We start from the raw sequence: 57,671 nt of genomic DNA, 5'->3' as shown, positions 1-57,671 counted from the left end.
GCTAGCTTCTCATATTGTTCTACAGTGATCCGGTCAGCCACATGCAAGTTAGCTGAGGGCAACTGAGACTCTTCATCTTCGATGATGGCTTTAATCAGCGCTTCGCGGCTTTCTGGTATTTCGACGTCGTAGCCTTCATCTCTCAGCCGGTGAAGCAGGTTGTAGATCGAATGGAATACATCCAGATAGGCAGCTGTACCTACGTTGCCTTTATCAGGCGGGAAACTGAAGATGACGATGCCTAACTTTTTATCGGCGTTGGATTTCTGGCGCAGCTGCACCATGCGCCGCATCCGTTCGGTGAGCAATTCGATCCGATCGAGAATGGGAATCGCCTTGGCACCGCCATGGATGGGGTAGCCGCTGTAGACCGTTGGTGCCACCAAACCATCGAGTTCGGGAATAGCTACGTTTAGGGCCACCTGCACCGGGTTTAACCCCGAGAGGTCCCGCTTCCACTCGTCGATCGTTTGGAATTCCAGCGGAATCGCCGAGAGGTACGGTACGTCCAATCCTTTGAGGACTTTGACAGCGCTTTCCGCATCGTTCGAAGCAGGTCCGCCGACCAAGCTGAAGGATGTGAGCGAGATGACACCGTCTACCTTTTTCTCGGTCCCCTTGCCCATGAAAAACTCTTCCACAACCTTGCGGTAGTCGAGGCCCTTGGCGATACCGGGGACGACGCCTAACCCTTTGGCTTCTAAAGCGCGAATGACCGCGTCATAATGGTCGTGGTTTTCCGCTAATAAGCTAGTACGCAACACGATGAGACCGATGCGCAGGTCTGAGGGAGCATGTTTTTTATACCAAGCTTCATATTCGGCCCGGGTGGGAAACCAGATATCGGCATCGGGATGGTAGATGCCTTCCTCGGCATATTCCACCGGAGCGTCGAACTGAATGTCTGCCTCTGGTGCAAAGTATTGTTTCGCCAGCATCAGCAGCATGTTACCTAAGTTTTTGGGAGAACCGTTTAACCAGTAAAGGTAGCAGAGCATGTAAGCCCGCAGGTCTTGCATCTTACCGGGTATGTACTTCAGCAGTTTCGGAACCGTCTTGACTAGGGTCATCATCACGTCCGTATTGATCGGCGGACCTGACTTCTTCCCTGTTCCTTCGTCACTATCGGTATTCTTTTTAAAACGCTTTAGGATGTTGGTATATTCTTTCGACTGATCGCTGCCCATTGCAAAGCCGCCCATCCGGGTCAGCTTCATCAGTTCCGGCATCGCGTTAACGCATACGACCGTCGGAACCTGTTTCCCTTCATTCCGAATGACGTCGGCGATAGTTCTAGCGATGTCATCGACAAAGACGTGCGCTACATAGAGTAAATCTGCCTGCAGTACTGCTTGCCGGAACTCATCGATCTTGACCTTTTCTTTCAGTTCATGCACGCAAAAGGAGGTGATTTGAATATCGATGGGTTGAGTTCGGTTGATAGTTTCAGCGGACCGGCTAAAAGCAGTGCAAATTTGCCGTTCCAGATAGACATGTACGAACCGCATGACCTTTTTCGACACCGGTTATCCCCCCTTATTTCCGCAGCGCGTGCACGCCGCTCTTCACGGTTTCGGCCAAGGATGCCGCCGTCATCTTGGGTAGATAGTAGTACTGGGCAAAAGCAGCGTCGGCAATTTTTTTGGCAAAACCAGTTGATGTAAACTTGTTGGCCGTATCGATGACCAGCATAGAAAAGCCGTTTTCCGGAACCAGCCGGGAAAGGGCGAGGATTTCTTCATTTAATTGCTCACGGTTCTTAGGTCCCGCTTGCGGATCCATCGGAACGTTCCCGCGGCCGTCTGTGATCAGGGTGATAATTACCTGTCCGACGTCACTACCGATGCTATTGACACCTACTTCGATCGATTGCGCGATAGCGCCGGCAAGAGGCGAGCCGCCGCCGACCGGTACCTGGTCAAAGCGCTTTTTCGCCATTTCCACACTTCGCGTGGGCGGTACGAGCGTCTCTGCCTGTTGGCCACGGAAAATGATCAAAGCGACTTTATCGCGGTTGACATAAGCTTCGTTTAATAATACGGATACGGCACCCTTGGCGCTGCTCATCCGGTTAAAAGCCATACTGCCGCTGGCGTCGACGACAAAGATGATCAAAGCACCTGACTTGCGGACAAACTGCTTCGCCCGGATGTCCGAATTGGTCACAATGACTTGACGATCGCCATACTGCCCCGATTCGCGGCGCTGCTGTTGATAGGGCGCAGCGGCCCGCAATGTGGCATCCACAGCGACACGGCTGTTTTTGCCGGGCGGCGGTAACAGGGCACGAGCGTAACGACCCCGTTCAAGGCTTTTTTGCTTCCCGTGCGCTCCCCCGCGGGCTTGCCGCTGTACCTTGTTTTGCAAGGACAGCAGCTCATCTTCCATCGGCACTTCTTCGGCATCGAAGAAGAATTCCTCGGGTAGTTGCAAGGTCTGCTCGTCTTTCGGAGCTTCGTCGGGTGGCGTCTCCGGATCATCCGGCTTATCCGGCTCTGGTGGCGGCGGGGGCGGAGGTGGCGGTGGAGGCGGCTGCATTTGTTCTTCTTCGTCAGGCAAGTCCACTGTCTGACGTGGTTTGATGACGAACTCGACAGCTACAGCCAAGTCGATCGGCTCCACAGCCGTCCTTCCCTGCCAAGCCGCATGGGCCTTCGCCAAACGCACCGAAAATAGATCAGCCCGGTGACCAGGTACTCCCCGTTTTAAGGACTGTCCAATCAAGTAGAGCGTCTGGGCTTCCGAAATAGTGACTTGCGGAAGGACCGTTCTCGCCTTTGCAATCTTCCGTAAAGTTTGTTCCTGCTCATCGTTATAGAGCTCAAAAAAATCTTCCGGCGCCTCCGAGAAGAGTTCCTGGCGACGCATGATTTCCAGTCTTTGTTCTAAATCTACGATCACACCGCTGCTGACATGCATAGCGATGCGGTCGGCCAAGTGTCCTCTTAGTCCTCCTTCATCGGGGTCATAGGTGCCGATGAGGACGAAGTTCGAGGGGTATTGAACGGAAATCCCTTCCCGCTCCAGCCGGCATGTGCCGCTCATAGCGTCAAAGAGAGAATTGACCAGTCCGTCATCGAGTAAGTTTAACTGATCGATGTAGAGAACACCTCGGTTGGCTTCTCCGAGCAGACCAGGCTGCCAAGCACGGACACCGCCAGCTAAGGACTGTTCTACATCGATGGCACCCAGAAGGCGATCTTCCGTCGCTCCTAGAGGGACTTCAGAAAAGGGAGCATTTCGCCGAACTACCGGCAGCTCTGCTCCGAATAGGTTCGATTCTTCGGTAAACCGTTCGCGGCAGCGATTGCACCAGCTATGCGGTTCTGCGGGATTACAGTGACAAGGGCACCCTTCCAACTGGTCGATGGGAGGCAACAGATGTCTGAGTCCACGGGCCAGGACGGTCTTGCCCGTACCCCGTCGGCCCGCGATGGCTACCCCTTTGAGACCGGGGTCCACCGCGGCGAGGGTCAGCGCCAGTTTTACGGCCTCTTGACCGGTGATGGCCGCCAATGGTAGGGTGTTTACTTTCATGCTCCCGCCTTCTCAGCCCCGAGAATCTCCACGACCTTTTCCTGGACGCGACGTCCGTTGTCCATCGTGGCCAGGGGGTCTTTGCGCAGACGGTGCCGCAAGCCCAGTACTGCGATACGGCGAACGTCTTCGTCGATCACTTCTGTCCGTCCTTCAAAAGCTGCGAGGGCTTTAGCTGCTCGAGCCAAGACCAGTTCGCCGCGGTGCCCATCGATTTCCAGTTCGATGCACAACTGAGCGATCTTTAACAGAACATCATCGCTGATCGTCACATCAGCCAATAATTCTTGCGCTTTGAGTATTTTGGCCTGCAGTTCTTTCTGAGGCGCGTCAAACTTATCAATAAAAATCTCCGGATTATTGTCAAACTCGCTTCGGCTGCGAATGATGTTCACCCGCTTTTGAGCGTCCCGAAGGGTGCGAATTTGAGCATGGAGACCAAAACGATCTAACAACTGCGGACGCAGTTCCCCTTCTTCGGGGTTACCGGATCCGACGAGCACGAACCGGGCTGGGTGGCGGATACTGATCCCTTCCCGTTCCACCACGTTTACACCGGAAGCGGCGCTGTCAAGGAGCACATCGACGAGATGGTCATCAAGCAAGTTAACTTCGTCGACATACAAAAACCCACGGTTCGCCTGGGCCAGCAAGCCTGGTTCAAAGGCTTTAACCCCTTCGGCCAAGGCCTTTTGGATGTCGATGGTACCGCAAACCCGATCTTCCGTCGCCCCCAGAGGAAGGTCGACCACTTTGGTCTTGCGGTATACCGTAGGTAATTCTTCTCCTGCAGCCACCCGTTCTCGGCAGCTCGGGCACATTTCCGTTGTCTTATGGGGATTGCAGCCGAATGTACAATCTGCCACTGAGGGCACTTCCGGAAGCAATTCCGCTAACGCCCGTACGGTCGTCGATTTTCCCGTTCCGCGATCACCCATGATCATGACCCCGCCGATGCGGGGATCGATCACGTTCAGAATCAGGGCCAGCTTCATTTCCTCTTGTCCAATGATGGCCGTAAACGGATAGGTCGGTACCTTGATTTGCTGCCGTTGCCGGTCCCGTTGATTGTTTTGCACTTCCGTCATCGGTTCCTTCCTCCCATTGGCAACTACCGTTCGCCTTGGTTTGACTTACTTTCAAAATAGGCCTTGGCGGCGTAGATCACTTCCAATGTGACTTCGCTGTATCCACGCTCCCGGGCATAGTTCTCTGTATTTCGCTGGACTTTTCCGCGTACAAAGAAGGGTACTTGTTTCAATGCTTTTGTGGCCTCAGCGTCCCACTTCAGCTCGACTTCCCCCGCGGTAGTCTTATCGGGGGCTTTCGGCAAATCACTGGTCACCGCTACTTGTTCTTGAGCAGTTTCTTCTTCCCCCATACCGGGGCTGTCTTCACCGAACATATTTACCAAATGCTCTTCCAGTCCCAGCTTGATGGTCGAATTGATCGTATCGAGCATGCGTGTCATGCCTTGATAGCCCAACACCGGAGCCGGAAAAAGCGGGAAGTTTAAGATATGGGCCGGGCTGCTGATGACGATACAGGGAAAGTTAAACCGTGCCGAGCTGTGCCGCTCCATCTGCGTGCCAAATACAATATCAGGATGGGTGTCCCGGATTTTATGGCTGATCGCCTGAAAATCGTCACAAACGAAGACCTCATCAGCTAAGTCGCCAATGGCTGCTTGAAAAGCCTTCTCCATCGTCTTCATATATGTGCCTGCCCAGACGACTCGGACACCGATCTCCCGGAGCAGGTGAGTCATGCCGACGGCATGACTGTAATCGCCGAAAACGACAGCTCGCTTGCCAAAGAGCGCCGACAAGGAGTCAACAGACTTGGTAAAACGGGCAATCGTACCGGATGGAGCCAAGTTCTGGCGTATGTAAGACTCTACGGGAAGACCGGCACGCTCCCCGATGGCTTTGACAAATTGGCTGGTCAAACGAATGCCAATCGGGGTAGCGACGATATAATCCATGCCGAATTTTTCTTTCAGCAGTTCGCAGGCACTTTGACCGTATTCATGATAAAGGCAAATGTTGAGATGGGCTTTTGTCAATTCCTGAAGAGTCCCTATAGAGGCACCATACGGCAACACAGCATTGACTACAACGCCTAAGCTCTCAAGCATGCTGCGAATTTCCTGCATATCGTGCAATTGATGAAAACCCAAATAAGAGGGACCAATCAGGTTTACGGAAAATTGCTCTGTCTTCGGTTGTTCCGTTGCAAACTCTGCGACAAACTGAGTCAGAAAATCGTCCATAGCGCGATGTTCTAGATCGCGGAAGGCGTTCACGTTTGGAACAATCAGCTTCGCTTTCGTTTGCTTGCCTAAGGTACGGGCCACTGCGAGCAGGTCTTCTTGTAACAGTGTCGACGAGCAAGTCGGTGTAATGACGATGATATCCGGTTGATGCTGGGCATCGACGCGACGAACCGTCTCGACCAAGCGAGCTCTTGATCCCTGTGCCATTTCCCGGCGCCCGATCGTAGACAGGGTAAACGGCGGGATGGTGTGAAACCTCTCGAGCATAGAGTACATCACATTGACATACCCGTCTCCTTGAGGTCCGTGAATCACCGTATGTACCTTTTGCATGCTACCGGCGACACGGGTGATCCCAGACAGCGCGGTGCCTTCATACATCCAGTAGGCTAGTTTCATTCTAGCCACCCCGCTTCCGCCCATCCGTGCTCCATCAGCGCTTGCCGCTTAAGCAACGGTTTGGTAAACAGTTTGATTAAGTCAATTGCATTGACAAAGCCGTGAATCTGGGCAAAGGTGAACTCAATCGACCATGCCGTCGTGAAACCCATCGCTTCGAGAGGGTTACAGATGCCAAGTCCGGCTACGACAAGGTCTGGTTTATATTCTTGCATGCGTTGCAGCTGTTTCGTAAAGTCGGGGCTTTCGACGATGCGGACATCTCGTTCCTGCAGCAGTTCCAATTCTTGTTGCAGATCTTTTGAGTGGATATAAGGGGTGCCCGCCTCTACCACTTGAACGCCACAGGATGTTAAAAACCGTGCCAGCGGCAGCTCCAGCAGGTTGTCCCCCAGGAACATGATCTTCTTGCCTCTTAAGATTTGCAGTTGAGGTTCCAAATCCCGCCAAGCCTGAGCTTCCTTCTCTTTAATTCGGCTCGTAACCAGTCCGAACTCCGAACAGATGGCTTCGAGGAATCGAGCCGTGCCGTCCGGTCCGATCGGAAAGACGGTGGAAAGCACTTTGGCACCCCGTTCGCGGCGTATGGTTGCCAAGGTATCGTTGAGGTACGGTTGTAGCGGTACCACGACAGTCTGTTCGTTGATGACAGGCATTTTACGAATGTCGCCATCAGGGAAAACATCTACCTTCGGCAAACCGAGTTGTTTCAATTCCCATTGGAGTTGTTGTATCGTCGAGTCGGTAACGGCACCGATGAGAACCAGGTTGCGAGCCGGTTCGGCTTTCTCTTTTTCGGTCTCTTTGCCAAAGGAAAACCAGCGAGGCTTTTTCTCTTCCACCGGTTCAACTGCTGGCGCCTCTTTGGGAACAAAGGGAAGCAGCGCATGTAAAACGGCGTCTTCCCCTTGCGTAAAGGAGCGATCGATTCCTGACGTAGCCGCTGGAAGCACAGGGAATCCGAAGCGAGTGCTCAGATCCTTACAGGATACTTCCAGGTCCATCTTTAAGATATCCACACTGCAGGTGCTGAGGACGAAAATGACTTTGGGGTGCCATTCGTCGACCACTTGTTGGACCACCTTGCCCAACTCTTCTGTCGGCGAGGCAGAGACGAGATCCGATTCTTCCAGCACAGCAAATCCGAAACGGGAGTGGGCGTAAACCATGACGTCCAGCGCTGTTTGGATAAAGTGTGCACAGGTATGCGTTCCGACGATTAAGAAAAAGGAGTCTTTAATCTTACGATGCAGCCAAGCGACACTGGCTATTGGGCAGAAGGTGTGGAAGCACCCGTTTTCCCGTTCGACCCTTTCCACGGCACGTCCTCCCCTTTAAAGAGTTCGAACATCTCCCGGGTCCCGACCGCATTCGGGATGACACCGTCCGGTTTGCTCAGGAGATAACGGGCCATTTTCCGAAATTCGGCGGTCATGTCTTGGACCGGTTCGCCCATCTCTTCCAATTCAAATAAGGTGTACCCCTTTACGCGGGACTGGCGAATCTCTTCTTTCCGGGGGACGACGCCCATCAAGGGCGTTTCAATACGCCGGGTAAAGGTCTCCAGCAAATCGACCTGATCGCAACGGTTGCCAATAACTCCGGCCATTTTTACATCGTAACCAGACATGTTTTTTTCAACGACGCTTTCGCAAATCCGGTTTGCGGCGAAGAGCGCATCAAAATCGTTCGAAGATACTACACAGGCAAGGTCGGCATATTGCAGTGGTGTAGCAAAGCCACCGCAAACGACGTCACCGAGTACGTCGAAAAGAATGACATCATACCGGGTCATGACATCCATCTTCTCTAAGAGTTTCACGGTCTCACCGACTACATAGCCGCCGCACCCGCTTCCGGCAGGGGGACCCCCGGTCTCTACCACATCGACGCCGCCATAACCGGTAAAAATCAAGTCGCCTGGCTCAATCGACTCATAGTGATAGTTGAATTTATCGAGGATCTCCACCACCGTCGGGATCATTTTCCCGGCGATGGTGAAGGTGGAGTCGCTTTTGGGGTCGCAACCGATCTGCAGGACCCGTTTGCCTTCTTTAGCGATGGCCACGGCCAAGTTGGATGTCGTCGTGGACTTGCCAACGCCGCCTTTTCCGTAGACCGCGATGATCATATTTTCATCATGCCTCTCGTTGCTGTGTTGTCATCTTGCTGGCTGTCCAGAGACGGTAAGTCCCGCGGGGCGCCGCAAGCGGAGATTTCGAGGTCTTTGGGAGCACCACAGGCAGAGACGTTGTTGAGGCTGACTTGTTTCGGAGCACCGCAGGCGGATATCGTGCCAAAATCCATATCGGCTTTCAAATCGGGACGAGTTGTTTTGAGCTTGGCGATCTCTTCTTTGCTGACGATCTTGCTTTCGTCAAAGCCGAGGTCAACTTCCGTGCTGAGACCTTTTCGCTTGACCCGGCCGATGTCATAGAATCGTTTTGAGGCAGTCATCTTCAAGAAGGCTTTCAAGCAGCCCATCATGTATTTCCGCTTCCAGGGATCCTTGATAAAGGGATAGTCGAGGAAGCTCTTGCGCATATAGAAACGAGCGTAGCTTCTCAAGACCCCTTTGAGTACGTCTTCGCGATCCATGTGGTCTGGCTGCATGATGGGTGTGACAAAGTTGTATTTCGAGTAATCGCGAACTTCAACCTTGTCCCCCAGTTCCTCAAAGAGCTCCGAGAAGGGCCAGGGAGTGTACATGTTCCAGTTGACCATGTCGGCATCCCAGTAGCGGGCCAATTGGAAAGTTTCTTCGATCGTTTCAACAGTTTCATTCTCTAAGCCCATGATAAACTGGGCTTCGGCGACCATACCGTTGGCCTTGATCATATCGATAGCCCGTTTGTTTTCTTCCATCGTCGTTTCTTTACGGAAGCGGTCTAAGTTCATCTGTGTGGCTGCTTCCGTACCAAGGGAGATATGTACGAGTCCAGCTTTCCGGTAGAAAGGTAGTAGGTGAGCATCCCGCAGAATGTCGGTCACGCGGGTGTTGATACCCCAGTGAACGTCCAGTTTCCGGTCGATCAGCTCTTGGCACATGGCGACGAATTTGTCGCGGTTGATGGTCGGTTCTTCATCGGCCAAGATGAAAAAGCCCACTTTATGATCTTTGACGAGAGTTTCAATTTCGTCGACAAACTTTTTCGGGTTCCGTACGCGATAAGTCCGCCAGAACTTCCACTGTGAACAGAAGCGGCAGGTAAAAGGACAACCGCGAGCAAAGTTGGGCACGGCTACGCGCGTGTTTAGAGGAATATATATGTACTTATCCCAATCGAGGATGCTCCAGTCCGGTGTGAGGCTGTCCAAATCTTTAATCGGCGGATGGGCTGGTGTCGCCACCACTTTCCCGTCTTCCAAATAAGCGATCCCCAGGACATCTTTGCGGTCTTTAATGTCTGTTCCAGCGGCGATGACATTCATCAAATTGACGACGATCTCTTCCCCTTCGCCGCGGACAATATAATCGATCCAAGGTGCTTCAGACAGTATTTGACTGTACATGAAGGTCGGGTGAATTCCGCCCAAGACGGTCTTACAGTTAGGGTTGCTTTCTTTAGCAACCCGCAAGGTATCCTGCGCTTTATATATCATAGGCGTAATTGCACTCGCCAGGACTACATCAGGTTGGTTTTTCCTGATGATTTCGGCCAGCACGTCATCTGGAAGATCCTCTGTCATGGCATCGATAAACTTGATGTTGGTGTACCCAGCCGCTTTTAATGTTCCACCAATATACGCTGCCCAGCTCGGCGGCCAATTGCCTGCTATCTCGGCGCCACCACAATGGTAATTCGGTTGGATCATCAGTATGCGCATGTCAAGCCTCCTAGTCATCTCTTCGGCTTAATTTCCAACAGCATTGAGTTATAAATGATGTTGGAAACTAGCTTCTCGCGAGTGATTTCATAGCCCAGTTCATTCAAGATTCTTTCGATTTCCGGCATGGGATGTAAATAGGCGCTAGTGGTCCGTGAACTTCCGGACATCCGCTCCCCAATCATCTTCAGGAAGCGAAACCACGCTGTCGATGGAGCAAAAGAAATGTAAGCTCTTTCTTTTGTTAAGGACAAAAGATGTCCCAACAGCTTAGGCATGTCCGCTAAGGGGTAATGGATTACAACATCCATTGACACGAGTATATCATATTCTCCACAAGCTGAGAGAAGATCGCTCACTTTGAATTCGAGATTATCTCGCCCTTGGTTTCGATTTTGAGCCATTTGAATCATTTTCTGTGATATATCAATCCCTTTGACGATGGCTCCTTGATCGGCAAAGGTTTCAGACAGTAATCCAGCGCCGCAACCGGCATCAAGCAGTCGTTTTCCTTTGATCGGCCCGATCCAATCCAACAGGCAGCGGTGGATGGCTTGTCTTCCTTCAATCAGCTTTTGTTGTGCGAAGTTCTTGCTTTCACCTTTACTGATGGCTGCCCAACGTTGGAAGGCGTCACCGTCAAAATACTGCCGCACTTGTTCTTTTTGCGTCCCATAGGAATTTACTTCGTTTGCCATTGCCTCCACCTCCCAAAAAATATTCTAGAGGAAATATATGCCATATTGGCCTGGATCAGGCCGACTTTTTTCCCTTAGTGAGAATAAAACCCCTGCGCCCCTCTCAGGGCGCAGGGGGTGAGAAGAGCTATGCCATTGATGGCATTACACCATCGCGAGGCACCACATGCAGAGGACGGTCATCTTGAAGAACAGGAAGGTACCGATAGCTTTACCTTCTTTGAGGCTCAGCGCACGATTGTACACTTTACCAGCAAAGCCCAGACCAACTTGTTCGTGAGCCCATTTCAGAACCATAGCGCCCTCGTCGCGGGATCCGCGATATTGGAACAGCATGGAGAAAGTGAAGGCCCAGATGAAGTGAGCGCCCAGCAGGGCTTGAACCAGGTGACCATCGTAGTATTTGAACATACGAGTGGTTTGAGAGATGATGTAGCTGAAGTAACCTTCGGAAGTGAAGTTAGAAACAGCATGCAGGGAGAACCAGGTGGGGTTAGCTTTGAAGAGCTCAGCAGCTTGTTTGTAGACTTCGCTGGAGGTAGCAACGAAGGAACCCATCCAGCAGCCATCCAGGTAGAACCAAGCCGGAGCGATAACTTGGAGGGAGAAGAAGATGGCCAGATAGAACTGGTCAACGAGGGAGATGGAGCAAGTACCGCCGTAAGCAGGTCCTAAGCAGGGGAACTCGCCGTCCCGCTTAGCTTTCATGCCAACTTTGGTGGTCCAGGGAGATACTTTGCTGAAGAACACCATACGCCACAGGGGAACCATGGTGAAGTGCAAGCCACCGGCGATGGCATGGGCAGCGACGAAGTCACTGACGGTGCCATGGGAGCCGAAGATCGCATCATGCAGCGGGGTTCCGATGTTGATGTAGGTCATGTTGGCAAACATGCCAGCCTTGGCCAGGTGATGGAGGTCAGCAATCGTGTTGTGGGTAGCGATACCGTAGGATACGAAGATGGGGAGGAAAGCGCCGAACATGATCAGAGCCAGGAATTTCTTCTGGAAGTCATGGTCGTAGCAGCGCTTCAGCATTTTGAAGTCTTTCAGAGCTTCAGCCAACTTGGGATCATTGGTAGCGCGCAGCATGAAGTGAGCGCCATGGAATACGCCGCCGATCCAGAACATGACACCGAAGACCAGGTGGCCCAGGATGACTTGTTTAATCAGGAAACCAGGGTTTTGAGAAGCGATTTCCCGAATTTCAGGAGCAGCGTAGTTGGACAGAGCATAGTCTTGCATGAAGTAGAAGCTGAGGATAGGCTGATCCGGACGGTTCCAGATGATCATGGCGAACACGACGGTAGCGAAGTGGAACGCCAGAACTTGAGCGGATACGGACAGAACAGCTTCCCAATCTTTTTCAAAGAAAGCAAAGCGCTTCGTGTTGAAGCCAGCGAAATGGTGGAAAACACCACCGAGGAAGAGCAGCGCACCGAAAGCGACATGGTTGCCAGCCAGGGTAGCGCCAGTGATGGGTCCAAACATATCAAAGCTCAGGCCGGTGGGAACGATGCCGCCGTTAGCGCCACGAACACCGATATAAGCCATATGCATGCCCCAGAGAGTAGCTACGAGAGCGAGGAAGTGGAACTGAGCAACGAGGGTCTTACCGAAAGTTACGTTTTTGAGGAATTCATCTTCCCGAGGAGTTTTGATGTGACCAATAATCCAGAAGATAATGGCGGCCAGCAAGTGCAGGCGAGCGACCATCAGAGCGTCGGCGCTACGAGCAGAAGCGTCGAGGCCCAGTTGATACAGACGAGCATAAAAAATCGGAGTGGGAGCGAACAGAACTTGGTCGCTTAACCAGCTCAGGTGGTGAACAAGTACGAAGGAAACAAAACCGGCTACCATGCCCAGGTGGTTGATGTGGGCTTTCAGCACGGCGCCACGGGTGGCAGGAACTTTATCTTTGAACCATTCAAAGACCTGCGCACGCGGGTTGAATGCCGCATCGGCAGTTGCCATAGGTACGACCTCCTTTACCGAATTGTGGTTAGATTCTTTGCAGCCCCGCGTAGTGGTTCCCGGGTCTGGCGTAGTAAAGATTGGTATTATGGCCGTATCCCATGTTTTTGGAACCTTCCGCGGTGCCCGAGTGGACCGCTAAATTGTCCTCCCACCTCCTATCGATTCCCTCAAGGTAACCTTGAGTTATTCCCCCGGCTACGTCCAGTGCTGTGATGTGGACTTCGATGGGTAGAAATTTATCTGAGAATAAACGCCGCAACCATCATGGATAGAATAAAAAAACTGTTGGCTGTTGCGTTATACCAGGGGGCGTTGGCTTTGGGGTCTTGCTTCAATTTCTTTTGAAAAGGTACTTGGGCAAGAAGCAAGCTGACTAACACAATGGAACCTATGTAATCGCCTAGATAAGCGACATAAGCAGCTACCATCAGTTGGGATGCCATGAGCATGCCGAGTGCGATTTTCAATCCGCCTTCAACGCCGTACATGACGACGATGGAACGTAGACCCCATTGCTTGTCGCCTTCGACGCTCTTGAAGTCATTCATGGTCATAAATCCGTGGGATCCGATGGCGTAAACAAAAGCGACTATGGTCTGTTCCGGTGTTAAGCTGTTAAAAGCTAAGAGGCCTGCAATCCATGGAAGGGTGACGTATGTAAGCGCACAAGCCGCATTTCCGATCCAGCCGTTCTGCTTAAAGCGCAGCGGCGGCATGCTGTATCCGACAGCGATGAGTAGACCGGCAACGACCAGATAGAATATCTCAATTCGAAAGGCTACATAAGCGACAGCCATCGCTGCCAAGGACAGGACAGCCACGTTTGTGAGCGCTAGCTTTTTGAACAGTTTCGGATATTTAGCACAGGGGCGGTCAGGCTCATTGATTGCATCTACATCGGCATCGTAGTAATCGTTGATGGATTGTCCCATCCCGAGTACTAGCGGCCCGATAAGGAACATCAATAAGGCACCGTATAGGATTGTCCAAAGGCTTAAATGGGCTTCCGACGCACCGGCGATACCGCATCCAACAGACCAGACAGGGCCGATCCATGTCAGTGGTTTCGTGAGTTTAAGTCGTACCCGCCATATGGTAGCCGAATCAGGAATGGTAGCGTTTGCGTCAAGAGTCGCTGGACTCTCTCGATTGATGTTAACACTCATTTCGGCACCCACTCTTCTGTTATTGCTGAGGGAGCCCCACCGCATCTCAGCCATAGTACCGGAGCGGGTTAACTACGATTTTAGGGGGCTTCCTGTGGTTCCTTTAATATGTATTTGTCTTGGTCAACGTTTATGCCAATCTTTATTTAGGAAATTCAATTCGATAGGTGCATGTCTTTGCCCCTAAGGCGATGCACTCTGTTTCCCGAACTTGCGCTCTGGAAACTACCAATGTCTGAATCAGCTTTTCAAAGGTTCCCTCGTAGAAACTGCATATCGGTTGTGACGAGTGCAATCCCCGGCAGGATAAGCAATTTTCGATATAAATCTTTTTCTCATTTTCACTATCGTAAGAGAATTTACCAGTGCCGACGAAGGTCCAGGCGTTCTTACTGATCGCCGAGAGCAAGATTCGCAATCCCTGTTGCGCCGGCATAACCTTTAACAACCATTGGATAGGACCTGGAATCCGATGTTTCAAGAGGTACTTGGCCGTCAATTCTCCGGAACGGCGAAGTATGGTTTTGGTTTCTGTATGCCCTATCGATGAAGCTAACATATGTACGAGTGAAATGAATTCCTTCTCATCGACCATTTCGCTGGGAAGGTTATCTATCAAATACCCTTTGCCGCCTTGACGGAGAATGTCGTCCGCTTTTTCGTCTCCGTACTTTTCTTTTAATGCGGCAACTGTCTGAATAATCGAATTTGGACCAATTTTACCATAATTTACATCGCCGATGTCGCTCACCCTCTGCTGGTGGAGCTGCCCGTTTTCCTCAGTTGGTTGAATTATACTGCATAATCCACCGTCGATCAACTCTTTGCATTGGCAAACTCCCCAAAAATCTTATACTTAGCTTATTCAAGAGGCTTACGGGTTCATTTGCCAAATATAATAGTTCAATATCGCTTCGTAACAAACCCGTAAAAAATAGGGCATCATCAAGACAGCCGCCAATTCAGACTGCCTATAAAAAGCGATTACAGTCGCTAAAATTACTGTTGCCAGTAAAATAATCTCGAAAAAAGCGTAAAAGGGAGCTTGTAACTCGAAAAAAATCCATGACCATAAGACATTTAATAATAATTGCGCTGAAAACAAGGATAAGGCGACTTTTACTTCGCCTTGTTCAAGGTTTTTTCGCCACACCAGATACAGGGCGATTCCCATGAGCGTATATAGTACTATCCAGACGGGATAAAAGGCGTCATTCGTCGGGTTGAATGCAGGTTTGGCCAGTTGGGCATACCATATGATATTGGCCGGAAAAATGGTGAACTTAGCGCCAATTAAACTCGCTACCTGGCAGATGATGATGCTCGCGATGAGTTTGAGGACATTGATTGCTACGTTCATTTTTGACCCCCATCGCTCCATCCTCGTCCCCGCCCCGCAACTCCGGTAGCGCTCTATGACGAGATAAGAGCTTTATAAAATCTCTACTGCACTATGTATCCCAAATTCGTCCTAACCGAAGATGCTCACATTATTCAAGCCATTTGACATTCCTTTTGACACGACCCGTTTTTTTATCATGGCGATAGACGAATCGCAAGAGGCCATATCCGCCAATGCCCAAGCCTACAGGACCGATGATCGCCTGGGATATACCGACAGGTTCTCCGTCGATCCACTTACGGACGATCGTCATCGTCAAGTCCAGAAAAAACGTCGCCATTAAAGAAAAAAATATGAGGAAGACCAAATGCCGCCATTGCCATAGTAGCGCTACGATCTTCCTCATGATTCATTCCTCCAGTAAGTCTTTCGTTGATGCTGCTTCTGTAGGTATAAAGGGGTTTATTTTGCGGCTTTTTCTTCAGCCTTTTTCTTTTCCGCGTTTTCCTGAGCCACGTCTAAAGGAATCTGTTTGCTGCGCAGGAACGAAATCGTATTGCGCAGTTCCTGCGTATCGGGATAGGCCGGCATTGAGGTGCCAGGGCGACCCGTTGTCACAGACTTGAGAATAAACTCATCTGTAGCCGCATTGAGGAAGCCAGGATCGGTGATGGAAGAGCCAATACCACCTTCACCGTTCGGTCCGTGACAGGCGGCGCAGACTTGTTTGTAATAGGCCTCACCTTTGACGGGATCGCCGACGATCCGCTCATTTTTCAGCTCTTGCGGCTGAATGTCGGGACGCCAGCTGCGAATGTTTTTGATGATCAGCTGAGCCTTCTCATCAGGGATCTTCGTATGGTCAAAAGCAGTCATGTTTTGGTTAAACCGTCCAGCACGCATGCTTTTGAGGATATAGTCGTCGCTGGCAATCTTCAGGAAGCCTTCATTGTTCAATGTGGCTGCCTTGACGCCTTTGACACCTTTACCGTCCTCACCGTGACAGGAGGCACAGTTTGTCTTATATAATTCGTGGCCGCGAACGAGTTCTCCTTTGGCTTGCAGGCTCGGGGCCAACAAAATTCCAACCAGGAGTACAGCTGTCCCGCCAAACATAATCAGTTTACGGGTTCCCAATTCGTCTCCCCCTTGTCCTCAAAGTCTCGTAAGACTGTCCGTCATCGACAGACGCTTAGCCGCCGATTTGGATCGTTGCGCCATAGTAGGTCAGGGCGGCAACAACGAGCATCATAGCGGTGAACACGCCTACCGCGATAGGGCGTTTCGCCGGACGACGTTCTTTACCCCGTTCGAGCCAAGGAACGGCGAAAAGGGCGCCAACTATCACACCTGGAATCAGAATCCCCATGAGCTTGTTCGGTACCATTTCCAAAATGACATAGGCCCAGAGGTAATACCATTCCGGCTTTAAGCCGATCGGTGTCACCAGTTTATCGGCAGGTTCCATCATCTCTTTTGGCAAGACGCCGGCGAGGATGAACAAGACGCCGATGAAAATCATCGCAATAGCAGCTTCGGTGGTGATATGCACCGGCATGAAGGGTATTGTAAACCGCTTCTTTTCCACAGGATCAACCTCCTTACATGGGGTCGGATATGCCCTGAACCCGAATCATGATAAAGTGAGCAACCAGGAAGCCGATCGTTACGAGCGGCAGAATCATCACGTGCAATACATAGAACCGGCTGAGCATTTCTGCGGTTACCTTGATGCCGCCCTGCATCATGATCTTCATAGTCGCGCCGACAACCGGCAAGGAACCGGCCGTTTCAGCACCGATGACCGATGCCCAGTAGGATAGTTGTTCATAAGGGAGCAGGTATCCGGTGAAGGCCAGACCGAGGCTTAACACGAGCAGGAAGCAACCGGCAAGCCAGTTCAGTTCCCGCGGCTTTTTGAAGGAACCTGTGTAGTAAACGCGCAGCATGTGCAGGAAAACCAGCAAGATCATCAGGTTGGCCGCCCAGTGGTGCAAGGAACGAATGGTGGCGCCGAAACGCACTTCGTTGGTGATCATCTGCACACTGGCAAAGGCCGCTTCCGGAGTGGGCTTGTAGTATAATGCCAAGAACAAGCCGGTTACACACTGGACGAGAAAAGCGAGTAACGTGAGTCCACCGAGACAATAAAAGATGTTCAGCGTATGAGAGGGGACCGGGTGCTCAGCGATATCTTCCGCCACTTTCCCGATACCGGGCAAGCGTTCTTCCAACCAATTCATCTCTTACGCAACCCCCTCTTTAACGATGACATCGCCGTTTTCTACGGCTACTTGCAGTCGGACGAGTGGTTTCGGCGGCGGTCCGCCTACGTTATTGCCTTCCGGATCGAACTGACCACCGTGGCAGGGACAAACGAGTTTCTTGCCTTCCAGGCTGCCTTTCGGAACGTCGACAGTACAACCTAAATGAGTGCACTTGAGCTTGTAGGCGATTACTTCACCTTTGCTGGTTTTGATAGCCATACAAGGAACATCGTTGTAATCAAAGTGAAGCGCTTCCATCGGTTTCAAATCGGCCAGCTTGGCGATTTTCTTCGGTGATGGCGGCTGAAGCAGTCTATCGGGAGGATAAACAAATCCGCCAACAGCCGCTAAAGGCGCTGTGAGAACGGCCAATGTTGGAATCGCAATGACACCGCCCAGGAACTTCCTTCTGGATACGTTCTGATCCATTAGTCTTTGACCTCCTTATACCCTGTTCCATCCCATATGGCTACCCGGAAAGAATACAGGGCTACGCCAAAATCGATGAACAGGAACCCTATGTAAATCGCCGCCCCGTTAAAGTCTCCGTCAGCCAACTTTTTGAAGGCTACGGCGACCAACGCCAGGGCAATCAGGGTTAGTACAATTAGGTTGAGCATACCTGCCTTATAGTCCGGCGCTTTCATGACTACCCCCCCTTATAAATTAAAGTGACTCAGGCCATAGCGCTTAGATTAGGAAACGATTCTGAAATCTCACCGTAGCGGCACCCCTATGAATGCTCCTCCGATGTGTCATCTCATCGTTCCCTACCCCCTTCATCGCGCCACGTCGAAGTCACAAAATATACATGCTGTTTCTGGAGCCGGGACAAATGCACTGTATTATTCCAAAATGGCATAACAGGATGCTTGGCAACCAAAGCTTCGTTTTCCTGCTATGGTATAATAACACGTTCTTTTATCCTTGCATAGATCCTATACAAATGTACTACGTATTATGTTCAAGTGCATAAAAAAGAGCCCCGTAGGGAGCTCTTTCTCGCTATGTACGTCCTCTGATTCGAGGAAGTCACGCTTACTTCTGGGAAGCCAGGAACTTAGCTACTTCTTTCTTCTCGTCGTCGCTCAGAGCGGCAGCGGGAGGCATGGTAGCTTGCAGACCTTCACCAGTGGGGTTAGCCAAGATCTTAGCGATTTTGTCAGCGTCATACTTGGCGCCAACTTTCTCGAGATCCGGACCGATAGCTGCAGTTCCTTCGGTACCAATCTTATGGCAGGAATTGCAAGCACCTTTACCGTTGAAGAGTTCTTTGCCTTTGCCAGCATCGGCAGTTTTGGTTTCGGTTTTAGCTTCAGCCTTAGGAGCCGGAGCAGGAGCTTGTTCGGCTTTGGGTGCAGAAGTCTCCACTTTCTTCTCAGGAGCAGCAGGAGCTTGGCTGCCACCGTTGCATGCGGTCAGCGTCACGAGGGACAGACCCAGAACCGCAGCAACACCGATGAGTTTGAAATTTTTCATCTCTTCACTTCACCTCCAAATAAATTAAAGAACCGGACTTAAAGATTAAATGATTATTACATGACCAGCCGCACCGGATGTGATGCTTCCAGTCAAAGCTCACTCGTTTTTCAGCTAATTTTCATTCAATCATTGTATACCATTTCATAAAACATTGATCAATAGACTTTTAACATGTATTCAAAAAAATTTAACATAAGTCCGTTTATTAGGCCCGATTTTGCCGTTGCTCCACAGCGGGGTACTGAACAACGACATGTTTTTGCCGTTGGCCCGGAACATCCAGGCAGAAAAGATTTTGTAGAATCTCCGAGTACAAATGCCCTTCCGGGGAAGCCGCATAGTGACGCAGTTGCGTAATCGGATCGTGAAGCAGTTGGTTGACGATGGAACTGGCTAAGGAACCGACCAGCTTCTTTTCCTTTTCAGACAAATGCTTTAACTTGCACAAGGCCCGGTCAAGCTCTTTTTCTTTGATTTGATTGCCTTTGTTTTTCAGACCGACAATGGTCGGAATGACAAAGAGCGAATTGAGCCAGCGCATGAATTGGTTGATCTCATGTTCGATGATGATCTCCGCTTCCGCTGCACACTTACGCCGTTCGGCCAAATTGCGGTCGATCACGTGCTGCATGGAGTCGATGTCATAGAGGTGCGTGCCGGGAACTTGCGCCACTTCCGGATCGATATCACGAGGTACAGCGATATCGAAGAGGAAGACAGGTTTTCCGCCACGCCTGTCCATCACTTGTTCAACCATGGATTTGCGAATGACATAATGGGTCGCCGCTGTACAGGAGATGAGGATGTCGGCTTCCTCCAGGCGATGATTCACATCGGTAAAAGGAATCGCTTCGCCACCACAGCTTTTTGCCAGTTCTTCCGCTTTTTCGACGGAGCGGTTAGCGATGATGATCTTGTCGACACCTTCAGCCACAAGGTGTTTTAAGGTGAGCACACTCATCTTTCCGGCGCCGAGCACCATGGCCGTACGGCCTTTCAAGCCGCCCAGGACTTGTTCGGCCAGTTCCACTGCCGTATATGAGATGGATACGGGATGCTGATCAATGCCAGTCTCCGTCCGCACCCGTTTACCCACTGTAATCGCTTGTTGAAACCAGGTGTTAACGATCCCATTGCTGCAATCTTCGTTGCAGGAGCGCTGGTAGGCCGTACGTACCTGCCCGAGAATTTGCGTTTCTCCAAGAACCATCGAGTCCAATCCCGAAGCGACACGAAAGAGATGCCGAATGGCATCGTACAATGTATGTACATAAAAGTATTTAGAAAATTCCTGTGGTTGGAGTTGTCCCCATTCAAGGACAAACCGTTTGACCGCGGTCATGCCCTTTTCCATATCGGTCGACGCACCGTATATCTCCGTCCGGTTGCACGTGGAAAGAATACAGCAACCTTCAATCCCAGCCATGCCCTGTAGCTTGTGCAATGCCTCACTCAGCTGCGCTTCAGTAAAGGACAGTTTTTCGCGGACTTCCACTGGAGCCGATTTGTGGTTGAGTCCGACGACGAAGATAAACATGGCACCACCCTCTCTATCCTACGGAATTATCCGACCATCGATAAATAAAAGAATGATTCAACCGCGCGAGTACCTTGTCCTTCCCCATTTTACTCGATTCAAACCATTTGTGAAAGACCCGATAAAAAAATGATAATGTTTTTTCTCGAGTTTGTTCTACCTAAAGGCAATGTTGTAAAAGGTTCATCTTCCCTTATCATATTCAGTTGGACAAAAACAAATAACCCCCACCTGTAAATTTTGGTGAGGGTTTTTTTCATTTTGGTGACCCGTAGGGGATTCGAACCCCTGTAACCGCCGTGAAAGGGCGGTGTCTTAGACCGCTTGACCAACGGGCCATGAATATTTGGTAGCGGTGGTAGGATTTGAACCTACGACACTACGGGTATGAACCGTATGCTCTAGACCAACTGAGCTACACCGCCAGATTTGGTTGCGGGAGCAGGACTCGAACCTGCGACCTTCGGGTTATGAGCCCGACGAGCTACCAACTGCTCCATCCCGCGTCAATCATCATCGCTTCAGCGCCTTCAAGCAAGTGCGCCCAATCGACTTTGATATTATGCCATAAGAAAAAAAGGTTGTCAAGCTTTTATCGAGATAAAAAAACGCGTAAACTGTTGTGATGGTAATATACAATAGTAAATAGCCGAACTGAAAGATTCGGTTCGCAATTGTACGACTGCAACGGAGGTGCTCCCTGTTGTTATCGCCTCGTTTACTAGCCGGTTTGTGGATGGGCAAAACGGCGATCTGGCTAAACCGCCGTTTTGGCCACGGAGGAACGTCTTTCCCCGGAGGAATCGGTCGGCGTGTCGCTCCACAGATCCTCACCGCTCTCGCCGGACAATTAAAAAAGGGAGCCATGGTCGTTACAGGTACGAATGGTAAGACGACAACGTCGAAGATGCTCGCTGCCATCGTGGAGAAGTCTTCACTGACACTGACCCATAACCGGGCCGGTGCTAACCTTGTCGGAGGGATTACGACCGCCTTCATCGACTCCGCCACCATCGGCGGTAGCATCACCAGCGATTTAGGGGTCATCGAAGTGGATGAAGCGACGATTCCCCAACTCGTCCGAGAGGTTCAGCCGAAAGGCGTCGTCGTGACGAACTTTTTCCGGGACCAATTGGACCGTTTCGGTGAACTGGACAAAACGGTCAGCCTGGTCGGCGAAGCCCTTCGGCTGCTGCCGGTTCAGTCGATCGCCGTGCTCAACGCCGATGATCCTCTAGTCGCTTCCCTCGGCAAAGATTTTCCGGGACGAGTTCTCTATTTCGGCATTGATGATCGCTCTTACGGCGCCCGGGAAATGCTCCAATCAGCAGAGACCCGTTTCTGTCGTCTCTGCGGTCATCCCTTGACCTATGACTGGTTCTTCTTCGGCCAGCTCGGTCATTACCGCTGTTCCCACTGCGGCTTTCAACGGCCCGAACCGAAGATCAAGGTGACCGGCATTCAACTCAAAGGCGAAGAGGGTTCCGCTTTCACCGTCGAAACGCCTCGCGGTACCTGGCAGTTAGAACTGTCCACACCCGGTTTCTACAACATATACAATGCTTTAGCGGCGATCGCTTCCGCTATCCGGCTCGATCTGCCCGAAAAAGCCATCCGGGCCGGACTACAGGGATACCGGACGAATTTCGGACGGATGGAACGGATCGAATTGGAGGACGGCCGCCGGGCCTTTTTGGCGCTGATCAAAAATCCGACGGGCTGTGACGAAGTGATCCGCACACTCGTCCAAAACAGAGGTCCCAAACGGCTGCTCGTCATCATCAACGACAATGCCGCCGATGGTCGAGACATCTCCTGGCTTTGGGATGCCGATTTCGAATCTCTAGAGCCTGTTTACCCGGAACTTCGCAGCATCTTTACGTCCGGACTGCGCGGTGAAGACATGGCTCTGCGCCTGAATTACGCCGGCATTCCCGCTGCAAGTATTCACTATGAAGCAAACGTCGAACAAGCCATCCGTTCGGCCCTTGAGATGACAGAGCCCGGTGAAACCTTGTACATTCTGCCGACCTATACGGCCCTTCTCGAATCTAAAGCCGCTTTGACCCGCCTGGGGCACTCGCCTCACTATTGGGAGGAATAGCCCATGAGTAAATCATCAAACCGCACCATAACCCTCATTCACCTCTATCCAGACCTGCTCAATCTCTACGGCGACCGAGGAAACATCATCACCCTCCGTCGCCGCTGTGAATGGCGCGGCATCACCTTACAGGTCCATTCCGCTTCCTTAGGTGAAAAAGCATCCTTCGACGATGCCGATCTGGTCTTCATGGGCGGTGGTTCAGACCGAGAACAAACCTTGCTCTTTCAAGACTTTCAACAGCACAAAGGACCTGCCCTCGTAGAAGCGGCCGAAGGCGGTCTCCCCCTCTTGTCGGTCTGCGGAGGCTATCAACTGCTCGGCCTCTACTACCGCACCCACACGGGAGAAGAAATGCCAGGCCTCGGCCTTTTTGACGCTTGGACCGAAGCCGGTTCGACACGCCTCATCGGCAACGTCGTCGCCCAAGCCCCGTTGCTCGGCGAGAATGCCACACTGGTCGGTTTTGAGAACCACTCGGGCCGCACCTACCTCGGTTCTCGCGGCGGCATCCAGCCTCTCGCCCAGGTCACTGCCGGTTTCGGCAATAACGGCGATGATAAAGGGGAGGGCGCCGTCTATAAAAACGCTGTGGGCACATACCTGCACGGGCCCGTGCTGCCTAAAAACCCTGCTTTAGCGGACTGGCTGCTCAGCAAAGCCTTAGAGCGCCGGTACGGCGATGGAAGCCTGAGCACCCTTCATGATACTTGGGAAAACCGGGCTCATCTTTCGGTAGCTCAGAGGTTTGGGAAAAAATAACCAGCGCGACTTTTTAGCACGGTTGAAAAAATCTTCTCCATCAGGCACGATTTGGGGCGCATTGACGGAGTGAGCGCTTTGGGCGAAGTGGCGGCTATTCACCTCGCGGCGGCCACTCTCCCACAGCGATTCGCTTCAAGGCCGCATGCAACAGATCGGTCTCACTGACGACGATTTCCTCAAATCCCCCATCCTCCATAAAGGCCTCTAACACCGATAATCCTGCCGGAATAATGTCAGCCCGCTGGGGCTGCAGCCCGGCCACTTGTTTCCGTTCCACTACGTCCATCGCCCGCAGTTTTTGGGCGATGGACTTTACTTTTTCCTGAGGGATTTCATAACCGTGAACCTTGTCAGGAGCATACTTACGCAATTGCAGTGCAATAGCCGCTACGGTCGTAATCGTCCCACCGACCCCGATTAGCATCGGCCTGCCCACCCATTGCAGAGAGCGTACTTTCTCCACCGCTGGTGCCCAGACCGAAGCAATCCCCTCCCTGCTCAAAGGCGATTCGGTCAGGCGGACCGCACCAAGGGGAAAACTCTGACGCCACCACCGGTCCTTATGGTGAAATACCACTTCGGCACTGCCGCCGCCGATGTCTAAGACGACAGGAATTCTCCCTGCTGCAGTCCCTTCTGGAAGCCCCTCCACGGCTCCCTGATAGCTCAAATGCCCCTCCGTCTCTCCGGACAGAAGGGCCACTTCCAGCCCGAATCGTTCATACACTTGCCGGCAAAAATCCCGGCCATTGTCAGCCTCTCGAACAGCACTTGTCGCAAAGGTGGCCACCTTCTGAACGGATATGCCGAATTTTTGCATAGACTCTACGCCGTGGCCTAAGGCGGCCATCGTTCGTTCCACCGCTTCGGGGTGGAGCATCCCGGAACGGGTTACCTCCCGGCCTAACCTCGTCGTATCGAGGTGATGCCACAAAGGCATCAGTTCCTCTCCATCCAGGCGGGCAGCAAGAAATCGCACCGAGTTGGAGCCGATGTCGATGGCTCCCCACGCTTTCCCTTGATTGATCATCGCTATAACCTCCCGAATATAAAAAGCATTTCCACCGGCGACGGTCGGAAATGCTTTTTCATTAGTCTCGAATTTGAATATTTCCATTGGCGTCTTTTTTCAAAGGAACGCCGTTGCCTTGTTTCGCCCTGACGACGATCACTTCGCCAGGTCGAACGAGCCCCAGTTGTTGACGAGCGACCTGTTCCACGTAAGCGTCCGAGGAAAGCCATTCTTTTTCTTTTTGCATCTGCCCATGTTCCGTTCGCACCTGTTCCAGATCGGCAGACAGCCTGTCCGCCTCCTGGGCTAGTTCCCGATGCTGAAGATAGGGGGGAACAGCTGCCAACGCCAATAAGCCGATCCCTGCCCCGATGAGCAATATCATCTTTTTTCGATTGGATCGTGCCTTGGCTCGTTTCACCGAAACCCCTCTTCCCTGGAATAGGTATCTTCCCCAGAATACTTAATTTGGTACTTTCTGCAAGGCTCTTTCAAATTCCTGCAACTCAATAAAAAATATATAGATTTATTTAGATGTCAATCCTCATTAGGCGGAGGTCCTGGCGGGGGGCGGCGAAAACGCTGTCCGATGCGTCCTTTGATCTTTTTCCATCGAGAACTGAGACTGAATAAACGGACCCGAAGAAACTGTATCGTTCGTCGTAAAGGGATCCCTATCTTCTGGTTAATCCAACGTTTCAACTTGACCATGTTCCGGTAGAGATAGCTCATACAGTCTCGAAAGAGCCGGTAGGCAAAGACAAAGGGGAAGGTGGCGAGATAAAGGAGCATGCGAAGAACATGCAAGATCAGTTCAAGCATGCCTTCCCAAAAGGCCCGGACTTCCTCCGAAACAAAACGAAAGTAAAGGAAGAGTCCAAACGCGAGCCCCATAAAGACATAGACCCGCACTTCGCCCAGGTTGCCCCAGAGAAGCAAAAGAAAAAAGACGGCAGCGCCAAAAAGCCAAATGAAATAGTCGGCCACCGACGTCCACCATCGCCGGCGGCCCACCCTGACAAGGGTTCGATAAAGATCGAATCCGGCACCTAAAAGCAACCCGCCAATCGCCGATAAGGCAAAACCGTAGATTTGCTGGGCCAGTGGTGTCACCGAAATTCCTCCCCGCCCCTACTCCTACCGGAGCAGGCGACTCAATAAGTTCTTGCCTTTTTGCCGTATGTTTTGCGGAGAGTTTTCCTCCAGGTACTGTACCGCCGTGATATAACCCTCCACCGACAGCACCTTTTCGTCTAAGTTCAGCTGGATAATCTGCAAACCTTCGCCACGGAGCAGCAGAGGCCCCCGCACCGTCACCGTGTAGATCTCGTTTTCGTCAAAAGCGCCGACTTGGGTCACACCGCGAATCATAATGTTCTTACGGTCTTCCACGACAAAGCCGTGGCTTTTATCGTTATGAACATCCACGGAAGTTCCTCCTTTGTCCTCAATATCGACAAAATAAAAACGCCCCCCCATCATGCATATGTGGGCAGGCGTTTTTCCTAGAACAAAGGGGATTCCTCTCGGGGAAGGTTCTCTTCCCGCAGGATCCGGTATAGGTCCCGGGCTTCTTCCACCCGGGCGTTTTCCTTGATCTCTTGAATCTCCACTTCCAACGTTTTTTGAGGAAACCGCAGGATCAACCGATCGCCCGGTTGCACCTCCGTCCCCGCTTTAGCCGGACGTCCGTTGACAGTAACCCGTCCGCCCTCACAAACTTCCTTGGCGACGGTGCGCCGCTTGATGATGCGGGACACCTTTAGGAACTTATCGAGACGCACGATGATCCCCCCGAATGAAAATCAGGTTCCCTGCCGGAAACCTGACTTCAACTCTTTTGTACTTCCGGGATTAAGCTTCGACAGCATCTTTCAGTGCTTTACCTGCTTTGAAGGCCGGCACTTTCGAGGCTTCAATCGTAATCGTTTCCCCGGTCTGCGGATTGCGGCCTGTACGAGCTTTCCGTTCCCGGATCTCAAAGGTGCCAAATCCGACGAGTTGAACTTTATCTCCCGCTTTCAGAGCTTCTTCTACAACAGTAAAAAACGCATTAACTGCCTTTTCGGCATCCTTTTTGGTCAGTTCGGCTTTTTCTGCGACGGCACTCACCAAATCTGTTTTGTTCACCCGTTACCCCTCCTAGTATTGGATTGCTGTGAAGGTATTCGCTATATACCCATTTATTCCTTCCGGCTTGTTAATATTTTCGACTTTTTAAGCCAAATTATTCCTATAGACCCTGTGCTTTTGCTTCATCCCAGTACTTGTCCATCTCTTCTAAAGAGCAATCGGTCATATTTTTTTGTTCCCGCCGACAGCATTCTTCTACATATCGAAAACGCCGGATGAACTTATCACTGGTGCGGTGAAGGGCTTCTTCTGGGTTAACCTGGAAAAACCTCGCCAGATTGACGACAGCAAAGAAAAGATCCCCTAGCTCATCACGGATGTGCCTCTTATCGCCACTATCGATCGCCTCTACCAACTCGGCCAACTCTTCCCGGACTTTTTCTCTTGGGCCATGCCAGTCGACCCAATCAAAACCGATGCGAGCTGCCCGCTTCTGTAGTTTTTCCGCTCGCAACAGTGCCGGCAGCGCCGTCGTGACCTTATCGATACCGCTGGGACTCTTCACCTTCTCGCCTTTTTCTTGCGCCTTGATCGCTTCCCAGTTGACGAGCACTTCTTTGGAATCAGCGACCGAAATATCGGCAAAAACATGGGGGTGCCGGCGAATCATTTTTTCCGTTATGCTTTGTACAATTTCACCGATCTGAAAGCGCCCCTCTTGCTGGGCGATAACACCGTGGAAGACGACCTGCAAAAGCACGTCGCCCAGCTCCTCTCGGATTTTGCTGTCATCTTTCAAATCGATCGCTTCTAAAACCTCGTAAGACTCTTCCAGGAGATAGGGTTTCAGGGATTCATGGGTTTGCTCGCGGTCCCAAGGGCAACCGCCCTCGCCCAACAGGCGAAACATGACATCGACAAGGGGATCGAGAGGATATTTTCCCGAAGAAAAACGGTCAGCTGTTGACTGTGCCCCCGATTCTCGTTCGACTTCTTCGGCCGGCGACTCCTGATCAGCCCCGTCACCTTCCCCCTTCGGCGGAACATAGACGCTCGTCAGGTGATCCACCCAAGACAAGCGATCGAGTTGATAAAGAGGAATCGTTTCCACACGTTCCTCCCCCGACACGCCCGCAGCCCGGATGACGGTGACTCGATACTCATCAGGGTACCGCTCCATCAGGGTTAATTTCACTTCCGAGGCGACCAGCGGTGAATACATCTGGGTGATGATGATGCCTTGACGCCCCGCTAGATCGCTAGCTTTCAAGTCCAAACCGTCCAACACCGTCAGCCCCCGGGAAGGATCTAACCCGAGGGTCGTATACATGGCTTCCAAAAAGCTCACACCAGGGATGACATCGACCGTCAATCCCCGTCGTCCCGCCTCGGCTAAGAGAATTTCAACGGTCTTCTCCCCTACACGGGGATGGCCGGGTACGGCGTAGGTCAAGGGACCTTTTTCCGTCTCCTGAAGTATTTCTTCAGCGATGCGAGGATAAAGTTGATCGAAGGAATCGACCTGATCATAGAGGTGGTCAAAGCTACGATAAGTCAAGCCCGATTTTGTTAAATATTCCACAGTCGGGTGGACAGCGGTGCGAAGAAAAAGAGGACGCTTCGACTGCAGAGCTTGCCAGCCTGCCAGTGTAAGATGTCCTGCATCTCCCGCGCCTAACCCGACGATCGTAATGTTCGGTTCCATGATGCTCCTCCGATTCGTTCACAATGTAGAGGGGGGCGCTAAAAACAGCTTTTAAGCGCCCCAAAACTGCCGGTGCCAACGAGCCAGCCGAGGGCCCATCCGGGGGATCATGGCCAGATCGACCGCCTGAATCCCACCGATAGCCAGAAGAGTGAGACCATAAACGATCGACGAGGTGACCATGGACAAGCCCAGCCCGATCCAAGGCCCTGCTATATTTGTCAAATAAGGGACGCCGACAAGGGCGTAACCCGCCATCATTGTAGCAGCAACCAAAGGCTTGAGCAAGGCAGCCGACCAGGGAAAGGAAACGCCGCTCTGTATCCGAATATACCAGAGAACGAGTATCGCCGCTACCAAGAAACCCACATTCGAACCGACAGCCGCTCCCAATAGACCCCATCGGGGCATCAGAACGATATTGCTGCCCACTTTCAACACTGTACCTATGATGAGGGCGACGACGGGAAAGGCTGTCCTCCCCATGCCCTGGAGACCCGATGTGACCACCTGGTAGAAAGCCGACGAGAGAATGGTCGGCGCTAACCAGACCATGGGCTGAGCCGACCCGGGGGCATGAAAAAGCAGAGCCCCAATCGGCTCAGCTAACGCGACCAACCCTGCGGCGGCCGGCCAAGACAGAAGCGCCACGATCCGTACGGACGAGAGATACCTCTCCATAGCGAGACGGCGATCACCCCGGTTCCAAAGGGCTGAAATGACGGGAACCAAGCTGGCACCGACAGCTCCCGTTACGATCGACGGCATGCCCACCAGGGACGCGGCCATTCCGGAAAATTCTCCAAAGAGCGAAGCCGCTTGTGACGCCGTATAACCAGCTAACTGCAAACCTCGCGGAATGAGAACGGCATCGACTGTTTGCATGATGGGCGTGACGAGTCCGCCTAGGGATATGGGCAGCGATAAGATGAGCAATTCCCTCCAGAGGCCGAAAATACTCGTGCTGTGAACGACAGGCGGAGCCGACTCAGCCGCCGCGCTCTCATCATCAAAAAGGCTTTCCCGAGGAATACCACCTTGGGTTTGACGCTGCCAGTAATAAAAAAATCCCCCCAAGACGATCAACCCGGCCATTCCGCCGGTGACCGCTCCAAAGGTGGCACCGGCTGCAGCCACGTCGACGCCGTACCCCAGCAAGTATAGGCTGAGCCAAAGAATCGTTCCGACGCGGACAAGTTGCTCGGCCACCTGCGATAAAGCCGTCGGTATCATATGCTGATACCCTTGAAAATAGCCTCGGAAAGCAGCCATGAGCGCCGTCAGCAGCACCGCTGGCGCAATCGCCCATAAAGAAAAAACGGTCCGTTCATCCTGAAGGACTCCCCTGGCCAAAAAGGGGGCATAGTGGACCATCAAATATGTAGCCCCACATCCGAGACCAAAGAGCAGCCCAAAGGAAGCTAAAAAGACCCGATAAGCTCCCCGGTGGTCTCCATGGGTTGCCCTCTGTGCGACCAGCACGGAGATAGCCACCGGGAGCCCCGCTGTCGCCAGGCTCAATGCCACTGTATAGATGGGGTATACCATCTGGTATAATCCGACACCTTCGGAACCTAAAATGCGAGCCAAAGGGATCCGGTAAAAGGCACCCAGAAATTTGCTGACGATTCCCGCCCCGGTCAGCCAGAGGGCACCCATGAGAAACCGCCGTCCTCCTGTCCCCTGCCAGGCCATCTATGCAATATACCCCCTAAACGCGGCAAAGCATAACCGGTCGGTTATGCTTTGGCACAAGTACTTTGCCCAATCCGGGTAAAGTCATTGTTCCATTTGTTTGGCGAGGAAACCGGCAGCCGTCTCAGCCAGTTTCATCTCCATCTCGCCCATCTTGACGTTCGGATCTTTCGATGCTAAAAGGACTGCGCCAATCGGGTCACCCTCCGCGATAATCGGAGCAATAACTTCAGCAGAAAATTTGCAATCGACCTCTTCTTCGGTAGAAGGGCAACCTTTGCAGTGGGCATGTTCACCTGGCTTCTGAATAAGAACAGCTTTCCGCTCCTCCATCACCCGTTCGACCGCAGGCCCGACCGGCTTGCCTAAAAACTCTTTTTTCGGGGCTCCTGCTACGGCGATGATGTTGTCCCGGTCTGCGATACATGCGATATGGCCCGTGGCCTCGCTCAAGGAGTCCGCATATTCTTTGGCAAAATCGCCTAACTCGCCAATCGGCGAATATTTCTTTAGGATGACCTCCCCTTCGCGATCCACAAAGATCTCCAGAGGGTCTCCTTCTCGGATACGTAAGGTTCTTCGGATCTCCTTGGGTATGACCACACGCCCGAGATCATCGATTCGCCGTACGATGCCCGTTGCTTTCATTCCTTCACCATCCCTCCTTTGTGGGCCGTGACTTGGGGTTCTTGGTTCAGTGATAGTATATATCCGACCCTTTGGGGTTATTCATTTTTTTCCATCCCCGACGGCTCTGACATTCCCGTAAAAAAGAACCCGATAGCCGCTTTTGGACGGTTATCGGGCTCTTTGTCATTATTTAGTCGGTTGTTGTCCTTCCGGAGCGGGTGTAGCGGGGGCCGGCGTCTGTTCAGGCTGCTGCGACGAATTGGGCGTTCCTGTTCCGGTCTGCGGAGTCGCCGGTTGGGGAAGTTTCCGTTCGATTTTAGCAGCCGCTTTTACATCACCGTACCAGGTCTCGAATTTCTGTTGTTTCTGTTCTGCCGCCAGGTCGACTTTGATCTGATCTTTCACTTCGTCTAAGGACAACTGGCGTGCTTCTTTGATGTCCTCGACGCGGATCACATGATAGCCAAAACTGGATTTAACGGGGGTTTTACTGATCTCGCCTTTTTTCATCGAGAAGGCGGCGTCAGAAAACTCCTTAACCATCGCTTCACGGTCGAAGAAACCGAGTTCACCTTTGTTCTGGGCAGCCGTCGGGTCGGTGGATTTCTCCGCAGCCAACTGCTCAAAGTTGGCGCCTTTTTTCAGTTGATCGATAATAGCTTTGGCTTCATCTTCCGTCTTTAAGAGAATGTGCGAAGCCTTGACTTGCTGGGTTTGCTTAAACTTATCGGGATTTTCTTTATAGTACTTCTGAATATCTTGGTCGCTCACTTGCACGTCCGGGCTGAGGGCATCATAAAGATTCGAGATGATCAGGTTCGAACGAATCATCTCTTTTAGTTCTGATTCTGTTAAGCCGTTCTGTTTCAGTGCGTTCTGATATTCCTCATCAGAAGGAAAATTCTGCTTCCCTTTCGTCAGTTCTTCATCGACCTGAGCGTCGGTCACCTGGATATTCCGCTGTTTCGCTTCCTGCATGAGCAGCTTTTCATCGATCAGCCGTTCTAATTCCTGCTGTTCCAGGCTGGCGAGGACCTCTTTCTGGTTCGGATCTCCCTCTAGGCTTTGTTTATACCGGTTGACTCGCTTGTCCAGCTCCGCTCGGGTAACTTTTTCGCCGTTGACGGTGGCTACTGTACTACTGCTGCCGCAGCCTACCAGGGACAACATAAACATCCCTAACAAGGCCGCAGCCAGCAATTTCGCTGATTTTTTCAAAATAAATAGTCCTCCTTATTGGTGTAGGAACGACTCGATTATACCACCAAGATCTCCGAGGCGACAAGTTGGTTGGGAAATGTTGCTATGACTCTGTAAAACATTGGACCTTATGGGCTGAAAAGTTGCAGTTGTTTGCCGAGAGAAGTGCGGCGTTACATCGGGAACGACGGATCAATGGCGAGTACTTGGCGGCCACTGGTTCCCACGGTTTCGTCCGGTTGTCGATTCAGGAACAACCTGTACGGCGTGTGCTTCCGGCTCCTGTAGGGCCAAGGTTTTATGGGCTTCCCCATTCCCCTCTTTGCCCTTGCTCGCTTGCGCGAGCAGACCCATCGCTTTATCGACAATCAGCAGCGTCTCCTGTGGTTTTTGGCGGGTCGTCTTGATTCTCACTTCAAAGCCACTCGAGGCAGAGAAGTTGACTTTCCGGCCTAAAAACTGCACCAGCGCCGAAATGGCCGACGCGTCCACCTTGGCATGAGGAAAGAAGCGGATACGAACTTCTTCTTTTTCCTGCTGCACCGCCGATACACCGAGAGCCTGCCCGTGAGCTTTGATCCGGCTGAGGCGGACTAAGTTTTGGACGGCTTCCGGTAAATTCCCGAAGCGGTCTTCCATCTCCTCTTCCAACGTATCGACTTGATCGATCATCTTGGCATCGAGGAGGCGCTTGTAAAAATGGACTTTGGACGCCGAGTCGGCCATGTAGCCGTCCGGGATAAAGGCATCCACCTTGATTTCGACAAGCACATCAGGCTTCTCTTCCGGTTTTGTTCCGCGCAGTTCTTGGATCGCCTCTTCAAGCAAACGACAATATAGATCAAAACCGACGGAAGCCATCTGCCCGTGTTGTTCCGGGCCGAGCAAATTGCCGACACCGCGAATCTCTAAGTCCCGCATGGCGATTTTAAAGCCCGATCCCAGTTCGGTAAACTCCCGGATCGCATGGAGCCGTTTTTCAGCCACTTCGGTGAGCACCTTGTCCTTGCGATAGGTGAAGTAGGCATAGGCTAACCGGTTGGAACGTCCCACCCGGCCCCGGAGTTGGTACAACTGAGATAAGCCCATCAGGTCGGCACCATCGACGATCAACGTATTCACATTGGGAATATCGAGTCCCGTCTCGATGATCGTCGTGCAAACGAGAATATCGTACTCGCCTTCTAAAAAGTCGAGCATGATCTGTTCTAGCTGGTCCTCCCGCATTTTACCGTGACCGACGGCGACGCGAATGTCTGGAATCATCGCCATCAAATCACGGGCGATGCGGTCTAGGTCTTCGACCCGGTTGCGAACATAATAGACCTGGCCGCCCCGGTTTAGTTCCCGGCGGATGGCCTCCCGGATCAGCTCGGGGTTGTATTCCACCACATAGGTCTGCACGGGGTAGCGATCTTCCGGCGGCGTCTCGATGATCGACATGTCCCGCAAGCCCACCATGGACATGTGCAGGGTGCGAGGAATCGGTGTGGCGGATAGGGTGAGCACGTCCACGTTTTCCTTAAATTGTTTGATCTTCTCCTTATGGGCCACACCGAAGCGCTGCTCCTCGTCGATGATCAAGAGTCCAAGTTCTTTAAAGCATACATCATTGGAGACGAGCCGGTGAGTACCGATGACGATATCGACTTCACCTGTCTTCAGACCTTCGATGGTGAGCTTCTGTTCCTTGGCCGTGCGGAAGCGGGAGAGCACGTCGACCCGGACGGGGTAGCCGCTGAAGCGCTCCCGAAAGGTGTTATAGTGCTGCTGAGCCAAGATGGTCGTAGGAACCAGAACGGCCACTTGCTTGCTATCCTGCACCGCCTTAAAGGCGGCCCGGATGGCCACTTCTGTCTTGCCGTAGCCCACATCGCCGCAGAGCAAACGGTCCATCGGCTTGGGTCGTTCCATATCGCTCTTCACTTCGATAATCGAGCGGTACTGATCAGGTGTCTCCTCATAGGGAAAGGCCTCTTCAAATTCTTTCTGCCAAGGCGAATCCGCCTGAAAGGCAAAACCCGGCTGGCTTTCTCGAGCAGCATACAGTTTGAGCAGTTCACCAGCCATCTCCCGGACCGATTCCTTGACCCGTTGTTTGACTTTTTGCCAGTCGTTTCCGCCTAAGCGATATAGTTTCGGCGCTACCCCTTCGGTGCCGACGTATTTTTGGATCAGGTGCACCTGCTCCGTAGGAACGTAGAGACGGTCTTCCCCAGCATACTTGATCACCAGGTAATCTTTTTGGATACCGCCTACGTCGAGCTTTTCAACGCCCATGTAGCGGCCAATCCCATGGTTGACATGGACGACGTAATCACCAAGAGCTAGGTCGACGAAGGAATCGATTTTCTGTCCTTCCCGGGCCGCCTTTTTTGGTTTGCGGGGCTTTTTCTCCCGGCCGAAAATCTCATAGTCAGTGATGACGACCAGCCGGGACGATACCATTTCAAATCCCGCTTCCAAATGGCCCACACCGACCGACACCGTGCCGGAGGCGATTTCCGATTCAATGCCTTCGACAGACCGGGCCTCGACCCCATAGTCGCGCAAGGCCTCCAAGATACGGTCACGCCGGGACGGTGTCGCCGCCAGAATCAGTACCGCCGCTTTCCGCTTCCGGTACTGCTTGAGTTCATCGGCCAACATATCCAACTTGCCCAAAAAGGGATGCATGTTCTTGGCCGTAAAATGTACCGTGTTTTCGTGGTTGACCCGATCCAGTTTTTTGGCGAGCAGGGCGAGGTAAATGATCGGCTTGCCGCCCATTTCGGTGCTCAAGTCGTGATAGGAGGTGTAGACGTTCCTCTGTTCCGGCAGCACACCGCCAGACTCAAGGAGGTGCAAGAAAGTCTCAGTGATCTCCTGCTCCTTCGCCTCAGCCGTTTCTTTGATTCGCGTCGGCTCGTCCCAAAAGAGGATCGCCTCTGGATGCAGGTAGTCTGTGAGTAGCACCTGATCGGGATAAAAAAAGTTTTGGAACTGCTCCAAGCCTTCCACCCAGATCCCTTCGGATAGTTGCTCTAGGTAACTATCCACCTTTTCCTGTAACCGGGCAGCCGTCTCCTGCTGATCTGCTTTGAGCAGCCTTGCTCGCGCTGTTTCCGCTTCTCGGGCCAGTCTCGCCCGGCCCTGTTCCATCATCTCTGCCGTCAAAAGCATCTCCCGGGCAGGTCCGATCTCATAGGTATTTACTTTTTCGAGGGAACGCTGGCTCTCCACATCAATGAGCCGGATTGAGTCCACTTCCTCGTCAAAGAACTCGATCCGTGCCGGTTGGGGCTGTGTGAGCGGGAAGATATCCAGAATGCCGCCCCGGAGGGAAAATTGGCCGGCCCCTTCGATTTGGTTGGCCCGCTGGTAGCCTAAAAAATGAAGGGATTCGATCAGACCATTCAGATCGACCCGTTCGCCTACGGAAATAGGAATAGCCCCCTGGGCCATGACGGCAGGGGGTACGATTTTTTTCATCAAAGCGTCTATGGTAGTGACCACGGTAACCGGCTCTTTGCGGGCTAACCGCAGCAACGTGTTCAATCGGTGGGCTAATTGTTCATGGCTAGAGGACAGCACTTCATAGGGCATCACTTCCGTCGCCGGGAAGAACAAGATATCATCATCGGGCAAGAGGGACTGCAAATCCTCGACGATTTTTTTTGCTTGCTGTATCGAATGGGTCACCACTAAGAGGGGTTGCCCCGATCGGTTGGCGAAGGTCGCCAATAAGGTCGTTCGCTGGCTCCCGGTCAATCCAAAGGCAGCCTGGGCGCCGCGGCCTCGTTTCCAGTTGGTCCAGAGATGCTGAAATTCTGCAGTTTCCGCTATATAATCAAAAAGATTGTTTGCTGTCGCCTTTTCGGCCATACGCTCTCTCCTCTCGTCCTTGGCTCGATACCTTTTCTGGGCAGGAAGAATCGATCCCCCCGCCTCCCGGCACCGGAGTAGGACGGCCGAATTCGTTCTCATTATATTGTTACCCCACTTGTCCGGTCAAGAAAAGGATGTTTTGTTCCCTATGGGAATCGGTTACAATGAAGGAAACCACATTCCATGGAGGTGGGTCCCCGTGCCCGTTTCGGCGGACAAGTATCCCTTACTTCTCGAGGAGACAGAACGGCTTCTGAAGAAGCTGGAAGAACACGATCTTCCCAGTTTGATACATACACAAGACGTAGCGAAGGTGACCAAGGAGTTCATCCACCATCTCGATTTGCCTCGTGAAACAGCCATGCCGATCATCTTAGCCGCCTTGCTTCACGATATTGGCAAACTGCGTGTAGCTTCCAGTATCCTGCAAAAGCCACATGGTATCGACGCCATCGAACAAATCTTAATCCAGGTCCACTCCAACCATGGTGCTTCCATCATCCGCGAAGGAGGAATCTTTCCGCCTGAAGTAGCCGAGATGGTGGAGCAGCACCACGAACATTACGACGGTTCCGGCTATCCCGGAAAGTTAACAGGCTCGTCCATCGCACGTGGCGCCCAGATCCTTGGCATCTGTGACGTTTTCGCTATGTTGCGCGAAGACCGGGTGACCCAGAAAGCACGGACATTAGCCGAAGCGAAAGAATATCTGGCGAAAAACAAAGTCTGGTTTGCCCCCGATATCTACGACTCCTTTTTGCAGTTTGTCGCCGAAAATTACGGTTGAAGAACTTCTTCTGCAAGGAATGTAAGATATGCTTGAAACTATCGCAGGGCGAAAGATTCTCTTCTCAGCCAGGGTGGGCTCCCCCAATTACAACCTCCATGACAGCACCTCTGATCAAGATTGGAAACACCTCTTGTTGCCTACCTTTGACGATCTTTACAGCCAGAAGTTTTTCTCCTCTGCTCAGACTTCACCGGAAGTGGACTATACTGTCCACGATATACGCCGTTTCGCCGAGTTGATCTTGAAGGGGAATCCCTATTTTCTCGAAATCCTCTTTAGCCAGGAAGTGGTCGTCCCTCCCCAGCATATCGAACTGGGTCAAAAGCTTCTCTCTCGAAAAGAAGCTCTATCCCAGTTAAATCGGCCGGGACTTTTCCGCAACTGCATCGGCACGGTGAAGGAGAAACTGAAGAATCTGCGCAAAGGAACATCAACGACGGCCCATCTAGTCAAGGAGTTCGGTTACGACACGAAGGAAGCTCTTCACGCCTACAGGCTCTTAGATCTGCTGCGGCGCTTTGTCGCCTACGGCTGGGATTTTCAGAAAGCCCTCTGGTATGAGGGCGAGGCGCGCCGTCAGATGTTTGAGATCAAAAAGGGCATGGTCGCCCACGCCGATATCGATCAGGTGCTTCTGGTAAAATTTCAAGAGGCAGAAGAATTATCGTCGATCTATGCTGCTTATCCGGTCGATCAAGTGACATCTCGCTGGCTGCGCCAGTCTGTACGGGATCAAGTCCGCAAAGGGCTGGCCGAAGAGTTATGTCCCTCCCTGAAAGACTAGGCTTTTTCGCCGCCGTTGAAACGGTTCATCACCTCGATCATCCCCTGCTCCAACCAGAGCTCGACGGCATCGCAAGCCGTATCGATCGCTTTTTCGATATGGACCTGTTCTTCGGACCGAAAGCTTTCTAAGACATAGCTGGCCGACGGCTGCCGGCTCACCGGGCGGCCGATACCCAGCTTCAATCGAGGAAAGTTTTCACTGCCTAGGCAGGCGATCAACGATTTAATGCCGTTATGACCGCCGCTGCTGCCCTTTGTTCGACCTCGCAGTTTTCCTGGCGGAAGATCGAGGTCGTCATAGACGACAAGGATATCTTCCGGAGCTAATTTATAAAAAGCGGCCATGGCACCGGCAGCCTGCCCGCTCAAATTCATATAGGTCTGCGGTTTCAGCAGGAAAACCTTCTGCCCTCCAAGGCGCACTTCGCTAAAGAGCCCCTGAAACTTGGCTTTGAAGCCATCATGGCCCCATCGTTCCGCTAACTGGTCAACGACCATGAAACCGATGTTGTGCCGCGTTTTTTCATAGTCACGGCCGGGATTGCCAAGACCGACGATCGCTTTCATCTATCTCTCCCCTTTGGGAAATATGTTCTAAAATGAGTCTCGATTATATAGAATACTCTCTTTTTGGGGAAGCGTAAAGCCACCTGTGGCTCACAGGTGGCTTTACGCTTCTTCGGCTTTGGCGCCGTTAGCCTTTTCCGCTTCTTTAGGCTCCTCCGCTTTCGCCGGCTCCTCTGTCGTTTCTACCACGGCCCGTGGTACGACAATCGAGGCGATGACTTGATCGGGGTCAGAGACGATATCGATCCCCTTCGGAGGCGTCACATCGGCTACAGTCAGTTTATCGTGCAAGTCCAGGTGGCTCACATCGAGATCGATACGTGGCGGGAGGTCGGCCGGGAGTCCTTCCACTTCCAACGTGCGCAGACCATGCTGGATCACCCCGCCCGCTTTGACGCCGACCGGTGTACCGATGAGATGGATCGTCACTTCCGCTGAGATAACCTCGTTCATGTTGACCAGTTGGAAATCGACGTGGTTGAGCGTCCGGGCTACTGGGTCTCGCTGCATCTCCCGGACCATCACTTTTTTCGGCTCTTCGCCGCCCTCAAGAGCGACATCCAGGATAGCCGTTGCGCTCCCCTTGGCGTTAAGCAGCTTTTGCAATTCCTTGGCGTTGACCGATACGAGCAGATCGGGCGAATCCTTCCCGTAGATAACGGCCGGCAGCAGCCCGCGGCGACGCAATTCCTTTACATAAGCTTGTGTTCCCTTTTCCCGTTTCGAAACCCGTAACTGATTCGCTTCCATGTTGAGAAACCTCCGGTTCGATTCCTATTGCTTCCATCCCTAGTATGACCAGGAACAGTCCGGCTAAACCGTAGATCTGGTCATGTCCTCGCACTGACAGGCATATCTTTTCTAAAGAAATCTTTAAAAAAGGGGGCCCCCACCGCATGCTCGGCAGTAAAAGTTTGCTTACCCGACCCATCGTCAGCCTGGACGAAGGGAAAAAACTCGGTGCCGTTCGCGGGTTGATCGTTGATCCTGAGGCCTTGGAAGTGGTCGCATTGCAGGTGGACCAAAAGGGCCTCTTCCGCGAACAAAAGATCATCCCCTATTCGAAAGTGCACTCCATCGGTGAAGCAGCGATCGTCATTGACCGGGCGAGTCAGGTTCAGCGAGTCACCAATCTTCCCCATCTCTTTCAATTGATGAAAGATAAAATCGGCATTATCGGCTCCAAGGTGCTCACCACGGTTGGACAAAAAGTCGGCATTGTCGAAGAGTACTATTTCGATGAGAAGACAGGAAAGCTGCTCACCTTGGAAATACGGGGTCATTTCGGTGAAGGCTGGTTCAACGGCAAAGCCGCCTTGCCCGCCGCTGCCGTTCGCACCATCAGCCAGGAAATGGTACTGGTTTATGAAGACGCTATCGAACGCTTGACCCCCATGCCCCATCCGGTGGAAGACTCGTTAAAGCGTTTAACTGAGACGACGATGAAATTCTGGGATTCTACCATCAGCACCAGCAAACAGGTTGGGGAGTCGCTCAGCCGTTCCCTCGAAAAAATCAGCCTCGGTACAAACGATCTCTTTTCCGATAAGGAAGATGATGACGTTCGTCCTTGGAAGGCACCCGATTCTTCCGCTCCCATCCAACAGGATGAAGACTTATTTCGTCGTCCCAACAAGACAGGTATCGACATTGAACCTTCTTTTCCATCCTCGTCAGACAAGGGAAGTAATTCCAACGTCTCATCTTCACCCTCAGCAGTATCGAGTCCAAAGGGTACAGCGACCGCGCTCTCTTCAGCTACGGTCACCAGCAAGGAAAGTACCGGGAAGCAGGATCCTCTCCCGGATTCCGGGGCCGCTGAGAATTCGAACGTAGCTTTTGCTTCTCCTGAAACGACTGAATTGGTTCCTGCGACGAATGCTTCTGTCCTTACGTCAACAGAAGGTTCAACAGAGCAGGTCGACCCGGTTTCAGCAGCAGAACCGGATACCACCGCCAGTTCTGTCGAATCTGGTCCGGTGAGCCTGCCTGGGGCTCCCACAGCATCACCGACGGAGGAGAGTCGCAACTAATTAGGGAAAAGACGAGCAGACCATCGTGACAAGCAAAAAGCATATAATGGTGCATTAAAAAAACGCCTCCAAGGTGTTCACCACCTCGGAGGCGTTTTTTCGATTTCCGCAATATATTAACAGGAAGCGGCTGAATGATCCTTAGTCGAAGAGTTTGCTGACCGACAAATCTTCATGGATTCGAATGATCGCCTCACCGAGCAGCGGCGCTACCGAAAGGCTGCGGATTTTTTCGATCTGCTTTTCCGGTGCCAGCGGGATGGTGTTGGTGACGATCATTTCTTTCAGTTGTGAATTGGCAATGCGCTCAATGGCCGGTCCGGAAAGCACAGCATGAGTCGCACAAGCGTACACCTCTTTGGCGCCCCGTTCCAACAGCGCTTTAACCGCGTTCACAATGGTGCCGGCCGTATCGATAATATCGTCGGTGATCACTACGGTCTTCCCTTCAATATTGCCGATCACATTCATGACTTCTGATACGTTTGGTTCAGGCCGGCGTTTATCGATGATGGCCAAGGAAGCACCGATGCGTTCCGCCAGATCGCGAGCGCGGGTGACGCCGCCTAGATCGGGAGACACAACGGCAATGTCCTGCAGCCCTTTGTTCAAGAAGTACTCGGCCAAAATGGGCACCCCGGGGAGATGATCGACAGGGATATCAAAGAAGCCTTGAATCTGACCGGCATGGAGATCCATCGTAACGACACGGCGTGCACCGGCTGCCGTCAGGATGTTCGCCATCAGTTTTGCCGAAATGGGCGCGCGGGCACGCACCTTCCGGTCCTGCCGTGCGTATCCATAATAAGGAAGAACAGCAGTGATGCGGCGAGCTGATGCGCGACGAAGGGCGTCGACCATGATAAGCAGTTCCATGATGTGTTCGTTCACCGGTTGGCTCGTGGGCTGAACGACAAATACATCGGCACCCCGTACGCTTTCATCGATATCCACATGGATTTCGCCGTCGCTAAACCGCTTGACTTTGGCGGCTCCCACCGAAACGCCCAGGTATTCGGCGATCTCCTCGGCGAGGGCTGGGTTGGCGTTACCGGAAAAAATTTTTAACTTTTTATTAAAGAATGACATAGGGGGTACCTCCTAACGGTTTCGGTTGTTCCAATGTTAGTCTGATGATTTTTTCTGCTTATGCCCGCTGCGGTAACCTTCCTTCACCTTTAGGTGGGCCCGTTCTACGGCCAGCGCCCCAGCCGGAACATCCTTGCTGATCGTCGAGCCAGCCCCGACGAGTGCACCGGCACCAATTACGACAGGAGCTACCAAATTGGTGTTTGAGCCGATAAAGGCGCCATCATGAATCGTGGTGGAATGCTTTTTCTCACCGTCATAGTTGCAGGTGATCGTTCCTGCACCGATATTTACACCGGTACCGACGGTAGCATCACCGACATAACTGAGGTGAGGCACCTTGGACCCTTGACCGATCACAGACTTTTTAATTTCTACGAAATCGCCCACTTTGACCTCATCAGACAGGACAGTTCCCGGACGCAGGTACGCGAAAGGACCTACGCTGCAGTCGTTCCCCACTTCACTCTCGAGGACAATCGAGTTCTGAACGACCCCGTGATTGCCGATGCGGCTGTCTCGCACCCGTGTAGCCGGGCCGATCGTACATCCCTCGCCGATGACGGTGTCCCCTTCTAAGATCGTATTCGGATAGATGATCGTATCGGAGCCAATCTTCACCTGAGCGTTTAGCCAGACACTCGCCGGATCGATCATCGTGACGCCGGCGTCCATCCACTTCCGCCGCAGACGATTCTGCAGCACCGCCTCGGCCTCGGCGAGCTGCTGACGGGAGTTGATACCGACGATTTCCTGATTGTCGTCGATTTTGTGCGCAGCGACGAAGCCGCCCCGTTGACGGAAGATGGCCAGCACGTCCGTGAGATAGTACTCCCCTTGGGCGTTTGCTGGCGTAATCTCATCCAACGCGGAAAACAGAGCCGCGCGCTCAAAACAGTAGGTTCCGGAGTTGATCTCCCGAATCGCCTTTTGGGTCTCAGAAGCGTCTTTTTCCTCGACGATCGCTGCCACATTTCCCATCTCGTCCCGGATGATCCGTCCGTATCCGGTCGGATTATCTAAGAGAGCCGTTAGCACCGTAGCCATCGCGCCTTTTTCTTCATGGCACTGCCAAAGGGCAGCTAGGGTCGCTCCGGTCAACAGGGGCGTATCCCCACAGACCACCATGACCGTTTGCACTTGTTCCGAAATCAAAGGCCGGGCCATCATGACCGCATGGCCGGTTCCCAATTGTTCCTGCTGCCACGCATAAACCGCTCGTTCTCCCAAGCAGGCCTGCACCTGGTCTCCCCCATGGCCGATGACCAATACCGGCTGTGTTACGTCGCAAGCAGCCAAAGCCTCCAGAACATGATGAACCATCGGTCGACCGGCTACTTCATGAAGCACCTTGGGCCGCCGCGACTTCATCCGGGTCCCTTTTCCTGCGGCCAGGACGACAGCCGTCCGCATATGCATAGATTGCGCCTCCTGTAAATGCCGATGCTTTCATACTCTTTCCATAGTCTCGCAATATTGCGTACTTTATGCAAGAGCCAAAGTCCTCGTCTACTATTCCACATAACTGTGTGGTTTCCTTTTTTCCGAGAAAATTTTGTCGACGAGGTGAACGCAGTGGAGTTGCTGGTCCTTCACCCCAACCGCCTGTCTGCCCGTCGCTTAGCCGCCGCTCTGGAATGCCCTCATGCCGTCACCAGTCCAGACCAACCTCCTGAAGTGCTCATCCGATTCGGAGCCGCCGGGGGTGAAGAAGGCAGCTTGTTCACACTCAACCGACGGCAAGCCCTGCTCCGTCTCAAAGAAGCCCCTTTGTCTGCCTTCTATCGACTCCATCGACTCCCCTATAGCCTGACGAAAAAAAGCGGCCGTTCGCTGACCATTCATGTCGTCGACGGCAATGTGGTTGCTATGGAGACTCGAGAACGCCTCACCTCGACGGAACGGCAGAAATGTTTTGGTACGGCCATCCGCGCTCTCTACCTGGCGGGTATCGATTTCGGTTCTGTTCAATTGTCCATCCAGTCCCGAGGTATTCCTTGGGTCAACAAGGTCACCGCCGCCCCCGTCCTGACTAAAGAATTGGCGGCAGCTTATGCCACGGCCCTTCGCAAAACGATCGCCCACAGAAAGGGAGATTCTGTTCCAACCAACGCTAACCCGATCCAGCTTGGTGCCGACCCCGAGTTCATGTTGAAAAGCGTCCGCACCGGCAAAATGATCCCGGCCAATCGGTTTTTCGCCGTAAAAGGCGCCATCGGCTGCGATCAACGCAAGGCGATTGGTGAGTTGCGCCCTCGCCCGAAATCGACTCCTCGAGAGCTGACGGAAGCCATCGGCTCCCTCTTAACAAAGGCCTCCGAGAAAGTTCAAAAGAAACGGGTCGCCTTGATGGCCGGTTCCATGCCCTTTGCCCAGTTTCCTATCGGCGGTCATATCCATTTCGGCAGCTTAAACTTAAACTTTCGGCTGCTGCAGGCCTTAGACAACTACCTGCTCATCCCTCTGTTTTGTATCGAACGAAAACGGACTGCGATCCGGCGTCGAAAGTATTACGGCTGTGTCGGTGACATACGGCCCAAAGGGCCTGGACGCTTTGAGTATCGTGCTCCATCGAGTTGGCTCGTCTCGCCAGCCATCACCTTGGCCGCTTTGAGCCTGGCAAAGCTGGTCGCCGAACATGCCCCTCGTCTTGAGCGCAGCTATTTTGCTGATTTGAGCGCCGTTCGGGCCTTCTACCAGGGTGATAAGGAATACTTTCGCCTGCCCGTGAAGGAGCTTCGGCAAGATTTAACCTCTCTGCCCGGTTATTCAGACTATGCCACTGACCTACAACCCCTTTGGCAGATGATCGATGAGGAACAGGAATGGGACGAAGAAGCCGATCTATGTAGTACTTGGGAACTAGGGCAATGAAAAAAGAGATGCACTTGGCATCTCTTTTGCTTATGGAGCCATGCGTAATATATCAGTCAAACAATCATTAAGCGATCGCATTGGCAACAGCACTTTGGTAAGCATCTAATACGGCCTCGGAGATGAGCTCACGAGCCGTGGCCGAAATCGGATGCGCGATATCGCGGTACTCTCCCTCCGGAGTCCGTCGGCTGGGCATGGCTACAAACAGTCCTTTTTGCCCTTCAACAACTTTCACGTCATGGATGACAAAAGCATTGTCGATGGTGACCGAAACAATCGCTTTCATTTTTCCTTCCATGTTGACTTTCCTTACGCGGACATCGGTGATATTCACGCTCTCACCACCTTCCCAATGCTTATCCTGCTAGTCCTTTTTGTTATTCGACCAATGGCAGTCAATACCTTCTAACTATAATAACTTTTTTGAAATTTTTGTGACTATTTTGTTTAACATCTATCTTCATAATATGGACAGAGGTATTTTATGCTTACACATCGATAATCCGGAAACCTTTTGCTTCAAACTGATGGCGTATCTTTTGGATGTGTTCCGCATCTCTCGTCTCCAGGGCTACGCTAACTTCCGCCTGGCTCAAGGACAAGCCGGGACGAAGCCGGTCATGAACGACGGAGATAATGTTGGCCCCCCCGAAGGCCACTTCGGAGAGCAAGTTTTGCAGTGACCCAGGCTTGTCCGGCAAGATCGTGCGGAATTCCCAACGGCGTCCACTTTCGACCAGTCCATGTTCGATGATTTGGGCGATAGCGGATACATCAATATTTCCTCCCGACAGCATGGCGACCCACCGTTCTCCTGGTCGACCCACTTTTCCTTCTATTAAAGCAGATAGGCCGATAGCACCGGATCCTTCAACGACCAGTTTCGATCGTTCCAATAGCATCACCATCGTCTTAGCGATCGTTTCATCATCGATGGTGACGATCTCGTCCACAAAATCATTGACTAAGCGAAAGGTGAGGTCGCCTGGGCAGGCTACGGCAATGCCGTCGGCGATCGTTGACCGGCAGGCCACGATCCTGTGGCTGTGATGTTCCAACGATTGAGCCATAGCCGGTGCTGATTCGGTCTGTACACCGACGATGCGTACCTTGGGATGAAGGCTTTTTACAGCCATCGCTAAGCCGCCGATCAGTCCCCCACCGCCAACAGGTACGACGATACCGGTCAGCTTGTCCATGTCGGGAAATTGCTTAAGGATCTCAATGGCCAAGGTTCCCTGCCCGGCGATTACTTTCGGATCGTCGAAGGCATGGATAAAAACCGCTCCGCTTTGTTCTCGCAGTGACTGGGCTTTTTGATAAGCTTCGTCGTAGTTGTTTCCGCTTAGAACTACATTCGCACCATAGTCGCGTGTGGCTTCCACTTTCGCCATGGGAGCGCCTGTTGGCATGACCACCGTCGACGCAACCCCGATTAAGGACGCCCCCAAAGCGACGCCCTGAGCATGGTTTCCCGCTGAGGCGGCGATGACGCCTCGCTTTTTTTCTTCCTCGGTCAGATGAAACATCCGGTTCAGGGCACCTCGGATCTTAAAAGAGCCTGTGCGCTGAAGGTTTTCACATTTCAGCCAAACCTCACAGCCGCTCAACCGGGAAAAAGTCTGCGAGTGCTCCAGGGGCGTCAGATGCAGCTTCCCCTCTAATCTCTGGGCGGCCCTTTGAATATCTTCAAAGGAAATCTCTTTAAAATCCGTCACGACCTTGTCCCCCTGATAGTTTCTACGCGTGTTATTCTTCCAAGTTCCACCATCTTCTTATGCATCGTTCAGTTTTAAAAAGCCCTGAACCTCTGCCGCAAAGTTCGGCTCAGCGGCAGAGGTCCGGCCTAATCCTGCGAATTTCCTTGGACGTGATTGGAGACTAAGGACAATCGTCGCTTACCGCGGGTTAAGTCGGGGGGAACCAGGTTTTTTAATTGCCCCAATAAGCGGTTTTTGTGTTCCATCTCTTGTGCAGCCAGTTCCAAAAACAAGTCTTCCGCTTCGCTCAAGCCGTCTTTTTTGGCTTCTTCGGCAAACTTGCGGTAGTTATAATAGGCTGCTTGTTCGTAGACAAGCGCCTTCAGTATGTTTTCCTTCGTTCTTCCCATGACCCCTTCCTGCCTCCTTTCATGAAATTGCGTTCTGCCTGATCAACATATCCTATTCGACATCCCTAGTTCCGGTTCCAGAAAAAACGAAAGGCAGGGAAAATCCCTGCCTTTCAGACTTCCAGTGATAAAGCGATGAGTTAAATCTTTTCGAGCATATCCAGTTCGCCGACAACAACGACGTCGGTAAAGCGTGTCAGTTTGACGATCAAATCGGCGAAGACGAGAACATCGGCCGGGGTCCCGCGATTTCCTTGTTGGCTGGTGCATTCGTCATTTCTGTGCAGGATGACATCAAAGCGTACGTTACGGACCAGGACTTCGGCGTCTTCCACTTCTTCGGCCAATTCAGCCGGCGTAAGGGACGGCGAGAATTCATGCAGCTGGATGATCTTGGTGAAGGTCCCGGGGATGACTCGGACGGCACGATTGCCCGATGCGTCTTTCACCAGGAAGACCAGGTCAAATTTCAAGGTGATGGTCACATTCCCTGTCAGGTTGACCGTGACATCTTCCTTGCGGTTAAAGTCGAAGATGATATTTTCGATGGCGACGATGGGGTCACAGTCGACGTTCTCCAGGCAGATCCGAAAGGGGATGACCCGATTCGGATTGACGGGATCGGTGCAAAAGAAGATCGGTTCATCCCGTTGAACGTTTTTCGCCACCACGACTTGAGCGAACAACTCGATGGTGCCGTTTTTGGTATCCATGCACATCCTCCTTTTACGATAGACCTCCAAATTCGAAGCTTTCAGACCATACTGGCTCGCCACATATTATGATCGGGCCTGCGAATCGGTGAACTGTGGCTTCTCTTTTTCTCAGCCGGTTATGGTGTGTTGCCTACCCCATTGTATGAAACATGGGTCTATTTGGTGAGGATGGTTAACTCATCAAGCACCGGTACGGCCGAACACGCGAGAAAAGAACGGCCGCCCTTTTATCTGTTGCTCTTCCACTCGACGTAGAATATCCCGGTTCTCCTGTTTAAGCCGCTCTTGTTCGGCTCGCGTTTGCTGCAATTCTGTCATCAGTTCGGTCACTTTTCGCTCCTTCTCCGCCATCTGTCGCTGCAATTGGATCAGACGGTGCTCCCACTGCCGCTCCGTTGGGGCAGGCCCAGCCGTACCAAAGAAGCTTTTGCCCGTCCTTCTCTCTTGAGCTTGTTTCCGATAGTCTCGTTCAGGAGGATCGTTGGGTCGACGGTGACTTCCATCGACAGGTAGATGGGACGGCACCGGGATCGCTCTCCGTTCCACTTCCCCGAAAGGTCGCCGGGCTACCTCTATGACATCGGCTGACAAAAGGGTCCCCAACGATGGGGCTGCTTCACTTTCCCTTTGTACGATCTGTTCCCTTTTCGATTTCAATATCTTTTTGGCGACCTTCGCCCCCGGTAATTCCTGCGCCTTAACAATAGGGCTGACCTTCCGTCTCTGCCCTTCCGGCTGCGTTTGCTCCCCTTCGCGATAGCTCTCTTCCGATGATTTTGCCGAAACGTTTACATCCACGTCACACCATTCATAGAAACCAATCTTCATCAATCCGCGCCCCATTACCTCTAGGATCATCTGGCTTCCTTGCCGATGCCAATCGACGATTTCGCAATGAATAGGGCCGATTTCCACTTGGGCTACCCATCGCCCTGGATCAACGATATCCCTTCGGCCGGGTAGCAATTCGTCCCAGGAGCGAATCCAACGGGCTCGGTAGTTTTTTTGCACCAGGGTAAAAGTCCCCCTGTGAGACTTAAGGACGATGGACAGGGCGAACTCCATATGGATCCGTACTTCTTCCTTCCCAAAGGAACAGTGTGCACCGCCGTATTCCGCGGTCACTGAACTGAGATAGACGGCTTCACCGCCTAGTTTATCGAGCTCAAGCTGAAACCGTGCCGGCAACGGCGGTTTGTCCTCAGAAAAAGAAAAAACCAGCGGTTCTTCCAGCGCTGCATATTGTCCCATCAGGACTTGAATGCGTACTGGAATCACCCTGGTCTTCTCAGAGCCTGTTGCAGGGAAATCGTTCATCAGCCAATTTCACCTCCGGTCCCTTATCCCATTCCTATGGACAGGAAGGTGTAATTATGTTTTGGAAAACCATCGACCGATCATTTCCAGATCGGCAGGCTTATCGATATCGATGCCCAACTCAGGACAAGGGGAAATGACACAAACCGCCCGGAATCCGAAAATTGCTGACATGCGCTCTTGGGCCTGATCAATACTGAGCCGGCGAAAGAGAAAGCGAAGGACAAAGGGCCAGCCGAGCAAACGGCTGAGCGCGAGGGGCCGCTTGCGCAGGCAGATGAACTGATGGGCTTTCCCCATGGCACCGTCGATGACTCGACGGCGGACGAGAAACAAGTTTCCGCCAGTAAACTCCCCCTCCCGCATCCGAACGAAGGTGCGTCGAACACCGGGAAAGCGCTCTTCACATTTCTCCCGTCGGACAACGGGGTAGTACACATCGCCGTCGATCTCCCGGCAGCGGCTGAGAAAATCAGCGACCACTTGCCGAGTCAGCAGAGGCAGATCGCCGGTGGCGATTAAGATATAACCATCGGTGGAAGGCAAGGCCGCTAGCCCTCGCCGTAAGCTGTCCAGGTGATCGTCGCCTCCGGAGACGACGGTGATACGGCGATCACCTGCATAGCGTGCTCTCAACTCTACCGGTCCCACTACAACTACCCGCTCAATGTCGCGGCTGTTCGCTAACGCTTGTACCACATAATCGGTCATCGGCCGACCAGAGAGGGGGATCAAGGCTTCCATAGATACGCCATAGGCTTTAAGCGGACCGTCGTTCCTGCCTGCCGCCAGAATCAGGGCGTCCATCGAAAGCTCCCTCCCTCTTCTCGTCTTTTATGACTGCAACTTCTCTTTGACAATCCCCATCGCTTCGAGCATGCTGTTTTCGGCGTTCTCGATATGCTCCCAAGCCAAGGTCTGCGCCAGAGCCACATTGCGGTCGGCTATCGCTTCGACCATCTTACTGTGTTCTTCCCAAGCCTCCTTGATACGCCCAGGATGGCTGAGTGAGGTGGTGCGGAATCGGCGGAGCTGCTCCCGCAAGTTTCCGATGATCTGAACCAGCCGTTGGTTGCGGCTCGCCCGGTAGACCATATCGTGAAAATCGATATCCACTTCCACTAATTCATCGATCTTTTCTTCATCGAAATAGGAGGCTGTCTTTACCAGCAGACGTTCCATCTGTTCGGTCTCTTCTTCGGTGATACGCTGAGCGGCCAGCCCAGCGGCCAACGCCTCTAGACTTGCCCGGAGCTCAAAGACATCAGTAATATCTTTAACCGAAATGCCCGCCACATAAGCACCCTTCCGGGGAACCATGACGACAAAACCTTCCAGTTCAAGTTTACGGATGGCTTCTCGAACGGGAGTACGGCTAACACCCATTTCCTCAGCCAATTGAATCTCCATGAGACGCTCACCGGGCTTTAATATACCTGAAATAATCGCCTCTCTTAGATTTTCAAAAACAATATCCCGCAAGGGCCGATAGTTATCCAGTTTTATCGGCAGCAATCGACGATCCATTCGTCGGCCTCCTCTCGTCCCAATGTCCGGGCAACCATGACCCGGTAATTCAGCGTTTGTGTCTCTTTAGCCAGTATTTCAGCGATAGATCTCGCTTTAGCTTCTTCGTCGGTAAAGCCCAGGATGGTGGGGCCGCTTCCCGACATCATCGCCCGGTCACAACCGAGGCGCAGGAGCTTTTCTTTTAAAAGCTTCAGTTCAGGGAACCATTCAAGCGTCACCTTTTCTAAGTCATTGCCCATCGCGTCTAGAACAGCTTGATAGGAACCGGTACGAAGAGCCTTCAGCATGTTCGCCGAATAGCCCTCTTCAGGGATATCTTCCGGGGTCATCTCTTCCGGCCAAGGCAATGGGTCTGGAAGGGACTTCGCATTTAAAGCCTTGTACACCTGTGGGGTAGAGGCACCAAAAGGCGGTTTGACTAAGATCACCCAAAAGTCGAGCGCAGCCGGAAGACTATGTAGGGCTTCTCCCCTCCCTGTCGCCAGGGCTGTGCCGCCGCGGACCAAAAAGGGAATATCAGACCCGAGCCGGGCGAGCAGGGATTCCATTTTTTTATCGTCCCAGCCCAACGAGAACAGACGGTTCAGCGCTTTCATCGTCGCCGCCGCATCAGAACTGCCGCCGGCGAGTCCCGCTGCGACGGGGATCTGTTTGTCCAGTTCAATCTCGACTCCATAGGGAAGTTGAGCCTGTTCCTGAACGAGCGCTGCCGTTCGGTAGACGAGATTGGTTTGGTCTGGCGGAGCTTCTTCCGAACCGCCCTGGAGAAGTATGGTTTGATGGTTCCGATTGACACTCACCATCACCACATCAACCAAGTCCACCGTCTGCATAACCATGACGACTTGGTGATACCCATCGGCCCGGCGTCCCAGGACATCAAGGGTAAGATTGATCTTGGCTGGCGCCTGCATACGCAGAATGGGGACCAACTCCTTTCCAAGCAATCTTTGCTTGTATATTCCGCAAATAGCCTCTAATTTCCTTTTTATTTGACAAAAACTCCATCCTTCCATTCACTCTAATCAAAGAGGTCGGAAAAGATGGAGCCTTTTTTCACAAATTTCCGCAAGGCAGCTGTCCTGCCGGTGTTTTCGCTTGGCCTTCGCGAACGGGCAAGGGCCGCCCCGCTTTTCTAATATATTCGCCGCTTCATGAAGTATACATAGGAAGTATGATGTCCATCACGTTCTCCCCCTACCGCTAAGCGTATACTGTAACCAGTATTCTCAGCTAAGGATGGTGGATATGACCCATTTGCCCCCCTTTGCGCTCACTGCCTGTCGTGGCGATAGCGGTTGCCGTTACAAAGTTCTAGATACGGCTTCTTTGGCCACGCCCTTGAACGACCTGTTGCAAAGGCAATGCCAAAACCTTCAGGCTGGTTCAGCCCATTCGGTTCTGCGATTGGCCCTGTCCGGCTGTCCCAATAGTTGCTCGCAACCGCAAATTCGCGACTTTGGATTACAGGGGCGCCTGGAGCCTTTGATCACCGATGAGCCCTGCCTGTTCTGCCATGCCTGCGTCCAGTCCTGCCCGGAGGGCTTTATGCAGTTGAATGAGGACGGCCCTGTGATTTCCGATGAATGTCTCACTTGCGGACGTTGTGTTCGCGCTTGTCCAAGCGGCACTCTCCAACCAGGGAAAAGTGGCTGGACGTTGCTTGCCGGCGGTAAACTGGGGCGCACTCCTAAACTTGCTGTTCCAGTAGGGCATTGGCTTAGCCACGATGAGGTGACCTGGGAAATCATAACGATTCTGCAACGGTATCTGCAGGAAGCGGCACCGGGCGAGCGTTTGCGGTCATGGCTTGAACGGAGTTTATGGAAAGAAGAAATACCCAAAGTTCCAGGACCATTGCTTTATAAATTAGATCGGCCCGCTGACTAAATGCAGCGGGCTTTTTGGTTGCCAATTTTGTTTTGAATGGATTATCCCCGTTTAATAGACCTGGTTCGCGTCTCCCCAACGAAAACAACCGCGCGTCTTGATGCCCCCGATCCCGTCAGGGCCAGTGATCGTATTGGCGATCGCTTCTTCCAGCTCCACATACTCGTGTACAGGAGTATAAGCCAGCTTTTCAACGATTAAGACTGGATCCAAGGCATGAATCATGACTCGTTCCGGTGAAGAGGCATAGTTGGCACCTGCCGACAGGATCGCTTCAAAGTTAGATTGGCAGGCCCCAGCGAAAATGACCAGTTCATCAGGACTGGGTATCAATTTTCGCGCCGCCTCTACCGCTTCTACAAAGTAGCGTGAGTTGCGATAGGACTCGATCATCTCAGGTTTTCCACCGCTCTTGAGCAGACTGTCATGTCCAGTGATCACCAGGATATCGGCAGAATACTTCTCCAGATACCGGCAGACCACATTGGGAAACTCTTTTTCCGAGTGATGAAACCCATGGGCTTTGATGTTCAACTGGCGGTAGGTATCCATACATATTTCCAGATACTCTTCATTGCCATCGATATGCAATACCGAACCAGGTCGTTGACAGGCCAGTTTACGCTGCTGATCCCCGGCGGGATCATCGGCTAGCGGCAGAGCTCTCTTTTGTCTCCGATCGACCAACCGGCCGATCCGTTTATAGTTCTGCACCACGACCCGTTGCTTATAGCGAAATACCTCCAACAGGGGCGGTACCTCGAGGTCGCTCACCGGCGCATCTGCCTCCAGCCGCATATCCAGTCCTTGCAACCGAACCTCGGGCTCCTCATCCCCCGGCCATATCTCCATGATTCGAAAAAAGATATCATTGCCGTACGAGTTGCGGGTGACGATGGTCCCGATGCGCAAGTCCTCCATCCGCAGCATCTCCCCTATACGTAGCGCTCAATATACTTCACCTCGCTATTATGAGTATGAGAGCGAGGGGAGGGGGGTGCGTAAAAAGTCCAAGGCGAGGATTTTACCCCAGCCTTGGACTTTTTGTTCTTGTTTTTATGATTTTTTAGGGATTTGCTTCCCTTTAGTGACCGTGCACCATTTCTTTGGCCGGTGATTTTGCAGTTGCAGAGCTTTCTACAAAGCTGAAGCTGGAGATTCCACCGTGGACTACGAAGTCCGGATACCCTTCTTCACCGTGTTGCGAAATATCCAGACCGGTTTCTTCGTCTTCGGCACTTACACGGGCTTTGAAGATGGCGTTGACGATTTGATAGATGATGAAGGTCCCGACAGCGGCGAAGGCGTAGGTCGCACCGGTGGCAATCAATTGCTTGGTGAGCAGGTCGCCGCCGTAGAGCAGACCGTCAGCTCCGAGCGAGTTTACAGAAGTGGTGGCGAAGATACCGGTGGCGATGGCGCCGAAGGTTCCGCCTACACCGTGGATGCCAAATGCGTCGAGAGCGTCGTCATAACCCAAGCGGGGTTTCAAGACGACAGCGATGTAACAGATGATACCTGCGAGAACACCCATGATGATGGAAGACATGGGAGTCACAAATCCTGCAGCCGGGGTAATCACGACCAGACCGGCAACAGCACCGGAGGCGGCACCGAGGACCGTCGGTTTTCCTTGGCGGATCCATTCGGCGAATATCCAGGCCATCGCCGCTGCAGCCGCAGCCGTGTTGGTGGTGACAAAAGCGCTACCGGCCAGACCGTTAGCACCTAAGGCGCTGCCGGCGTTGAATCCAAACCAACCGAACCAGAGGAGACCTGCACCAAGAACGGTCATAGGAAGTTGATGCGGCGGCATCGGAGTCGTTCCGAGCCCACGACGTTTACCGAGCATGATGGCGAGGACGAGACCAGAGACACCGGAGCTGATGTGAACGACCGTGCCGCCGGCGAAGTCAAGAGCACCTAGGGTGCGCAACCAACCGCCCACACCCCATACCCAGTGAGCCAGAGGGAAATAAATCAACGATACCCACAATGCAGAGAAAAGGAGAAAAGCCGAGAATTTCATCCGTTCCGCAAAGGCTCCGCTGATCAGAGCAACCGTAATAATTGCAAACATTAATTGAAACATAGCGAAGACGTTATGAGGAAGGGTGGCCGCATAGTCGGGGTTAGGGTCGGCACCGACCGAGTTGAAACCGGCCCAGGAAAGAGAACCGATCAGACCATTGATATCCGGGCCGAAAGCCAAGGAGTAACCGTAGAGAACCCAAAGCACAGAAACCAGGCCGATAGCGATGAAGCTATGCATAATGGTGCTGAGAACGTTTTTCTTACGAACCATACCACCGTAGAATAAGGCCAAGCCGGGAGTCATTAACATAACAAGAGCTGCGGACAAGATGACAAAGGCTGTATCACCGGTATCAACTTTTGGAGGTTCCGGAGCGGCAGTTTCTGCTGCAGCGGCGGCGTCTGTGGCTACCGCTTCCGTAGTTGCCGCGGCTTCTGGGGCAGTTTCTTTGACAGACGCATCAGTGGCTTTTGCATCGGTAGCTTTTGCATCGGATTTCGTTTCTGTAACAGCAGCTTTTGCATCCGCTTTCACCGGTTCATCGGCAAAGGCAGGTAAACCGAATAGGCAGGTAAAGAGCAGCAATATGGCTGCAAGTAAGGCAAATCTTTTCATCGCCGTTCCTCCTCAACATTACGTCATTTACTCTCGAAAAATACACAAGGCTCCCGAAGGAAGTTTTACCTCTTCCCTCGGGAGCCTCTATGCTCCCCTAGGTATACACGACATGGACTTTAACCTCTTATAGTGCGACGTCGCCGGTTTCACCGGTACGAATGCGAATCACATCTTCGACAGGGTAAACAAAGATTTTACCATCACCAATTTCACCGGTACGTACCTGTTGGGAAATGACATCTACCAGTTCGGCGACAACGGCATCGGACACGACCACTTCGATTTTTACCTTAGGCAGCAGGTCGATGGCGTATTCAGAGCCGCGGTAGAATCCTTTCTTCCCTTTTTGCAGTCCGCAACCAGCCACTTGAGTGACAGTCATTCCGCGGACACCCACTTTGTTCAGGGCTTCTTTGACTTCATCCAACTTGGTTGGACGAATGATCGCTTCAATTTTTTTCATCTACTTCGCTCTCCCCCTACAAAATCCGTTTGACATGGTGATAAATAAAAAAAGAGACGTCTGATTATTTCAATCAGACGTCTCTGTCTTGGTTTTATTGTAGCGGTATATGAGCTCTTTGGCAATCCCCTTTTTAATACGATTTTTAGTTTTTTCTTTCGACTTCTACGAAATTATCATTAAAAGAGGATCCCTCGGCCAACAAGGTTCCCCGGCTGGTGGTAAGGTGGTTTACGTTCTTACCGCCAGGCACCCGTGAATGCCACCGCACTCCCTCGACGACAACCACTCCCTTTGGTACCTGTTTTGTCACATGGGCGGCAAAGCAAGCTTCTCCGAGGTGGTTGAATACGTTGACCTGTTGCCCCTGTTCAATCTTCCTCACCGAGGCGTCCTGCTCACTGATTAGGATCCGCTGGGCACCTTCTAATCGCTCCGTATCTTCTCTTCCGCCAAAGGTGCTGTTCAAGAGGTGATGACCCGGGTTGGCCAGCAGTCGCAGGGGATAGTCCTTTTCGGGCTCACTTTTCTCCCTAGGCCGATACTCAGGTATGGTGGGATAGCTCTTAGCGGCTAAATCGGGGTTTTCAAAGAGCAATTTGCCTGAGGCCGTTTGGAACCGGCCGAATCGCAGCGGCGGATTATCGCCCACGTTCAGCCGAACTGCCTTCCCAGCCTCGAGAGCGGCCCGGTCGATTCCTTCCAGCAAGGGCGTACCTTGTGAGAGCAGTTCCTCGATCAGATCTTCGGCGCTCTTCTCAAAATGCTCTTCCTCGAAACCGAAAGCGCGAGCGAGCAGCGTAAAGACCTCCAGGTTGCTCTTCGCTTCACCGGGTGCAGCGACGATAGGTTGCGTCTTTTGAATGTAAAAGTGACCATAGGATCGGTACAGATCGGCATGTTCCGGAAAAGCGGTCGCCGGCAGTACAAGATCGGCATAACGAGCTGTGTCGGTCATCACCTGTTCATGGACGACGACAAAGAGGTCAGGCCGGGCCAGCCCTTTGAGGACGAGATCCGATTCAGGAGCCACCGCCGCAGGGTTGGCATGATAGACGAAGAGTGATTTCACAGGGACTCCGCCCGGTTCCGTTAAGGCCTTGCCCAACTGAATCATGTTGATTTCCCGAACGGGCGATGCTAACAGATCTTCCCGGGTAACGACGCCCGTCGGAAGCGCCTGGCCCGTATTGGATGAACAGTGAATCCCACCGCCTTTTTTCGTAAAAGCTCCAACCAGCCCCGGCAGGCAGGCCAACGTCCGGTAGATCATCGCACCATCCCACTGGCGGCAAGGTCCGTTGCCGATACGGATATAGGGCGCCCGAGCCGAACCATAAGCTCGGGCCAGCTCTTCGATGATTGAACCGGGCAGCCCTGTGATCTGGGCGACTCGCTCCGGATCATATTCTCGAAGCACCTTCTCGGTAAGAGCAGAAAAACCGCTGGTCTGCTCCTGAATAAAGGCGTGATCCAACAAGTTCTCCCTAATTAGGACATGCATCATCCCGAGAGCTAAGGCCGTATCTGTCCCGGGTGGGATCAGGACGACCTCATCGGCATACGGTGAAGTACGGTTTTGATAACAATCGACCTGGATGACCCGGGCGCCCCGGGACCTGGCTTCTTTAAGGAAGGGAAGAAAGTGAACGTGTGTGGATGCCACATTCATCCCCCAAATGATGATCAGGTCGGAATGGACGATGTTTTCTACGTCGCTCCCCATGGTGCTGCCCAACGTCATCGTCCAGCCTAGGTCGGCTGTCGTAGAACAGATGGTCCGTTTCAGCCGGCTCGCACCGAGTCGATGAAAAAAGGCGTGACCGCTATTCCGCTGGACGAGCCCCATTGTCCCTGCATAGGAATAGGGAAGGATCGCTTCCCCACCATATTCATCGATGATCCCTTGCCATCGCTTCTGAATGGTCTCGATCGCTTCGTCCCAGGAGACCGGTTCAAAAGCGCCCGTTCCTTTCGGGCCGGTCCGACGAAGGGGAACCTTCAGCCGCTGCGGGGAGTTCAGGTATTCGGGATACCTTTTCATCTTGCCGCAGATAAAGCCTCTCGTGAAGGGGTGGTTCGGGTCTCCTTGACAAGAGCAGACTTGCCCCTCTTCAACACCTAAAAGCAATCCGCAGGTGTCGGGGCAGTCTAAGGGACATACGCTGGGAAAGTAATTCATAGGCTCATATCCCCCTTCGGACGAGATAAAAATTGAAGCCGGAATACCTTACCGTCGACCGCTCAAGGGGATCCCCTTGAGCGGTTCCATCGACGAGGCATCCGGCTGCTTGTAAAAGCCGTAACATATAGATTTGACTTCGACTTCAAAGAATCCTGCCGTCAGGCGCCGTCTCTACCGGTACAGTGCGTCAGTCGCCCGAGCAAACTCGTCCAGGTTGAGGGTCTCTCCACGCCTTCCCGGATCTATGCCGACCCGTGCAAGCCGCTCTGACATTTCCATTTTGGTCATCTCCAAGCCGAGTCCGCCTAAGGCGTTCAGCAATGTTTTACGACGCTGGTTAAAGGCAGCCCGGACGACTCGAAAGAACGCCTTTTCGTCAGAAACAGAGACAGGCGGTTGACGACGACGGTTCAATCGGACGACGGCGGAGCTCACCTTGGGCGGGGGAATAAAAGCCCCTGGCGGGACTTTCGTGACGAGCTTGACTTCACAATGATATTGCACCGCCACGGACAAGGCACCATAGTCTTTCGTTCCGGCTTGGGCGAGCATCCGATCTGCCACTTCTTTTTGCACCATAATGACCATGTGGGACAGGTTAAACCGTCCCTCCAGCAATCCCATCATGATCGGTGTCGTGATGTAATAGGGCAAATTGGCGACCAAGGCGAAGGGCTTGTCCCCTCGATAGGGCGCCGTCACCGCATCATAGTCGACTTTCAGTGCGTCCTGCCATAGGATCTCTACCTGTGGGTACTCCCGGCAGAGATCCGTCAACAGGGGACGCAGGCTTTCGTCGACCTCAATGGCCAGCACCTTACCTTCTGGACCTACCGCTTCCGCCAGATGGGGTGTCAATGTTGCCGGTCCCGGACCGATTTCTACAACCACATCGCCCGAGGAAAGTTCCGCCGCGTCGACGATGCGGTATACATATTCACTGTCAGAAAGAAAGTTTTGTCCGAGACCTTTCTTGGCCCGAATACCGTATTGGGCTATGCGTTGTCGCAGTTCTTTGGACATGGAACCTCACCTATTTCTTTTAGGGCGTCTTCGATTTCGCCCCGTCCTAATCCGAAGTGATTGATTCGCTGGAGGAACTGTTT

General features: G+C 52.5%; 56 protein-coding genes and 3 tRNA genes (2 of these 59 cut by a window edge). 7 read left to right on the top strand and 52 right to left on the bottom strand.

Annotated elements, in window-relative coordinates; all coding sequences use genetic code 11:
* From bchH to H1S01_RS06715, 23 genes are all read right to left on the bottom strand, one after another.
* Positions 1-1,523: the 5' portion of a magnesium chelatase subunit H gene (bchH, locus tag H1S01_RS06825; RefSeq protein ID WP_188039333.1), read on the bottom strand. Its footprint begins 2,371 nt before the window's first position; 1,523 of the gene's 3,894 nt are visible here — the first part of the coding sequence; its start codon is at positions 1,521-1,523; the stop codon falls past the left edge of the window.
* Positions 1,524-1,536: 13 nt separating this feature from the next.
* On the bottom strand, positions 1,537-3,537 hold the full coding sequence (gene bchD / locus H1S01_RS06820) for a magnesium chelatase ATPase subunit D (protein ID WP_188039332.1): 2,001 nt from the start codon (positions 3,535-3,537) through the stop codon (positions 1,537-1,539).
* Positions 3,534-4,625, bottom strand: coding sequence for a magnesium chelatase ATPase subunit I (bchI, locus tag H1S01_RS06815; RefSeq protein ID WP_188039331.1), 1,092 nt, complete (start codon positions 4,623-4,625; stop codon positions 3,534-3,536). The genes bchD and bchI overlap by 4 nt, the downstream gene beginning before the upstream one ends.
* Positions 4,626-4,648: 23 nt before the next feature.
* Positions 4,649-6,211 carry a ferredoxin:protochlorophyllide reductase (ATP-dependent) subunit B gene (bchB, locus tag H1S01_RS06810; RefSeq protein WP_243237123.1) on the bottom strand — a complete coding sequence of 521 codons (1,563 nt, stop codon included), beginning with the start codon at positions 6,209-6,211 and terminating at the stop codon, positions 4,649-4,651.
* Positions 6,208-7,530, bottom strand: coding sequence for a ferredoxin:protochlorophyllide reductase (ATP-dependent) subunit N (bchN, locus tag H1S01_RS06805; RefSeq protein WP_188039329.1), 1,323 nt, complete (start codon positions 7,528-7,530; stop codon positions 6,208-6,210). Before bchN ends, bchB begins: the two co-directional genes overlap by 4 nt.
* Positions 7,479-8,342, bottom strand: a complete 864-nt coding sequence (gene bchL / locus H1S01_RS06800) for a ferredoxin:protochlorophyllide reductase (ATP-dependent) iron-sulfur ATP-binding protein (protein ID WP_188039328.1) — start codon at positions 8,340-8,342, stop codon at positions 7,479-7,481. Before bchL ends, bchN begins: the two co-directional genes overlap by 52 nt.
* Positions 8,339-10,039 (bottom strand): magnesium-protoporphyrin IX monomethyl ester anaerobic oxidative cyclase, encoded by a 1,701-nt coding sequence (gene bchE, locus H1S01_RS06795; protein WP_155475592.1) that lies wholly within the window; start codon positions 10,037-10,039, stop codon positions 8,339-8,341. The genes bchL and bchE overlap by 4 nt, the downstream gene beginning before the upstream one ends.
* Positions 10,040-10,053: 14 nt before the next feature.
* Positions 10,054-10,737: a magnesium protoporphyrin IX methyltransferase gene (bchM, locus tag H1S01_RS06790; protein WP_188039327.1), complete on the bottom strand. Its 684-nt coding sequence runs from the start codon at positions 10,735-10,737 to the stop codon at positions 10,054-10,056.
* Positions 10,738-10,881: 144 nt separating this feature from the next.
* Entirely contained in the window at positions 10,882-12,711 is a 1,830-nt protein-coding gene (locus tag H1S01_RS06785; protein WP_188039326.1) for a photosystem I psaA/psaB family protein, read from the bottom strand.
* A 239-nt stretch (positions 12,712-12,950) separates the two neighbouring features.
* Positions 12,951-13,880 (bottom strand): (bacterio)chlorophyll synthase, encoded by a 930-nt coding sequence (bchG, locus tag H1S01_RS06780; protein WP_188039325.1) that lies wholly within the window; start codon positions 13,878-13,880, stop codon positions 12,951-12,953.
* A 142-nt stretch (positions 13,881-14,022) separates the two neighbouring features.
* Positions 14,023-14,631, bottom strand: a complete 609-nt coding sequence (gene bchJ, locus H1S01_RS06775; RefSeq protein WP_188039324.1) for a bacteriochlorophyll 4-vinyl reductase — start codon at positions 14,629-14,631, stop codon at positions 14,023-14,025.
* A 123-nt stretch (positions 14,632-14,754) separates the two neighbouring features.
* Positions 14,755-15,240: a TspO/MBR family protein gene (locus H1S01_RS06770; protein ID WP_188039323.1), complete on the bottom strand. Its 486-nt coding sequence runs from the start codon at positions 15,238-15,240 to the stop codon at positions 14,755-14,757.
* Between the two features lie 130 nt (positions 15,241-15,370).
* On the bottom strand, positions 15,371-15,628 hold the full coding sequence (locus H1S01_RS06765) for a hypothetical protein (protein ID WP_188039322.1): 258 nt from the start codon (positions 15,626-15,628) through the stop codon (positions 15,371-15,373).
* Between the two features lie 56 nt (positions 15,629-15,684).
* Positions 15,685-16,359, bottom strand: coding sequence for a c-type cytochrome (locus tag H1S01_RS06760; RefSeq protein ID WP_188039321.1), 675 nt, complete (start codon positions 16,357-16,359; stop codon positions 15,685-15,687).
* A 55-nt stretch (positions 16,360-16,414) separates the two neighbouring features.
* Positions 16,415-16,810 carry a cytochrome b family protein gene (locus H1S01_RS06755; RefSeq protein ID WP_188039320.1) on the bottom strand — a complete coding sequence of 132 codons (396 nt, stop codon included), beginning with the start codon at positions 16,808-16,810 and terminating at the stop codon, positions 16,415-16,417.
* Positions 16,811-16,823: 13 nt separating this feature from the next.
* The gene (locus tag H1S01_RS06750) at positions 16,824-17,465 is read right to left on the bottom strand and encodes a cytochrome b N-terminal domain-containing protein (protein ID WP_155475583.1); all 642 of its coding nucleotides are present in this window, start codon (positions 17,463-17,465) and stop codon (positions 16,824-16,826) included.
* A gap of 3 nt (positions 17,466-17,468) precedes the next feature.
* A complete protein-coding gene (locus H1S01_RS06745) occupies positions 17,469-17,918 on the bottom strand; it encodes a QcrA and Rieske domain-containing protein (protein ID WP_188039319.1) in 450 nt (149 codons plus the stop codon).
* Positions 17,918-18,136, bottom strand: coding sequence for a hypothetical protein (locus tag H1S01_RS06740; RefSeq protein WP_155475581.1), 219 nt, complete (start codon positions 18,134-18,136; stop codon positions 17,918-17,920). Before H1S01_RS06740 ends, H1S01_RS06745 begins: the two co-directional genes overlap by 1 nt.
* Before the next feature lie 391 nt (positions 18,137-18,527).
* Positions 18,528-18,968: a c-type cytochrome gene (locus H1S01_RS06735; protein WP_188039318.1), complete on the bottom strand. Its 441-nt coding sequence runs from the start codon at positions 18,966-18,968 to the stop codon at positions 18,528-18,530.
* Positions 18,969-19,176: 208 nt separating this feature from the next.
* Positions 19,177-20,508 carry a glutamyl-tRNA reductase gene (gene hemA / locus H1S01_RS06730; RefSeq protein ID WP_188039317.1) on the bottom strand — a complete coding sequence of 444 codons (1,332 nt, stop codon included), beginning with the start codon at positions 20,506-20,508 and terminating at the stop codon, positions 19,177-19,179.
* Positions 20,509-20,770: 262 nt separating this feature from the next.
* Positions 20,771-20,846: transfer RNA gene (locus tag H1S01_RS06725), tRNA-Glu, on the bottom strand.
* A gap of 9 nt (positions 20,847-20,855) precedes the next feature.
* Positions 20,856-20,933: transfer RNA gene (locus H1S01_RS06720), tRNA-Met, on the bottom strand.
* Positions 20,934-20,938: 5 nt separating this feature from the next.
* Positions 20,939-21,014 (bottom strand) — tRNA-Met (locus H1S01_RS06715).
* A gap of 197 nt (positions 21,015-21,211) precedes the next feature.
* On the opposite strand from H1S01_RS06715, the gene H1S01_RS06710 reads away from it, so the two are divergent.
* Both H1S01_RS06710 and H1S01_RS06705 read left to right on the top strand, forming a co-directional pair.
* Positions 21,212-22,612 (top strand): Mur ligase family protein, encoded by a 1,401-nt coding sequence (locus H1S01_RS06710; protein WP_188039316.1) that lies wholly within the window; start codon positions 21,212-21,214, stop codon positions 22,610-22,612.
* Between the two features lie 3 nt (positions 22,613-22,615).
* On the top strand, positions 22,616-23,374 hold the full coding sequence (locus tag H1S01_RS06705) for a type 1 glutamine amidotransferase (RefSeq protein ID WP_188039315.1): 759 nt from the start codon (positions 22,616-22,618) through the stop codon (positions 23,372-23,374).
* A gap of 94 nt (positions 23,375-23,468) precedes the next feature.
* Here H1S01_RS06705 and H1S01_RS06700 read toward each other — a convergent pair whose 3' ends face one another.
* The 11 genes from H1S01_RS06700 to mfd form a co-directional block, all read right to left on the bottom strand.
* Positions 23,469-24,407, bottom strand: coding sequence for a Ppx/GppA phosphatase family protein (locus H1S01_RS06700; protein ID WP_188039314.1), 939 nt, complete (start codon positions 24,405-24,407; stop codon positions 23,469-23,471).
* 61 nt (positions 24,408-24,468) lie between these two features.
* On the bottom strand, positions 24,469-24,810 hold the full coding sequence (locus H1S01_RS06695) for a cell division protein FtsL (RefSeq protein WP_188039313.1): 342 nt from the start codon (positions 24,808-24,810) through the stop codon (positions 24,469-24,471).
* Positions 24,811-24,926: 116 nt separating this feature from the next.
* Entirely contained in the window at positions 24,927-25,502 is a 576-nt protein-coding gene (yabQ, locus tag H1S01_RS06690; protein WP_188039312.1) for a spore cortex biosynthesis protein YabQ, read from the bottom strand.
* A gap of 24 nt (positions 25,503-25,526) precedes the next feature.
* Positions 25,527-25,817, bottom strand: a complete 291-nt coding sequence (locus tag H1S01_RS06685) for a YabP/YqfC family sporulation protein (RefSeq protein WP_188039311.1) — start codon at positions 25,815-25,817, stop codon at positions 25,527-25,529.
* 77 nt (positions 25,818-25,894) lie between these two features.
* A complete protein-coding gene (locus tag H1S01_RS06680; RefSeq protein ID WP_188039310.1) occupies positions 25,895-26,173 on the bottom strand; it encodes a S4 domain-containing protein in 279 nt (92 codons plus the stop codon).
* Between the two features lie 70 nt (positions 26,174-26,243).
* Positions 26,244-26,519 carry an HU family DNA-binding protein gene (locus H1S01_RS06675; RefSeq protein ID WP_170291706.1) on the bottom strand — a complete coding sequence of 92 codons (276 nt, stop codon included), beginning with the start codon at positions 26,517-26,519 and terminating at the stop codon, positions 26,244-26,246.
* A gap of 103 nt (positions 26,520-26,622) precedes the next feature.
* Complete coding sequence (yabN, locus tag H1S01_RS06670) at positions 26,623-28,167, bottom strand: bifunctional methyltransferase/pyrophosphohydrolase YabN (RefSeq protein WP_188039309.1); 1,545 nt, start codon at positions 28,165-28,167, stop codon at positions 26,623-26,625.
* Between the two features lie 51 nt (positions 28,168-28,218).
* Complete coding sequence (locus tag H1S01_RS06665) at positions 28,219-29,862, bottom strand: putative polysaccharide biosynthesis protein (RefSeq protein ID WP_188039308.1); 1,644 nt, start codon at positions 29,860-29,862, stop codon at positions 28,219-28,221.
* 84 nt (positions 29,863-29,946) lie between these two features.
* On the bottom strand, positions 29,947-30,510 hold the full coding sequence (gene spoVT / locus H1S01_RS06660) for a stage V sporulation protein T (RefSeq protein WP_155475570.1): 564 nt from the start codon (positions 30,508-30,510) through the stop codon (positions 29,947-29,949).
* A 168-nt stretch (positions 30,511-30,678) separates the two neighbouring features.
* Positions 30,679-31,710, bottom strand: coding sequence for a peptidyl-prolyl cis-trans isomerase (locus H1S01_RS06655; protein WP_188039307.1), 1,032 nt, complete (start codon positions 31,708-31,710; stop codon positions 30,679-30,681).
* A gap of 174 nt (positions 31,711-31,884) precedes the next feature.
* The gene (gene mfd, locus H1S01_RS06650) at positions 31,885-35,658 is read right to left on the bottom strand and encodes a transcription-repair coupling factor (protein WP_243237105.1); all 3,774 of its coding nucleotides are present in this window, start codon (positions 35,656-35,658) and stop codon (positions 31,885-31,887) included.
* Between the two features lie 100 nt (positions 35,659-35,758).
* Between mfd and H1S01_RS06645 the strand changes: the two genes are divergently transcribed.
* Both H1S01_RS06645 and H1S01_RS06640 read left to right on the top strand, forming a co-directional pair.
* Positions 35,759-36,346: an HD domain-containing phosphohydrolase gene (locus tag H1S01_RS06645; RefSeq protein WP_188039306.1), complete on the top strand. Its 588-nt coding sequence runs from the start codon at positions 35,759-35,761 to the stop codon at positions 36,344-36,346.
* Between the two features lie 28 nt (positions 36,347-36,374).
* The gene (locus tag H1S01_RS06640; protein ID WP_188039305.1) at positions 36,375-37,133 is read left to right on the top strand and encodes a DNA polymerase beta superfamily protein; all 759 of its coding nucleotides are present in this window, start codon (positions 36,375-36,377) and stop codon (positions 37,131-37,133) included.
* Here the strand turns inward: H1S01_RS06640 and pth are convergent.
* Both pth and H1S01_RS06630 read right to left on the bottom strand, forming a co-directional pair.
* Complete coding sequence (gene pth, locus H1S01_RS06635) at positions 37,130-37,702, bottom strand: aminoacyl-tRNA hydrolase (protein WP_188039304.1); 573 nt, start codon at positions 37,700-37,702, stop codon at positions 37,130-37,132. The genes H1S01_RS06640 and pth overlap by 4 nt on opposite strands.
* 102 nt (positions 37,703-37,804) lie before the next feature.
* Positions 37,805-38,452: a 50S ribosomal protein L25/general stress protein Ctc gene (locus H1S01_RS06630; protein WP_188039303.1), complete on the bottom strand. Its 648-nt coding sequence runs from the start codon at positions 38,450-38,452 to the stop codon at positions 37,805-37,807.
* 146 nt (positions 38,453-38,598) lie between these two features.
* On the opposite strand from H1S01_RS06630, the gene H1S01_RS06625 reads away from it, so the two are divergent.
* Entirely contained in the window at positions 38,599-39,735 is a 1,137-nt protein-coding gene (locus tag H1S01_RS06625; protein ID WP_188039302.1) for a PRC-barrel domain-containing protein, read from the top strand.
* Positions 39,736-39,876: 141 nt separating this feature from the next.
* On the opposite strand, the gene H1S01_RS06620 is transcribed toward H1S01_RS06625, so the two are convergent.
* Together H1S01_RS06620 and glmU are read right to left on the bottom strand one after the other, a co-directional pair.
* On the bottom strand, positions 39,877-40,824 hold the full coding sequence (locus H1S01_RS06620; protein WP_155475562.1) for a ribose-phosphate diphosphokinase: 948 nt from the start codon (positions 40,822-40,824) through the stop codon (positions 39,877-39,879).
* 36 nt (positions 40,825-40,860) lie between these two features.
* On the bottom strand, positions 40,861-42,243 hold the full coding sequence (glmU, locus tag H1S01_RS06615; protein WP_188039301.1) for a bifunctional UDP-N-acetylglucosamine diphosphorylase/glucosamine-1-phosphate N-acetyltransferase GlmU: 1,383 nt from the start codon (positions 42,241-42,243) through the stop codon (positions 40,861-40,863).
* Between the two features lie 156 nt (positions 42,244-42,399).
* Here glmU and H1S01_RS06610 point away from each other — a divergent pair, with 156 nt between their 5' ends.
* Complete coding sequence (locus H1S01_RS06610) at positions 42,400-43,698, top strand: putative amidoligase domain-containing protein (protein ID WP_188039300.1); 1,299 nt, start codon at positions 42,400-42,402, stop codon at positions 43,696-43,698.
* A gap of 67 nt (positions 43,699-43,765) precedes the next feature.
* Here H1S01_RS06610 and spoVG read toward each other — a convergent pair whose 3' ends face one another.
* From spoVG to ispE, 8 genes are all read right to left on the bottom strand, one after another.
* Entirely contained in the window at positions 43,766-44,035 is a 270-nt protein-coding gene (gene spoVG, locus H1S01_RS06605) for a septation regulator SpoVG (protein WP_170291702.1), read from the bottom strand.
* A 154-nt stretch (positions 44,036-44,189) separates the two neighbouring features.
* Positions 44,190-45,419 carry a threonine ammonia-lyase gene (gene ilvA, locus H1S01_RS06600; RefSeq protein ID WP_188039299.1) on the bottom strand — a complete coding sequence of 410 codons (1,230 nt, stop codon included), beginning with the start codon at positions 45,417-45,419 and terminating at the stop codon, positions 44,190-44,192.
* Between the two features lie 128 nt (positions 45,420-45,547).
* The gene (locus H1S01_RS06595) at positions 45,548-45,811 is read right to left on the bottom strand and encodes a ferritin family protein (protein ID WP_188039298.1); all 264 of its coding nucleotides are present in this window, start codon (positions 45,809-45,811) and stop codon (positions 45,548-45,550) included.
* Positions 45,812-45,951: 140 nt separating this feature from the next.
* A complete protein-coding gene (locus H1S01_RS06590) occupies positions 45,952-46,524 on the bottom strand; it encodes a hypothetical protein (RefSeq protein ID WP_188039297.1) in 573 nt (190 codons plus the stop codon).
* A 183-nt stretch (positions 46,525-46,707) separates the two neighbouring features.
* Positions 46,708-47,844: a hypothetical protein gene (locus tag H1S01_RS06585; protein ID WP_188039296.1), complete on the bottom strand. Its 1,137-nt coding sequence runs from the start codon at positions 47,842-47,844 to the stop codon at positions 46,708-46,710.
* 54 nt (positions 47,845-47,898) lie between these two features.
* Positions 47,899-48,651, bottom strand: a complete 753-nt coding sequence (locus H1S01_RS06580; protein WP_188039295.1) for an IspD/TarI family cytidylyltransferase — start codon at positions 48,649-48,651, stop codon at positions 47,899-47,901.
* Between the two features lie 27 nt (positions 48,652-48,678).
* Positions 48,679-49,371 (bottom strand): GntR family transcriptional regulator, encoded by a 693-nt coding sequence (locus H1S01_RS06575; RefSeq protein ID WP_188039294.1) that lies wholly within the window; start codon positions 49,369-49,371, stop codon positions 48,679-48,681.
* A complete protein-coding gene (ispE, locus tag H1S01_RS06570; RefSeq protein WP_243237103.1) occupies positions 49,347-50,321 on the bottom strand; it encodes a 4-(cytidine 5'-diphospho)-2-C-methyl-D-erythritol kinase in 975 nt (324 codons plus the stop codon). Before ispE ends, H1S01_RS06575 begins: the two co-directional genes overlap by 25 nt.
* Before the next feature lie 301 nt (positions 50,322-50,622).
* On the opposite strand from ispE, the gene H1S01_RS06565 reads away from it, so the two are divergent.
* Positions 50,623-51,264 carry a 4Fe-4S dicluster domain-containing protein gene (locus H1S01_RS06565; protein WP_188039293.1) on the top strand — a complete coding sequence of 214 codons (642 nt, stop codon included), beginning with the start codon at positions 50,623-50,625 and terminating at the stop codon, positions 51,262-51,264.
* A gap of 51 nt (positions 51,265-51,315) precedes the next feature.
* Here the strand turns inward: H1S01_RS06565 and yabG are convergent, their stop codons facing one another.
* The 6 genes from yabG to rnmV form a co-directional block, all read right to left on the bottom strand.
* A complete protein-coding gene (gene yabG, locus H1S01_RS06560) occupies positions 51,316-52,185 on the bottom strand; it encodes a sporulation peptidase YabG (protein WP_188039292.1) in 870 nt (289 codons plus the stop codon).
* Positions 52,186-52,348: 163 nt separating this feature from the next.
* Positions 52,349-53,914, bottom strand: coding sequence for an ammonium transporter (locus tag H1S01_RS06555; protein WP_188039291.1), 1,566 nt, complete (start codon positions 53,912-53,914; stop codon positions 52,349-52,351).
* A gap of 127 nt (positions 53,915-54,041) precedes the next feature.
* Complete coding sequence (locus H1S01_RS06550; protein ID WP_155475549.1) at positions 54,042-54,380, bottom strand: P-II family nitrogen regulator; 339 nt, start codon at positions 54,378-54,380, stop codon at positions 54,042-54,044.
* Between the two features lie 145 nt (positions 54,381-54,525).
* On the bottom strand, positions 54,526-56,562 hold the full coding sequence (locus H1S01_RS06545) for a molybdopterin-dependent oxidoreductase (RefSeq protein ID WP_188039290.1): 2,037 nt from the start codon (positions 56,560-56,562) through the stop codon (positions 54,526-54,528).
* A gap of 174 nt (positions 56,563-56,736) precedes the next feature.
* Positions 56,737-57,588, bottom strand: coding sequence for a 16S rRNA (adenine(1518)-N(6)/adenine(1519)-N(6))-dimethyltransferase RsmA (gene rsmA / locus H1S01_RS06540; protein ID WP_188039289.1), 852 nt, complete (start codon positions 57,586-57,588; stop codon positions 56,737-56,739).
* Positions 57,561-57,671: the 3' portion of a ribonuclease M5 gene (rnmV, locus tag H1S01_RS06535; RefSeq protein ID WP_341479046.1), read on the bottom strand. The gene runs 441 nt beyond the window's last position; only the last 111 of its 552 coding nucleotides appear in the window; its start codon lies off the right edge, out of view — the gene reads right to left on this strand; its stop codon occupies positions 57,561-57,563. The genes rsmA and rnmV overlap by 28 nt, the downstream gene beginning before the upstream one ends.

Source organism: Heliobacterium chlorum (assembly GCF_014502795.1).
Taxonomy (GTDB): domain Bacteria; phylum Bacillota; class Desulfitobacteriia; order Heliobacteriales; family Heliobacteriaceae; genus Heliobacterium; species Heliobacterium chlorum.
This window is presented reverse-complemented; position numbering and strand designations above follow the sequence as displayed.

Coding starts and splice junctions, on each gene's coding strand:
- bchD (WP_188039332.1), bottom strand. CDS start 3,537: ATGAAAGTAAACACCCTACCATTGGCGGCCATCACCGGTCAAGAGGCC.
- bchI (WP_188039331.1), bottom strand. CDS start 4,625: ATGACGGAAGTGCAAAACAATCAACGGGACCGGCAACGGCAGCAAATC.
- bchB (WP_243237123.1), bottom strand. CDS start 6,211: ATGAAACTAGCCTACTGGATGTATGAAGGCACCGCGCTGTCTGGGATC.
- bchL (WP_188039328.1), bottom strand. CDS start 8,342: ATGATCATCGCGGTCTACGGAAAAGGCGGCGTTGGCAAGTCCACGACG.
- bchE (WP_155475592.1), bottom strand. CDS start 10,039: ATGCGCATACTGATGATCCAACCGAATTACCATTGTGGTGGCGCCGAG.
- bchM (WP_188039327.1), bottom strand. CDS start 10,737: ATGGCAAACGAAGTAAATTCCTATGGGACGCAAAAAGAACAAGTGCGG.
- H1S01_RS06785 (WP_188039326.1), bottom strand. CDS start 12,711: ATGGCAACTGCCGATGCGGCATTCAACCCGCGTGCGCAGGTCTTTGAA.
- bchG (WP_188039325.1), bottom strand. CDS start 13,880: ATGAGTGTTAACATCAATCGAGAGAGTCCAGCGACTCTTGACGCAAAC.
- H1S01_RS06770 (WP_188039323.1), bottom strand. CDS start 15,240: ATGAACGTAGCAATCAATGTCCTCAAACTCATCGCGAGCATCATCATC.
- H1S01_RS06765 (WP_188039322.1), bottom strand. CDS start 15,628: ATGAGGAAGATCGTAGCGCTACTATGGCAATGGCGGCATTTGGTCTTC.
- H1S01_RS06750 (WP_155475583.1), bottom strand. CDS start 17,465: ATGAATTGGTTGGAAGAACGCTTGCCCGGTATCGGGAAAGTGGCGGAA.
- H1S01_RS06745 (WP_188039319.1), bottom strand. CDS start 17,918: ATGGATCAGAACGTATCCAGAAGGAAGTTCCTGGGCGGTGTCATTGCG.
- H1S01_RS06740 (WP_155475581.1), bottom strand. CDS start 18,136: ATGAAAGCGCCGGACTATAAGGCAGGTATGCTCAACCTAATTGTACTA.
- H1S01_RS06735 (WP_188039318.1), bottom strand. CDS start 18,968: ATGAAAAATTTCAAACTCATCGGTGTTGCTGCGGTTCTGGGTCTGTCC.
- hemA (WP_188039317.1), bottom strand. CDS start 20,508: ATGTTTATCTTCGTCGTCGGACTCAACCACAAATCGGCTCCAGTGGAA.
- H1S01_RS06705 (WP_188039315.1), top strand. CDS start 22,616: ATGAGTAAATCATCAAACCGCACCATAACCCTCATTCACCTCTATCCA.
- H1S01_RS06700 (WP_188039314.1), bottom strand. CDS start 24,407: ATGATCAATCAAGGGAAAGCGTGGGGAGCCATCGACATCGGCTCCAAC.
- yabN (WP_188039309.1), bottom strand. CDS start 28,167: ATGGAACCGAACATTACGATCGTCGGGTTAGGCGCGGGAGATGCAGGA.
- H1S01_RS06665 (WP_188039308.1), bottom strand. CDS start 29,862: ATGGCCTGGCAGGGGACAGGAGGACGGCGGTTTCTCATGGGTGCCCTC.
- spoVT (WP_155475570.1), bottom strand. CDS start 30,510: ATGAAAGCAACGGGCATCGTACGGCGAATCGATGATCTCGGGCGTGTG.
- mfd (WP_243237105.1), bottom strand. CDS start 35,658: ATGAGAACGAATTCGGCCGTCCTACTCCGGTGCCGGGAGGCGGGGGGA.
- H1S01_RS06640 (WP_188039305.1), top strand. CDS start 36,375: ATGCTTGAAACTATCGCAGGGCGAAAGATTCTCTTCTCAGCCAGGGTG.
- pth (WP_188039304.1), bottom strand. CDS start 37,702: ATGAAAGCGATCGTCGGTCTTGGCAATCCCGGCCGTGACTATGAAAAA.
- H1S01_RS06630 (WP_188039303.1), bottom strand. CDS start 38,452: ATGGAAGCGAATCAGTTACGGGTTTCGAAACGGGAAAAGGGAACACAA.
- H1S01_RS06625 (WP_188039302.1), top strand. CDS start 38,599: ATGCTCGGCAGTAAAAGTTTGCTTACCCGACCCATCGTCAGCCTGGAC.
- H1S01_RS06620 (WP_155475562.1), bottom strand. CDS start 40,824: ATGTCATTCTTTAATAAAAAGTTAAAAATTTTTTCCGGTAACGCCAAC.
- glmU (WP_188039301.1), bottom strand. CDS start 42,243: ATGCATATGCGGACGGCTGTCGTCCTGGCCGCAGGAAAAGGGACCCGG.
- H1S01_RS06595 (WP_188039298.1), bottom strand. CDS start 45,811: ATGGGAAGAACGAAGGAAAACATACTGAAGGCGCTTGTCTACGAACAA.
- H1S01_RS06590 (WP_188039297.1), bottom strand. CDS start 46,524: ATGGATACCAAAAACGGCACCATCGAGTTGTTCGCTCAAGTCGTGGTG.
- H1S01_RS06585 (WP_188039296.1), bottom strand. CDS start 47,844: ATGAACGATTTCCCTGCAACAGGCTCTGAGAAGACCAGGGTGATTCCA.
- H1S01_RS06580 (WP_188039295.1), bottom strand. CDS start 48,651: ATGGACGCCCTGATTCTGGCGGCAGGCAGGAACGACGGTCCGCTTAAA.
- H1S01_RS06575 (WP_188039294.1), bottom strand. CDS start 49,371: ATGGATCGTCGATTGCTGCCGATAAAACTGGATAACTATCGGCCCTTG.
- H1S01_RS06565 (WP_188039293.1), top strand. CDS start 50,623: ATGACCCATTTGCCCCCCTTTGCGCTCACTGCCTGTCGTGGCGATAGC.
- yabG (WP_188039292.1), bottom strand. CDS start 52,185: ATGGAGGACTTGCGCATCGGGACCATCGTCACCCGCAACTCGTACGGC.
- H1S01_RS06555 (WP_188039291.1), bottom strand. CDS start 53,914: ATGAAAAGATTTGCCTTACTTGCAGCCATATTGCTGCTCTTTACCTGC.
- H1S01_RS06550 (WP_155475549.1), bottom strand. CDS start 54,380: ATGAAAAAAATTGAAGCGATCATTCGTCCAACCAAGTTGGATGAAGTC.
- H1S01_RS06545 (WP_188039290.1), bottom strand. CDS start 56,562: ATGAATTACTTTCCCAGCGTATGTCCCTTAGACTGCCCCGACACCTGC.
- rsmA (WP_188039289.1), bottom strand. CDS start 57,588: ATGTCCAAAGAACTGCGACAACGCATAGCCCAATACGGTATTCGGGCC.